We start from the raw sequence: 56,051 nt of genomic DNA, 5'->3' as shown, positions 1-56,051 counted from the left end.
TCAGGCCTCGCGTGGCCTGGTCCCGCTCGGGGTCGCGCACCTAGCGAATGGCGACCCCGGTCTTGCCGAGAGCGGCGCTGGCCGAACTGGCTTCGCCGGTCATGCGAGAAGGGCGGAGTCGTCGATGAAGGCGACGTTCACCGCCGGGGCGAAGGATCCCTCCGAGGTGACGAAGGGCGGGATCACCACGCCGGCGGAGGAGAAATTGCCGTCGCCATCATTCACCAGAAGCGTCATTTCTTGCACGGTGTCGCGGGGCACGATCAGGAGGTCGTTGTCCCCGTCGAGATCGAAATCGCCATTCGCGACCAGCAGTCCGGTGATCGAGGGATCGAAAGATTTCAGGACGAATTCGGTGCTCTCGGGCGTCGTCACGACGTCGAACAGGCGGAAGCCGGTCTCGGTAGCGCCACCGCCGGCCCCGGCGCTGGCGATCTCAATCTGGCCGTCGCGATCGAAATTCGCCGCCTCGAACGACCCAATCAGACCTTCCTCGTCTGGCGTGAAGCTGCCCCGCCCGCCGGGCCGGGAGCCCCCAGATCCGTCATTCGTGATGCTGTAGATGCCTTTGCCTTCGCCGGCGGCGACATAGAGGATGTCGTTGAAGCCGTCGCCGTCCAGATCGATGATCTGGCCGTCGCCATAGCTTTCCGCTCCGGGGCTGGCGCTGGTGCTGAATTCCATCACGCCAGTACCGTCATTGAGGTAGACGACCACGTCGTTCTCGGTGAAATCGTTGAGGATGACCATGTCGAGATCGGCATTGCCATCGAGATCGCCCAAAAGCACTTGGCTGTCCGGATCCTGAAAGACATGGCTTCGCGCGGCGAGGCTGAAAAGACCCGATCCGTTATTCCCGAGCAGGAAAAAGGATTCCCCCATATCCTCCATGGCGACGAAATCCACGTCCCCGTCACCATCCACATCGGCCGCGGCATGGGCCTTGAAGAAGAAATCCACACTCGAATCCCTCACGGGCTGGATGAGCGTGAAGGTGCCCTCCAAAGTCATCGCGAAATGCCCTGCCCCGTCATTCTCGAACAGGGTGGTCTCGATGTCGAAATCGATCTCGTCGGGGGTGGCGGTGGGCACGGGGCCGCGGCTGACGGCCACACGCAGGAAATCCATGTCGCCGTCGCCGTCGAAATCGCCCGACAGGATGTCGGCGTCGCCTACCATGATACCGGTAGCGCGTTCGGTGAAGTTGGCCGCGCCGTCATTCAGCGCCACGATCACCTCGCCCTCATCCTCGTACCACAGATCCGGCGTCGCGCGGGGGGCGGGGGTGGCGGGTTCGAAGCGCAGGAAATCGGTGCGCAGCGGCTCGCGGCCATCGCCATGGCCCACCAGCTCCAGACGATCTCCCTCCGAGACGGTCAGGTTCGAAATCACCCGTTCCGCCTGGCTCTGCTCGTTGGCGCGCCTGCCGCCCGACCTGCTGTCCCAGTCGAAGCGATCGATCTCGACCCCGTTCAGCAGGACCCGCATCGAGGAGACGCCGTCGCTTTCGTCGAAATAGCCGATCGTCATGTCGAAGGTGCCGGCCCGGTCGAAGGTATAGGCGGCGCGCGCCTCATCGGCGTCGCCATCCGTGCCGCGGCGCACATGCTGGAGGTAGGCGTCCCCCGAGGCCTTGCCGTTCGACACGACCTTGAAGCCCGAGACGATCTCCATCGCCTCGGCCTCGATCACGAAAGCGCCGCCGGGCGGCGGTGAGGTGTCGACCGCGATGTCGATGTAATCGGTGCGCAGCGGCTCGCCGCCATCGCCCATGCCGCGCAGCGTGATCAGGTCTCCCGGCGCGAGCCACAGATCCCCGACGAGATACTCCGCCCGGCTGGCGGGGCTCGATTTGTCATTTCCGAAGGTGCCGTTCCATTCGAAGCTGTCGACGATGGCGCCGTTCACCAGCACCTCCATCTGCGACACGCCGTCGGTTTCGTCGAAATATCCGACCGTGAGATCGTAATAGCCGGCGCCACCATCGAAAACCCCGCTGGCGCTCGCCTCGCCGCTCTTCGCCTCGAGATAGGCCCCGTTTGAGGGGTGGGGGTTCGATTTGATCGCGAAACCGTTCGCGATGGTGAGGGTTTCGGCCTCGGTGCGGCCCAAGCCTATCTGGGCTTTCGGAAGCGCGGTCAGGTCGGATGCCACCGAAGTCGTTCGCAAATCATTAAACATCTGAGAACTCGCGATTTAAGGGTTTCGTTGGTGATTTCCCGCAGATCGACCGGCAAAGACTAACACTTGATGGTTGATTCGTTAATCGAATGTAGGGCGCAGCGATTGATATTGAGTCAGTCGGAATTCGCCGCTCCTTTGCTCCGCGATATTCTTTAGTGCTCTCAATTCGTTGCGTTTCCGGTTTCTAAAAGCCGGGCGCGATGCCCGTTACAGATCCCTGGATTATTCATCGTCTTACCCTTGGCCGCGAATTCCGGTCCGGGTGTCCGGCGCGTGGGTCCGTTTCTTGCGCCGCAAGAGCCACCCGTCTCTTCGGTCCCGCACAATCGCCCTGCGGCGGTGGTCCTGCCGCGATCGTTCATGGGCTGCTATGTTGGGGTCATCGACAGGAGGCCTGTATGAGCCAGATCCCCAGCTTTCACCCGCTCGACACCAGCGTCGATCCCGACGTGATCGAAACGCTCATCGTGCCGCGCGCCCGCGATCTGGGCGGCTTCGAAGTGCGCCGGGCGCTGCCAGCGCCGCGCCGCCAGATGGTCGGCCCGTTCATCTTCTTCGACCAGGTCGGCCCGGCCGAGTTCCTGAAGGGCGAGGGATTCGACGTGCGGCCGCATCCGCATATCGGTCTGGCCACCGTCACCTACCTGCTGGAGGGACGGATCCATCACCGCGACAGCCTCGGTACGGATAGCTGGATCGCCCCGGGCGCGGTGAACCTGATGGTGGCAGGGCAGGGCATCACCCATTCCGAGCGCATCGACGGCAAGGCGCGCGCGTCGGGCGGGCGGATGTTCGGGCTTCAGACCTGGCTGGCGCTGCCCGATGCAATGGAAGACGAGCCGGCCCGTTTCGAACATGCCGGTGCCGACCGGTTGCCGGTGATCGAGGAGGGCGGGGTGCGGCTGCGGCTGATGCTGGGCAACGCCTACGGGGCGGTGTCGCCGGTCGCGGCGCCGGGAGAGCTGTTCCATGCGGATGCCGAGCTTGCGCCCGGCGCGCAGCTGCCGCTGCCGGACGATCACGAGGATCGCGGCGTGCATGTGCTCTCCGGCAGCATCGAGGTGGCGGGGCAGAGCTTTGCCGCGGGGCGGATGATGGTGTTCCGGCCCGGTGATCGGCTGTCGCTGCGCGCGGGACCGGGCGGTGCGCGGATCGCGCTCTTGGGCGGTGCGACGATGCCGGGGCCACGCCATATCTGGTGGAACTTCGTCGCGTCCTCGAAAGATCGGATCGAGGCCGCCAAGGAGGCCTGGCGGGCAGGCGATTTCACGCATGGGCGGTTCCGGTTGCCGCCGGGCGAGAGCGAACACATTCCTCTGCCCTGACCACGGGCGCCGCCGCTGCCCCGAGGTCAGCCCGACAATCTCGTCCACCGGCCATTTTTGCACCGATCGGCGCTTGACGCCCCCCGCCACTGTGCCTAGAACCCGCCTCACGTTCGGCGCTGCCGGACGACGAGATGCGCGGTTGTAGCTCAGTTGGTTAGAGTACCGGCCTGTCACGCCGGGGGTCGCGGGTTCGAGCCCCGTCAACCGCGCCATTCTCGTCCGTCCCATACGCTCCGAGCCTTGTGCGCGGTTGTAGCTCAGTTGGTTAGAGTACCGGCCTGTCACGCCGGGGGTCGCGGGTTCGAGCCCCGTCAACCGCGCCACTAGACGCCATGACGGCCCCGTCGCTCATCCGAGCGCGGGGCCGTTTGCGTTGCTGGCTGGGTACGCCGGGAGGGGCGTGCCCTGCTTTTTATGCCAGCCTTGGAGCTTGCGTATTTTCGGAAAGATGAATGAAGGGCCTGCACTCCGGTCCGGCGTTCGCCTCTCTCGGGCGGCGCAGCTTCCGGCCCCGTCGGGTTCATCTTTCTTCAAATACGCAATCAGACCGGCACGCCATTCTGCGCGCCGGCCGGGCCTTGCGCGTTCAGCCGGCTTCAGACAGTGCCGCCAGCACCCGGGCCCAGCTGCGGATGCCCTTGTGGAAGCTCCGCAGGTCGTATTTCTCGTTCGGACTGTGGATCAGATCGTCGTCATTGGCGAAGCCCACCAGCATCGAATCCATGCCGAGCTCGGTCTTGAAATACCCCGCGATCGGGATCGAGCCGCCGGCCCCGACGAAGGCGGCCGGGTTCGGCCATTCGGCGCTGAGCGCCTGCCGCGCCGTCTCGAAGGCCGGGTCGTCGGTCGACATGACGCTGGCGGGGGCGGCGCCGTGGCCGTGGAACTCGACCTTGCAATCGGGGGGCAGCATCGCGCGGACATGGGCGCGGAACGCGTCGCGGATCGCCTCGGGGTCCTGCTGACCCACGAGGCGGAAGCTGATCTTGGCGCTGGCCTGGCTCGGCAGCACGGTCTTGAAGCCCGCGCCCGCATAGCCGCCGGCGATGCCGTTCACCTCGCAGGTGGGCCGGGCCCAGATCATCTCGAGCGCGGTGCGGTCGGCCTCACCCGCCGGTTGGCTCAGCCCGACGCCGCCGAGGAACGCGCCGGCGTCGAAGCCAAGGCCTTCCCACTGCGCGCGCAACTCGGGCGTGATCTCCGGCACGCCCTCATAGAAGCCGGGCAGGGTGACCCGGCCATGATCGTCATGCAGCGCCGCGATGATCCGCGCCAGCAGCTTGATCGGGTTCGCCGCCGGGCCGCCATAGGCGCCCGAATGCAGGTCGCGGTTGGGGCCGGTGATGATCACCTCCTCGCCCACGAGGCCGCGCAGCATCGTGGTGATCGCCGGCGTGTCCCGGTCGAACAGGCCGGTATCGCAGATCAGCGCCAGATCCGCCTTGAGCTCGTTGGCGTGGTTGCGCAGGAACGGCACGAGCGAGGGCGATCCGGATTCCTCCTCGCCCTCGAACAGGATCGACACGCGGGTCGGCAGCTTGCCATGCACTGCCACCCAGGCGCGGCAGGCCTCGACGAAGGTCATCAGCTGACCCTTGTCGTCGCTGGCGCCGCGGCCGCGGATCACCCGGCCCGCAGGCGTGTCCTCGACCGCGGGCTCGAAGGGCGGCGTCTTCCACAGCTCCAGCGGGTCGGCCGGCTGCACGTCGTAATGACCGTAGAACAGCAGGTGCGGCCCGCCTTCGCCCATGCCGCCGGTGACCATCGGGTGGCCCGGCGTGTCGCGCAGCGCGGCATCCTCGAAGCCGATCGACTTCAGGTCCTCGACCAACCAGTCGGCGGCGGCGCGGCAATCGGCGCGATGCGCCGGATCGGTCGAGATCGAGGGAATGCGCAGCAGTTCGAGCAGCCGCATGGTAGCGGCCTCGAGATCGGCGTCTATACGCCGCAAGACGGGGTCGAGTGTCATCGGAACTCCTGCTATAATTGGCTTACAGACTGGCCGCGCTCTGCGGCACTGTCCAGCATCCGGGGTGGGCTTGCACAAGACGCAGGGCCAATATGCGGTGGGGTGGCAAATTGTAGCGTGTTGTCCGGGCGCGAGTCCGCCTATATGCACGACAACGGCCAAACGCCGGGGCGCCGCGCCCCACCAGACGAAAAGGGGAAAGATGCCCGTGGATTACGAAGCAGGGCTCGATGCCGCCATCGGCAAGCTCCACAGCGAAGGCCGCTACCGCACCTTCATCGACATCGCCCGCCACAGGGGCCAGTTCCCGCATGCCACCTGGCATCGCCCGGATGGCAGCGAGTCGCCGGTGACCGTCTGGTGCGGCAACGACTATCTCGGCATGGGGCAGCACCCTGCGGTCCTGTCGGCCATGCACGAGGCGCTCGACGCCGTCGGCGCGGGCTCGGGCGGCACGCGCAACATCTCCGGCACCACGGTCTATCACAAGCGGCTCGAGGCCGAGCTGGCCGATCTCCACGGCAAGGAGGCGGCGCTGCTCTTCACCTCCGCCTACATCGCCAACGACGCGACCCTGTCGACGCTGCCGCGGCTGTTTCCCGGGCTGATCATCTATTCCGACGCGCTCAACCACGCGAGCATGATCGAGGGCGTGCGCCGCAATGGCGGGGCGAAGCGGATCTTCCGGCACAACGACGTCGCGCATCTGCGCGAACTGCTCGAAGCCGATGATCCCGACGTGCCGAAGCTGATCGCCTTCGAATCGATCTACTCGATGGATGGCGATTTCGGCCCGATCGCCGAGATCTGCGATCTCGCCGAGGAATTCGGCGCGCTGACCTATCTCGACGAGGTGCACGCGGTCGGCATGTATGGCCCGCGCGGCGGCGGTGTTTCCGAGCGTGACCGGCTGGCGCACCGGATCGACATGATCAACGGCACTCTGGGCAAGGCCTATGGCGTTCTCGGCGGCTATGTCGCGGCCTCGGCCAAGATGGTCGATGCGGTGCGCTCCTATGCGCCGGGCTTCATCTTCACTACTTCGCTGCCGCCCACCGTGGCGGCCGGCGCGGCCGCCAGCGTCGCGCATCTCAAGACCGATCAGGATCTGCGCGACCAGCACCAGACCCAGGCCAAGATCCTCAAGACCCGGCTGCGCGGCCTCGGCCTGCCGATCCTCGACCATGGCAGCCATATCGTGCCGCTGATGGTCGGCGACCCGGTGCATACGAAGGTGATCTCCGATATGCTGCTTGCCGATCACGGCATCTACGTACAGCCGATCAACTTCCCCACCGTGCCGCGCGGCACGGAGCGGTTGCGCTTCACGCCGTCGCCGCTGCATGGCCCGCGCGAAATGGATGCGCTGGTGCGCGCGTTGGATGGGTTGTGGTCACATTGTGCGCTGAATCGCGCCGAATTGACAGGTTAAGCATATCTCCCGGTGCGGTAGCCCGCGCCCCATGTTAGAATGAACCTCAGGACCTCCCGGGAGTTGTGCCCAGACACAGCCCCGGTCGGTAACCGGGGGCGGGCAGTAACGGGAACACTCGATATGATCGGGCGGAGCTTCAGGCGTGCAAACGCTACGGAGGAGGCCGAAACCAAGGGTTTCGATGCCTTCGAATTGCGCTTGGGCGATCTGATGCGCGGTGAACGCGCGACTTTGGGCAAGAGCCTGCTTGACGTGCAGCGCGAGCTGAAGATCAAGGCCGCCTATATCGCGGCGATTGAAAATTCCGATCCCACCGCTTTCGACACGCCCGGCTTCATCGCGGGATATGTGCGCTCCTACGCGCGCTATCTGGGCATGGACCCCAACACCGCCTACGAGACCTTCTGCCGCGAATCCGGTTTCACCACCGCGCATGGCATGTCCGCCGCCGCCTCGACGGTCCGGCCGAAGAAGGCTGCCCAGAGCACCAGCCTCGGCAAGGACATCTTCTCCGACAGCGCCACGCCGTTCCTGCCCCCGGCGGAGCGCATCCTCGCCGGCTTCGAGCCGCGCGCGCTGGGCTCGGTCGCCGTGCTGCTGCTGCTGATGGGCGGTCTCGGCTATGGCGGCTGGTCGATCCTGCAGGAGGTGCAGAAGGTGCGGCTGGCCCCGGTGGAGCAGACGCCTACTATTCTTGCGCAGGTCGATCCCCTTGCCGGCGGCGGCCGTCCCGAGACGGGCGAGACCTCGGCGACGGAGCTGGCTGCACTGGCACCCGCTGCGCCCGAGGTGCTCGACCGTCTCTACCGGCCGCAGGCTCTGGACGTACCGGTGATGACGCCTCGCGACGGCCCGATCGCCGCACTCGTCACCCAGCCGCGTCGCCCGGGGCAGGACGCCCCCGTCGCGGTCGCGCAGGCTGAGACCACCACTACCGCCCCGGAAGGGCCGAGCCCGATGCTCGCCGCGCTCGACGCCGTCGAACTGCCGACGATCACGATTCCGGATATCGAACTCGCCCTTGCCGAGGCCGGGGTCGAGGGGCCGTCGGTGCGTGTCACCGAGGATCCGGCCCCGACCGTGAAGATGGTCGCCGTGCGCCCCGCTTGGGTACGGGTGAAATCGGCCGATGGCACCACGCTCTACGAAGGCATCATGAATGGCGGCGATTCGTGGGAGGTGCCGGCGCTCGAAGACGCACCGACGCTGCGGGTCGGCGAATCCGGTGCCGTCTACTTCGCCGTGGGCGAACAGCATTACGGCCCCGTCGGCGATGCCGGCACCGTGACGTCCAACGTGGCCTTGTCGGTGGACAATCTCACCGCCAGCTATCAGGTTGCCGATCTGGAGAGCGACTCCGACCTGGCCAAGCTGGTGCGGGTCGCCGAAGCCGCGCCAACCGAATGACGCCGCGCAGGTCACGCGCCTCGCGGCCCTGATCCGCGAGAGGTTTCCCATGTCCCTTCACGCCGTCCGGCCCTGGCGCGAGATCCAGCGCCGAAAGTCGCGCCAGATCATGGTGGGGCGCGTTCCCGTCGGGGGCGATGCGCCGATCTCGGTCCAGACGATGACCAACACCGACACGAGCGACGTGAAGGCGACGCTCGACCAGATCATCCGCGCCGCCGATGTCGGGGCCGACATCGTGCGGGTCTCGACGCCTGACGAGGACAGCACCCGCGCCCTGCGCGAGATCACCCGCGAAAGCCCGGTGCCGATCGTCGCGGACATCCATTTCCATTACAAGCGCGCCATCGAGGCAGCGGAGGCGGGCGCGGCCTGCCTGCGGATCAATCCCGGCAATATCGGTGACGCCAAGCGGGTGGCCGAGGTGGTGCGCGCCGCCAAGGATCACGGCTGTTCGATCCGGATCGGCGTCAATGCGGGCTCGCTGGAGCGGCACCTGCTCGAAAAATACGCCGAGCCCTGTCCCGCTGCCATGGTCGAAAGCGGGCTCGACCACATCAAGCTGCTTCAGGATCACGACTTCCACGAGTTCAAGATCTCGGTGAAGGCCTCGGACGTGTTCCTCGCCGCCGCCGCCTACCAGCAGTTGGCCGATGCCACCGACGCGCCGATCCACCTTGGCATCACCGAGGCGGGCGGCCTGATGTCGGGCACCATCAAATCCGCCATCGGCATGGGCAACCTGCTGTGGATGGGGATCGGCGACACGATCCGCGTCAGCCTCTCGGCCGATCCGGTCGAGGAGGTGAAGGTCGGCTTCGAGATCCTGAAATCCCTCGGCCTGCGCCATCGCGGCGTCAACATCATCTCCTGCCCTTCCTGCGCGCGGCAGGGCTTCGACGTCATCAAGACGGTCGAGACGCTGGAAAAGCGGCTTGAACATGTGAAGACGCCGATGTCGCTCTCGATCATCGGCTGCGTGGTCAACGGGCCGGGCGAGGCGCTGATGACCGATGTCGGTTTCACCGGCGGCGGCGCCGGCAACGGCATGGTCTATCTTGCCGGCAAGCAGAGCCACCGCATGTCGAACGACCAGATGATCGACCACATCGTCGAGCAGGTCGAGGCGAAGGCCGCCGAGATCGAGGCCCGCGACAAAGCCGCCGCCAAAGCCGCCGAATAGCTTGACGCGAGGTCCGGCGGGAGCGGTATGTTCCCGCCGATGCGTCGGCGGAAAATTGCATGTTTTGTAGGCGGTATTGGCAAACTGCACGGACCCCGAAAGGCCCGAAATCGTTTCTTTCCCAGCAGCGCCACAGCGGGTGGCGCGATTGATGCAATGGAAGAGAACGAGACATGACCAAGCAATCGCTTCTGATGACGACTGCCGCCGCGCTCGTGGCCGCGATGCCGGCATTTGCCCAGACCAGCGTCACGGTCGACACCAATACCGAAGCCGGCGCGAATGTGGGCGTCGAGGCCGAGGCCACGGCGACGACGGAAACCACTGCCAACGCCGAAACCGCGACGAGCGGCACCACCGCCACCGCGGTGACCGAGCTGAACCTGCGCGCGGGCCCCGGTCCGGAGATGGAAATCGTCGACGTGATCCCCGCCGAGGGCGAGGTCATGGTCGAGGGCTGCCTCGAAACCGCCAACTGGTGCCAGGTGACGCTCGACGGCACCACCGGCTGGGCCTATGGCGACTACCTCACCGTGCAGATGGCCGAGGCCCCCGAGCCTGTCGTGCTCTACGAGAACCGCACCGAGCTCGAGATCGAAACCGTGACCTATGACAACGAGGCCAATGACGGCCCCGCGGCGATCGCGGGCGCGGCCACGGCGGCGGGTGCCGCGGCGGCCCTGATCGGTGGCCCGGCTGCGGTGATCGGCGCCGGCATCATCGGCGCCGCGGCGGGTGACGCGCTGAACCCCGATTCCCAAGTGGTGACCTATGTCCGCGAGAACCCGGTCGAGCCGGTGATCCTTCAGGGTGAAGTGGTGGTCGGTGCCGGCATCCCGGAGGAGGTCGAGCTGAACCCGATCCCCGAGGCCGAGTACAGCTACCTCTATGTTAACGGCACCCCGGTTCTGGTCGAGCCGGAAGAGCGCCGGATCGTCTACATCGTCCGCTGATCCGGACCGGTGAGCTTTCGAAAGGGCGGCCTTCGGGCCGCCCTTTTTCGTGCGAAATGGCGGGCATGGCGGATCGGCCACATATCTCCCGGCATGCGCGACATGAGGGATCGAACTGCCGCGCGCCGGCGTTTCACCGGCAACAGGCGCGGGCCATGTCGGCCCCGCAATCCGGAGACCACCCATGATCCGCATGATACCCACACTCGCCGCCGCGGGCGCGTTCACCGCACTCGCACTTCCCGCCTTCGCACAGGCCACCGCCAACGCGACGGTCGACCTCAACATTCGCGCCGGGGCCGGTCCCGCCTATGAGGTGGTCGGCATGATCCCCAAGGGCGAACCGGTCGAGGTGGCGGGCTGCCTCGACCCCGCGACTTGGTGCGAGGTCACGCATGACGGCGCGACCGGCTGGGCGTCGGGCGGCTATCTCACCGCGATCGTCGAAACGACGCCGGTCGTGATCTACGAGAACGCCGATGCGGCAGGTATCACCACGGTCACCTACGATCCGACGCTGCCGGACGGCACGGTGACGCTGAACGGGGCGGTGATCGCCGCCGATCCCTCAGCCGAAGGCGCCAGCCTCGAGATCACCGACGGCGCGATCACCTATCTCAACGACAACCCGGTCGATCCGATCTATCTCGACGGCGAGGTGGTGCTTGGCGCGGGTCTGCCCGAAACCGTGGTGCTGACGCCGATCCCCGACAGCATGCTGACCTATGCCAATATCAACGGCCAGCAGGTCGTGGTCGAGCCCGACACCCGCCGCGTCGCCTACATCGCGCGCTGACGGACCGGTTGGGGCGGATCGCAGGAGACGCCCCGACCTTCCGCGCGACCGATATGCGCCACTGTGATAGGCTGCGGAATACCGCCCGATGGCGGTGTTCCTTTGCCAGTGGAGGTCTCGGTCATGTGGCGCCTCGTCTCTCTCCTGTTCTGTCTCCCCTCGCTTGCGACGTTCGTCCAGGCCCAGCCCAGCTTCGACTGCGCCCGCGCGGGCACGCCCACGGAACACGCGATCTGTGGCTCCGAGCGGCTGGCCGCCTTGGATCGCGACATCGCTGCTGCCTACAGCGCCGCCCGGCGGGTCGCCACGTCGCCGCAGGCCGACGCCCTCAAGGCCGACCAGCTACGTTGGCTGGGGCGCCGGGACGAGTGCGGCAATCAGCCAGACTGCCTCGCGACATCGATGGAATACTGGCTGATGGGACTGCGCGACTTCGACGGAAGCGCACCGATGCAGCGCGATCTTTCCGGCGTCTACTGCGTGCCGGACTATTTGAAGCTTTGGATCGAGCAGCGGGGCGAGCAGCTGGAGTTCGGCTTTCACCTGACGGCCGGAAACGGCCACTCCTGCGGCATGGACAATGCGATCGGCCAAAAGAGCGGCAATGGCTGGACGGCATGGATGGAGGATTGCGAGCTGACGATACGGCAGGTCGGATCGGAAATCGTGGTGAACTCCTCTACCTCGACCGCCTGCACGCGCGGCTATTGTGGGGCGCGTGCTGCCATTCATCATCTGTCGGTGCCACTCACCAGTCGGCTCGGACAATCAAGTGTCCGAACCGACGAGATATGGCCGGAAAGCGGGTGCTGATCCGGCGCGGGCTATTCCAGACGCCCAAGGCGAGGTGGCAGCATCGGCTCACTCCGCCCGCTGGGCCGCGACCATTTCCTGCATCTGCGCTAGCGGCACGTAGCCGCGCAGCATCTGGTCGCCCATCACGAAGCTCGGCGTGCCGCTGACCTGCATCGCCTGGGCCAGCCGGTGGTTCTCGGCGATGATCCCGGCGACGCGGGGGCTGTCCATCTCCGCCTGAACCGCCTCGAAATCGGCATCCAAGCTCTCGGCCAGCGCTTCGAGCGAGTCTTCGGAGACGTCGGCGCGCATGGTCATCAGCGCGTTGTGCGCTTGCTTGTAGGCCTCGTCGCCCTCGAGCTCGCGCATCGCCAGCGCGAATTGCGATGCCATCAGGGACTGCTCGCCGAGGATCGGGAACTCCTTGAGAATGTAACGGATGTTGCCGTCGCTTTCGACCAGCTCCTCGACCTCGGGAAAGGCGCGGCGGCAATAGCCGCATTTGTAATCCATGAACTCGACGAGCGTGATGTCGCCGTCCGGGTTGCCGCCGACCCAGTCGCCCTCGTTCTCGAACAGCGCCTCGGCATGGCTCGCGATCATCGCGCTGTCGCCTTGCGCCGCGGCTTCGGCCTGACGCTGGTCGAGCACGGCGATCGCCTCCATCAGCACTTCGGGGTTCTCCAGCAGGTAGGCGCGCACCTGGTCGCCGAAGGCATCGCGCTCGGCATCGGTCATCGCCTCGAGATCGAGCGCGGCGGCGGGGCCGGCGAGCGCCAGCGTGACGGGCAGGGCGCGGATGAGCGAGCGCAGCATTGGAATGTCCTTTCCTCGTGTCGAGCCGTGCAGATCACATCATCGTCCCCCTGCCAAGTTCCCGCGCGGGAAGGCGCGGGCCATTGACGGCAGGGGGGCCGCGTTGGCACAACCCGGCCAAACCTTAGGGAGCAGGGCATGCGGAACTCAAGGCGCGGAGAGGTCGATCCCTTCATCGTGATGGACGTGATGGAGGCGGCACGGCAGGCCGAGGCGGCGGGGCGGCACATCATCCACATGGAGGTGGGCCAGCCCGGTACCGGCGCGCCGCGCGAAGCGGTCGAGAAGCTGACGCGCGAGATGGCGGCGGGGCCGATGGGCTATACCGTGGCGCTGGGCCTGCCGGAACTGCGCGCCCGCATCGCCCGGCACTACGGCGAATGGTACGGGGTCGATCTCGACCCGGCCCGGGTCGTGGTGACCTCCGGCGCCTCGGGTGCGTTCCTGCTGAGCTTCACGCAGCTCTTCGACACCGGCGCCCGGGTGGGGCTGGGCGCGCCCTGCTACCCCTCCTACCGCCAGATTCTCAAGGCGCTCGACATGGTGCCGGTGGATATGCCGACCCGGCTCGCCAACCGGATGCAGCCGGTGCCCGAGGATATCGAGCGCCACGCGCTCGACGGGCTGGTGCTGGCCTCGCCCTCGAACCCGGCCGGCACCATGCTCGACCGCGACGGGCTCGGGGCTCTGGCGCAGGCCTGCGACGCGCGCGGCGCCGCGCTGATCTCGGACGAGATCTATCACGGGATCGGCGGGCGCGGCACCTCGGCACTGGAGGTGACCGACGAGATCCATGTGATCGGCTCGTTCTCGAAATACTTCTCGATGACCGGCTGGCGCGTCGGCTGGCTGATCGTGCCGCCCGAGCATGTGCGCGGCATCGAGCGCATCGCCCAGAACATGTTCATCTGCACCTCGCACGCCTCGCAGCGGCTGGCGCTGCACGCCATGGACGCGACCGATGAGCTGGAAGCCAATGCCGCCGTCTATGCCGCCAACCGCGCGCTGATGCTGGAGCGGCTGCCGAAGGCGGGCTTCACCCGCTTCGCGCCCCCCGACGGGGCGTTCTACGTCTATGCCGACGTCTCGGCCTTCACCGATGACAGCCGCGCCTTCGCCGCCGAGATCCTCGACGAGGCGGGCGTCGCGGTGACGCCGGGCCTCGATTTCGACCCGGCGGACGGGCATCGCTGGATCCGCTTCTCCTATGCCCGCTCCACCGCCGATATCGAGGAGGGGCTGTCGCGGCTCGCCCGCTTCATGGCGGCGCGCGGTCATGCGGAGGCGGGCGCCGCATGAGGCCCCGCCGCGGTGCCCGGGGCAGGCCGGGTATGCGTATTTGGGGAAAGATGAAGGGGATCGGCCTCGCGCTGCTGCTGGCAGGGCCGCTCTCGGCGCAGGAGTTCTCGGGGCTGGCCCGGCTCGATGCCGCCGAGAGCCATGTCGCGGATACGCGCCGGGGGCTGGAGCTGGAGCTGGCGTTGAGCCAGACGGTGCCTTGGCGGGTCTTCACGCTCGACGAGCCACGGCGGCTCGTGCTCGATTTCGCCGAGGTCGACTGGACCGGGGCCGATCCGGCGGCGCTGCTGTCGGGGACGCGCGCCAGCGCGCTGCGGCTCGGGCGCGGGCGGCCCGGCTGGTCGCGCCTCGTGCTCGACCTGGCCGAGCCACTCGCGGTCGAGAGCGCCGAGATGCGGGCACAGCCCTCGGGCGCGGCGCGGCTGCGCATCGCGCTGGGGCCGGTGAGCGCCGAGGCCTTCGCGGAACGCGCGCGCCCCGCCGACCCGGCCGGAGAGACGCTGGCCCCGCCGCGGGCGGCGGAGGCGGGGCCGCTGGTGGTGGCGGTGGATGCGGGCCATGGCGGCGTCGATCCGGGCGCCATGCGCGAAGGGCTCGTCGAGGCCGACCTGATGCTGCAGCTGGCGCGCGAGGCGGCCGAGGCGATCAACCGTTCCGGCAACATGCGCGCGGTGCTGACCCGCGACGCCGACGCCTTCGTGCCGCTGTCCGAGCGGATGACCATCGCCCGGGCGGCGGGGGCCGATTTGCTGCTGTCGCTGCATGCGGACGCGCTGGAGGAAGACGAGGCTTCGGGCGGCTCGGTCTACACGCTCTCGGACGAGGCGCAGGACACGGCATCGGGGCGCATGGTCGAGCGGCACCAGCGCGGCGACCTGTTGGCCGGGCTCGATCTCAGCCGTCAGGACGACCGGGTCGCCACGGCGCTGATGGATCTGGCCCGGATCGACACCGCGCCGCAGAGCGAGCGGCTGGCACAGGCGCTGGTGGCTTCGCTCGGAGCGGCGGGCGCGCATCTCAATTCGCGGCCCCTCCGCAGCGCGCCGCTGGCGGTGCTCAACGCCGCCGATTTCCCCTCGGTTCTGGTCGAGGTGGGGTTCCTGTCGAATGCCGGGGATCGGGCCCGACTCGTCGATCCGGCCTCGCGCGCCCGGATCGTCGCGGGGCTCGTCGCGGGGCTGCGCAACTGGGCGGCCGAGGAGGCCGCACGCGCGCCGCTGCGGCGGCGCTGAATCGCAAACGGCCCGCGCGGTGACGCGCGGGCCGTGATACCGTGCCGAGGCCGAGCCTCAGCCCTTGTTGGCGGGCTTCGGGCCTTCCTCGCGCGGCAGACCGTCGAAACGGGCCAGCCAGACCGAGTGCATGCCGCAATCGGGGTCTTCGGGGATGAAGGCCAGCGGCTTGAAACCGTGCATCTCCAGAAGGCCCTTGTAGGTCTTGGGGCTCAGGCTCTCATGGAAGATCGGCTTGCCCGCCACGTCGCCGATCGCCGTGCCGGCCGAGGGGCCGGAGGTGAACATCAGCGCGCAGCCGGGCGCCGCGTGCTCGGCGAAGGTCGGGAACATCGATTGCTGATCGGGTCCCGCCAGGTGGAAGAAGCTGTCCCAAGCGAGAATCGCGTCGAACTTCTCGGACAGGCGCAGCCCGCGCATGTCGTGGTGGAAGGCGCGGGCGCGCGGCAGGTTTTTCTGGAACAGGCCCAGCATCACCCGCGAGGCGTCGACGCCGGTGACCTCGGCGCCGCGATCGGCGACGTATTGCGCGATCGGCGCGCCCGAGCCGCAGCCGAGATCGAGCACGCGGCGGCGGCCGCCATTGCGCGGCGCCGCGGCCAGCATCCTGTCGACCCAGCGCCGTTCGATCAGGCGTCGGTCGCGCGCCTTGGCCCATTCGGGGCCGACGGCGTCATAGGTCGCGATCACGTCGTCCGGCGTGGCGCGGCGGGAAGGGGTTGTGTCGGTTGCCATCATGTACGCCCTTTTGGGTGCCAGCTGTCGAGAGCGCAATCCCCTCGCCAAAGCGTGACCCCGCTTTCGGGCGTTTTGCTGCCGATTTCAAGCCCTGCGCTTTTGACCCCGGGCGGGCGCTTGCCTATAAGCCCCTCATTCCTCCCGGAGACAATCGTGCTGCGCTTCATCATGTCCTTCCTCGGCGGCATCTTCTCGATGCTGACCCTCGGCCTCGCAATGGGGGCGCTGACGCTCGGGGCGATCTTCTACGTCTATGGCCGCGATCTGCCCAGCTACGAGACGCTGGCCCAGTACACGCCGCCGACGATCAGCCGCGTCTATGACGGCGAAGGCAACATCCTCGACGAGTTCGCCACCGAACGACGGCTCTTCACCCCGGCCGAGGAGATCCCGGATCTCGTCAAGCATGCCTTCGTTTCGGCCGAGGACCAGAATTTCTACGTCCATTCCGGATTCGACGTGAAGGGCATCGTCGCCGCCGGCGTCGAGGCGGTGCGCTCGCGGGGCGAGGACATCCGCGGTGCCTCCACGATCACCCAGCAGGTGATGAAGAACTTCCTGCTCGACGGCTCGCGCACCATCGAGCGCAAGATCAAGGAGCTGATCCTCGCGGTGCGGATCGAGGGCGCGATGGACAAGGAGCGGATCCTCGAGCTTTATCTCAACGAGATCTTCCTCGGGCAGAACTCCTACGGCGTCACCGCCGCCGCGCAGACCTATTTCAACAAGCCGCTATCGCAGCTCGAGCCGGGCGAGGCCGCCTATCTCGCGGCGCTGGCGCAGCGCCCCGGCAACCTGCACCCGGTGCGGCAATACGAGGACGCGGTGAACCGCCGCAACTACGTGCTGCGCCGGATGTGGGAAGACGGCTATATCGACGAGGCCACCTATCGCGAGGGCCGTGGCCTGACGCTCGACACGGTACAGTCCGGCGATATCGCGAGCTTCCGCGCCGCGTTGCCGCCGCGCGACTACTTTACCGACGAGGTGCGCCGCCAACTCTCGGCCGAGTTCGGCGAGGACGAGTTCTTCGGCGGCGGTCTGTCGATCCGCGCCACGCTGGACGGCCCGTTGCAGGTCGAGGCGGCGCATGCGCTGCAGCGCGCGCTCGAGCAGTATGATCGCGGGCTGGGCCGTTGGCGCGGCACCGGCAAGTCGATCCCGGTCGAAACGCTCGACGACGAGCTGGCCTGGCGCAAGGCGCTCTCCGAGGTCGACGTGCCGCGCGACGTGACGCTGGAAAGCCAGTGGTACCCGGCCGTGGTGATGGAACTCGGCGAGAGCGAGATGCGCCTTGGGATCGAGGGGCTGGCCGATAACGGTTCCGAGCCGCATGTGGTGCCGCGCGACGACATTTCCTGGATGCGCGGCAGCTTTGCCGAGAATTTCGAGCGCGGCGACGTGGTGCTGGTGCGCCGGATGACCTCCGACGATGACGGCAGCTTCATCCGCTGGACGCTGCGGCAGACGCCGCGCGTGCAGGGTGCCTTCATGGCGATGGACGTCAACACCGGCCGGGTGCTGGCGATGCAGGGCGGCTTCTCCTACCAGGACAGCGTGTTCAACCGCGCCACCCAAGCGATGCGCCAGCCCGGCTCCTCTTTCAAGCCCTTCGTCTACGCTGCGGCGCTCGACAGCGGCTACACCCCGGCGACGATCATCGTCGACGCCCCGATCGAGATCAACACGCCGCAGGGCATGTGGCGACCCCAGAACGCCTCCAACAAGTTCTATGGGCCGACGCCCCTGAGAACCGGCATCGAGCAGTCGCGCAACATCATGACGATCCGCCTTGCGCAGGAGGTAAGCATGGATACCGTCGCCGATTACGGCGAGAAGTTCGGTGTCTACGACGACCTCGGGCCCTACCTGTCGAACGCGTTGGGCGCGCAGGAGACGACGCTGTTCAAGATGGTCGCGGCCTATGCGATGTTCGCCAATGGCGGCGAACGGGTCGAGCCGACGCTGGTCGACCGGGTGCAGGATCGCTACGGCAACACGCTCTACCGCCACGATCAACGCAACTGCGTCGACTGCTCGCTCCCGAACCTGCCCGCAGGCAAGGCGCCGACGATCCAGTCGAACCGCGAGCGGATCATGAACGCGGTCACCGCCTACCAGCTCACCTCGATGATGGAGGGGGTGGTCAAGCGCGGCACCGCTCGCGGCATCAATCTCCCGGTGCCGATCGCCGGCAAGACCGGCACCACCAACGATGCCAAGGACGTGTGGTTCGTGGGCTTCTCGTCGAACATCGTCGCGGGTTGCTACATCGGCTACGACAACCCGCGCTCGCTCGGCTCGGGCGCCTCGGGCGGCGGCATCTGCGGTCCGGTGTTCGAGAGCTTCATGAGGGAGGCGATCGAGCGCTTCGGCGGCACCGAGTTCCCGGTCCCCGACGAGTGCCAGTTCATCAAGATCGACCGCTTCTCGGGTGCGCGCCTGCCCGACGGCGCCTCGGGCGATAACGTGATCTCCGAATGCTTCCGCATCGGCGAGGAGCCGCTGTTCGGCGTGACTTTCGATGGCGGATTCAAGATGTCGGGCGATCTGCCGCTCTACGAGGAGGCGGGCGGCAACAAGCCGGCCAAGAAGGTCCAGACCTCGACCGGCAACACCGCCACCGTCGGCCCGAAGGCGAGCTTCGGCACGCTGTCCTCGGGCGGCCTCTACTGAGCGACGCTCTCGCGCGCCTCGCTTGCCGGGGCGCGCGGGGCGCGCTATCACGCCGCACAATTCAAAGCCTTCGAGGCCGAGTGAGGAGCCGATCATGCGCGCAGAGACGCAAGCCAACATCGCCGCCATCGAGAAGTCGCTCGGGCTGCTGGCCAAGCGCATGGGCCTCGAGACGGCGGCGCACCGGCTCGAGGAATTCGACGCCCGGGTCGAGGACCCGACGCTGTGGGACGATCCCGCCGCCGCGCAGAAGCTGATGCGCGAGCGCCAGTCGCTGCTCGACAAGATGGGTACCTACGACCAGATCAGCCAGGGGCTGAAGGACAATGTCGAGCTGATCGAGCTGGGCGAGATGGAGGGCGACGAGGAGGTCGTGGCCGAGGCCGAGGCCACGCTCAAGGCGCTGCGCCAGACCGCCGGCGCCAAGGAGCTGGAGGCGCTGCTTGACGGCGAGGCCGATGGCAACGACACCTTCCTCGAGATCAATGCCGGTGCCGGCGGCACCGAGGCCTGCGACTGGGCGCAGATGCTGCAGCGGATGTATGTGCGCTGGGCCGAGAAGCGCGGCTACGAGGTCGAGATGCAGTCCGAGGAAGCTGGCGGCGAGGCCGGCATCAAGTCGGTCGCCTACAAGATCTCCGGCCCCAACGCCTATGGCTGGCTGAAATCGGAATCGGGCGTGCACCGTCTCGTGCGGATCTCGCCCTTCGGCAAGGGCACCCGCGAAACCTCCTTCGCGAGCGTCTGGGTCTATCCGGTGGTCGATGACAACATCGAGATCGACGTGAACCCCTCCGACATCCGGGTCGATACCTACCGCTCCTCGGGCGCCGGCGGCCAGCACGTCAACACCACCGACTCTGCGGTGCGGATCACCCACCTGCCGACCGGCATCGTCGTGACCTCCTCGGAAAAATCGCAGCACCAGAACCGCGACATCGCGATGAAGGCGCTGAAATCGCGACTCTACCAGATGGAGCTCGACCGCCGGAACGCCGAGATCAACGCACAGCACGACGCCAAGGGCGATGCCGGCTGGGGCAACCAGATCCGCTCCTACGTGCTGCAGCCCTACCAGATGGTGAAGGACCTGCGCACCGGCCACGAGACCTCGGACACCCAAGGCGTGCTCGACGGCGATCTCGACGGCTTCATGGCCGCGACCCTGGCTGGTCAGGTCTCCGGCAAGAGCCGCGCCGAGGCGACCTCGGACGACTGAGCCCAACCCCGACTTTGTTCCTGAAATACGCCGGGGTCCGGGGCGGAGCCCCGGTCCCGTCCTCTCGGCCCGCGCTCACCTGTCCCGCATCTTGCCCGTCGTAACCCTGCGCTCCTAGACTGGGGCGGGAGGGCTGAGGATGAGGGTGCTGATCTGCGGCGCCGGACCCACCGGGCTGACCGCCGGGGTCGAACTGGCCCGGCGTGGTATCGAGGTGACGGTCTTCGAGGCGCGAGATGCGCCGTCCCCCCTGTCGCGCGCCGTTGGAATCAATCCCGAAAGCCTGCATCGTCTTGAGCCTTCCGGCGTGACCGAGGCGCTGCTGGCCGAGGGCGTCACCTATAGAGGCCTGATCCTTCATCGCGGTGGCCGGGTCTGGGCCAGCCTCGATTTCGCCGAGGCCCGGCCCGAGCGTTTCGGCCGTCGCTACATGTTCGGGCTGCCGCAGGATCGCACCGAGGCGATCCTCGCCGCGGCATTGGCACGTCACGGCGGCACGCTGCTGCGCGGCGCCGAGATCGTCGCGATGACGCAGGACGCCCGAGACGTCCGTATCACATTGAAGGATGGTCAGGAGGAGCGCGGCGACTGGCTCGTCGGCGCCGACGGCACGCGCAGCCTCATGCGCGAGGCGGCGGGGATCGGTTATCCCGGGCACCGTCTTCCGGATGTCTGGTCGATCGCCGATATCGACGCGCCGGGCTGGCCGCATCGCGACCGGGTGGCGCTGTCCCTGTTGCCCGAGGGGCGGGTGGCCGCCGTCGTGCCGCTGGGCGGTGAGCGGGTGCGGATGATCTCGAACACCGAGGACGCGCTCGCGGCCGAGCCCTTCGGCGTGCGGGTCGCGCATCTGCACGACCGGGGCCAGTTCCGGGTGGCGTTGCGACTGGCGGAGCGGTTCCGGGAGGGGCGGGTGCTGCTCGCGGGAGACGCCGCGCATTCGCATTCTCCCGCCGGCGGGCGCGGCATGAATCTGGGCATCGCCGATGCCTGCGATCTGGCCGAACGGCTCGCCGACGGCGGAATCGACGGCTATTCCGAAGCCCGCCGCGCCGCGGATCGCCGGATCATCGCCGGGGCCGAGCGGATGCGCCGCGTGGTCACCGCGAAGCGCCGGCTGGCCCGCCCAGCGACGCTGGCGGCGGTGCGGCTGATCACCGCCCTGCCGCCGCTGCGGGCGCGTTTCGCGGCGAATTTCCTCTACGGCTAGCCGGATACGAAAAGGGCGCCCCGGTTTTCCGAGACGCCCCGATCCGTCGATCCCGCGACCGGCCTCAGTCGTGGCCGCCTTCGGCCACGGACGGCTTCGGCAGCGGCTTGGGCGCGCCGGTGGTGTTCAGCGGGTCTTCCTGACGCTGCACCGAACCCTCGAAATGCGCCCCGCTCTCGATCGCGATGGTCTTGTGGATGATGTCGCCCTCGACGCGGGCGGTCGAGGTGAGGCGAACCTTGAGGCCGCGCACCCGGCCGACGATCCGGCCATTGATGACCACGTCATCCGCGACCAGCTCGCCGCGCACGGTGGCGCCTTCGCCGACGGTCAGCAGATGCGCGCGGATGTCGCCCTCGATCTGGCCCTCGACCTGGATGTCGCCGGTGGTCTTGACGTTGCCCTTGATGTGCAGGTCGGCCGAGAGCACCGAGGCCGGCGGCTTCGCCTTGGGTGCGGCGGGACGGTAGTCCTGCGATCCCTGCGGCTGCGCGGGCTTGGTGGTGGCGTCCATCTGGGGGTTCCCTTCGGCTGTCCTGGGTCCGGGCTCGTTGATCTTGCTCTTAGAAAACATCTTTTCCAGCTCGTATGTAGGTCATGGGATTGACGGGAGTCCCACCGACGCGCACCTCGTAATGGAGGTGGGGCCCGGTCGATCGTCCGGAGTTGCCCATATCACCAATCCGCTCGCCGCGCGATACCCTTTGGCCGACCTTCACGCTGATCTTGTTGAGGTGGGCGTAACGGGTCTCGATCCCGAACTCGTGCTGGATCTTGATCAGCCGGCCATAGCCCGAGGCCCAACCGGCGCTGACCACCACGCCGTCGGCGGTGGAGTAGACCGGGGTGCCGATCGGCGCCGCGAAATCGGCGCCCGCATGCAGGCGGCCCCAGCGCTGGCCGAAGCCGGAGGTAAAGCGATAGGAGGATTTCACCGGCTCCGCGAAGGGCGCCTTGGAGGCGGCGATCCGGTAGAGGTTGATCTCGTCCATCTTGTCGAGCAGCGCGTTGGCACGCTCGGCATTGTCGTGGCCATGGCCCGCATGGGACCCCATGGTGGAGAACTGGATCGGAGTCAGCGCGCCGCCGCCGATGCCGCTATAGCCCTTGCGCACCTTGCTGATCATCGCGTCGGGGTCCATGCCGGCCGCGCGGAACATCTCGCCCAGCGGCTCGACCGAAACGGTCATCGCCTCTTCGAGCTGGCGGAAGATCTCGTCGTTGCGTTCGGTCATCAGCCGCAGCTCGAGCTGCATCTCGTTGGCCTGTTCGAAGGCAAGCTCGGCATCCTCGGCGATGCGGTCGCGCTCTTCGGCGGTTTCGGCCAGCGCGCCGGACAGGATGTCGAGCGTGCCCTCGACCGAGGCCGCGTCGGCGCCGCCGGGCAGGGTGCCGCCCTCGGCCAGCGCCAGCTTCAACTCCTCGGCGGCGTCGCGCGCGGTCTCGCGCTCGATCATGGTGCGGCGCAGCGCGGCCTGCATCACCTCGAGCCCGGTCTCCATCTCGCGGCGCTTGTCCTCGGAGGCCAGCAGCTCGCTCTGCATGGTCGAGATCTGGGCCAGCGCGGTCGAGAACCGCTCCTGCGCGGCGGCGGCTTCGGCGGCGCGCAGGTCGCGCTCGGCCGAGAGAACGTTCAGGCGATCCTCGTAGATCATCTGGTCGCGTTGCGCCTGGGCGCGGAAATTGCCGGAGCCGATCGAATCCATCAGCAGAATCGCGGTGGCGGTGATGGTCCAGCCGACCACCAGCGTCGCGCCGGTCCAGGCGATCAGCTGGGTCGAGGGGTGGAGCCTGATGAACCGGGTCTCGGTGTCCGAGCGCAGAAACAGCCGCCGTTCGGGAAACCGGCGCTCCAGCGCCGCGTGAAGTTTCTGTGCCAGTTTGATGCGCACCCGTCCGTCCCCGTGTTGTCCCGGTCACAGCCTCTCTTTTTCGAGAGTGCCGCGTGCGTGGTGTTAGCGGGGCCTCCCCCCTGTCGCAACATCTTTGGGCAGCCACCCGGGTCGCGGGCGCGGAGAAGGCCGAAAAACGGCAAGATATCGCCGAAAGGACTATAGTGTCACACTGTGGCGCCCGAGCAACGAAAGGGCCGGTCTTCAGCCCTCTCGCCGGGCCGTCTCCTCGGCAAGCGGCCAGTAGAAATCGGGCGGGATCCCGGCCTCGGCGCGCTTCTCCTCGTTGAATGGCGGCTTGAGCCCGCCGTGGAAATGGCGCCGCACGAGGTCGCGAAACAGCGGCGCGGGGTCGAGATCGTGCCGCCCGCACAGGAAGTGGAACCACTTCGAGCCGTAGGAGACGTGGTGCACCTCCTCGGCATAGATCACCTCGAGCGCCGCGACGGTGTCGGTGTCGCCCGCCTTGCGGAAGATCTCGATCATGCCGGGCGTCACGTCGAGACCGCGCGCCTCGAGCACCATCGGCACCACGGCGAGCCGCGCCATCAGGTCGGCGGCGGTGTCCTCGGCGGCGCGCCACATGCCCTCATGCGCGGGCAGGGCGCCGTAATGGCTGCCCAGCGCCTCAAGCCGGTCGCACAGCAGGTTGAAATGCTTCGATTCCTCGTCCGCCGCCTGCACCCAGTCGTCGAAATAGCCCAAAGGCAGCGGCGTCGCGGCAAAGCGCGCGACCGCGTCCCAATGCAGGTCCACCGCGTTCAGCTCGATATGCGCCACCGCGTGAATCAGCGCGATCCGGCCATGTTCCGAGCCGGGACGGCGCTTGGGCATTTCGCGCGGGGCCAGCAGTTCGGGCCGGTCCGGGCGGGCCGGCCGGTCCGGGGGCGGGGTATCGCCGATTTCCAGCGGCGCGCCAGCGGCGCGGCTGTCGCGCCAGGCCTTGGCGGCGGCGTGGCTGCGTGCGGTCTTGAGGCGGCCATCGGCGGTCGAGAGCACCTCGACCGCCAGATCGGTGAGCGTCCGGTTCACAGCGCCCGCACCGCGTCGAGAACCTCCTCGGCATGGCTCGCCACCTTCACCTTGCGCCAGATTCGGGCGATCCTGCCTTGGGCGTCGATGAGGAAGGTGGTGCGCTCGATCCCCATGAAGGTCTTGCCGTACATCTTCTTCTCGACCCAGACACCGTAGCGCTCGCAGACATCGGCCTCGGCATCCGACAGCAGCGTCACGCCCAGCCCGTACTTGTCGCGGAACCTCTCGTGCTTGGCGACGCTGTCCTTGGACACGCCGAGCACCCGTGCGCCCAGCAGTTCGAAATCGCCGCCCAGCTCGGTGAAGCCCTGCGCCTGCTTGGTGCAGCCCGACGTGTCGTCGCGCGGATAGAAATAGAGCACCACCGGCGCGCCGAGATGGGCCGAGAGCCGGACCTCTTCGCCGCCGTCGCGCGGCAAGATGAAATCGGGGGCTTTCTGGCCGGGCTCGGGCAGGGTGGCCGTCATCGTGTCGCTCATGGCGCATCCTCGCTGTCGTGAACGGGCGGCGGTGGCCCTCGGGGGGCAAGGGATCTACGCTGGGGCCGACGAAATCAAGGGGTCTTGGCCCGACTTGCAGCACCGATCGATCAGCCCGCGCGACCGGCGCGCCCGCCCGGCCGTGGCGGCGACGGCTCTCGCGCGCCCGTCGCGGCGCCGGGCGCGCGGGCTGAAGCTGGCGGAAGGCCTGCGCCTCGGTCTCGGGCTCGGGCTGACGCTGGTGACGCTCCCCGTGGCGCTGGCTCTCGGCCTGGGGCTGTTGCTGATCGGGCAGACGATCACGGCGCCGAGCTGGATCACCGAGCGGATCGAGGCGCAGGCGGACAGCATGCTGGCCGGGGGGCGCATCGATTTCGGCGCGATCGCCCTGACGCTCGGCACCGACCTGCATCCGCGCGTGGCGCTGCGCGACACGGTGCTGCACGATGCCGAAGGCGCGGTGCTGGCGCGGGTGCCCCGGATCGAAGCGCTCCTGAGCCCGCGCGGCCTGCTCTTCGAGCGCTCCGTGCTGGCGCAGGAGGTGATCCTGACCGAGGCCGAGATCGGGCTCAGGCGCGACACCACCGGCCGGGTCGAAGTGCGGTTCGAGCGCGCCGCGCCGCGATCCGTCCCCGCGCCGCAGCCGGATACGAGCGGGCTGGCCGGGCTGTTGTCGCGCATCGACGCGGTGTTGGACCGGCCCGCGCTCGATGCTCTGGAGCGGATCGAGGCGCGGCGGCTGGCGGTCAATTATTCCGATGCGCGCGCGGGGCGCGACTGGACCGCCGAGGACGGGCGGATCGCGCTTGATCTGCGCGCCGGGATGCGGCTCGCCGGGCAGATGACGCTGCGCGCCGATGGCGGCGAGGTCACCGATCTCGCCCTCGGCTACGACCGTGCCGGCGGCGCGCGGGATGCCGAGATCCGGATGAACATCGAGGGAGCGGCCAGCCGCGATCTCGCCACGCAGCATCCGGCGCTGTCCTTTTTGTCGGTGCTCGACGCGCCGCTTTCGGCGCGGCTGCGGGGCCGGATCGGCATCGATGGCACGCCGGGGCCGTTCAGCGCGGCGCTGCGGATCGGCGCCGGCGCGCTGGCGCCGGGCGAGGGCGCCGAGCCGCTGCGCTTCGAGCGCGCCGAGCTGGCGCTGCGGTTCGACCCGGCAGAGGACCGAATCGCGTTCGAGCGCATCTCCGCCATGGGCGAGCTGGGCCGCGTCGAGGGGCAGGGGCAGGCCTGGCTGCGCGAGGTGAAGGCGGGCTGGCCCGGCGCGCTGGTGGCGCAGATGCGCTTCGACGAGGTGGCGCTCGCGGCGGGGGCCGGGCTGCCGGACGCGGTGGCACTGCGCGAGGTCTGGTCGGACCTGCGGCTGCACCCCGATCCCTTCGAGCTCGAGATCGGCGGATTCGGTGCCACCGATGCCGCCAGCGGTGCCCGGATCGGCGGCAGCGGCGCGATCGGCTCGACCCCCGAAGGCTGGCGCGCCGCGCTCGATGTCCAGGCTGCGGCGCTCTCGCGCGAGCGCCTGCTCGCCTACTGGCCCGAGGGCTTCAAGCCGGGGACCCGCGACTGGATCGCCAACCACATACCCGCCGCCACGCTGCGCGACGTGACGGCGGCGCTGCGCCGGTCGCCGGGGCAGGACCTCGAGATCGCGCTCAGCCATGGTTTCGAAGGCGCCACGATCCGCCCGCTCGACGGGCTGCCGCCGATCACCGGCGGGGCGGGCTATGCCAGCATCGGCGACGGCACCTTTTCCGTCAGCCTGACCGAGGGCGTGGCCGAGGCGCCGCAGGGCGGCCGCGTCGACCTCTCGGGCACCAGCTTCACGATTCCCCGGCTGGGCGGGCCGCGCCCCGGCGCCGAGATCGGCATCGAGGCCGCGGGCACGGTCACGGCGATGCTGTCCTTGATCGACCAGCCGCCTTTCCGGTTCCTGCAGAAGGCGGGAAAGCCGGTGGATCTGATCGAGGGGCGGGGCCGGGCCAGCGCCCGCGTCGCCCTGCCGCTGGGCGGGCCGGTCGCACCGGTGGAGGTGGCCTGGTCCGTGAGCGGCACGCTCGACGAGGTGTCGAGCACGGCGATCGTGCCGGAGCGCCGCGTCGCTGCCGAGCACCTCGCGCTCAGGGCCGGGCCCGAGGCGCTCGAGGTCGAAGGGCCGGTGACGATCGACGGTCTGCCGGCCGATGTGGCCTTTCGCCAGCCGCTCGGCGCATCCGGTGGGACGGCGCGGCTCGACGGGACGGTCGAGCTGTCGCAGCGCTTTCTCGACACCTTCGGCATCGCGCTGCCCGAGGGCACCCTGTCCGGTCGCGGCCGCGGCGAGGTCGCGATGCGGCTGGCGCGGGGCGCGCCGCCGCGGGTCACGCTCTCGACGGATCTCAGGGGGCTCGGCCTGTCGATCCCGGCACTGGGCTGGTCGGTGGCGCCCGGCACCACCGGGCAGCTGGAGATCGCGGGGCGGCTGGGCGAGACGCCGCGGATCGACCGGATCGCGCTCGACGCGGGCGGCCTCTCGGCGCGCGGCGATCTGCGGCTGCGTCCCGGCGGCGGGCTGGAGCGCGCCAGCTTCGAGCGGGTGCGCCTGTCGGACTGGCTCGACGTCAGCGCCGATCTGGTCGGGCGCGGCCCGGGCGAGACGGTGGGGCTCGAGATCACGGGCGGCGCGGTCGATCTGCGGCGCGCCGGTTTCGGCAAGGGCGGCGGCGGGGCGGGCGGGCCGATCAGCCTCGCGCTCGACCGGCTGCGCGTCACCGACGCGGTGGCGCTCACCGCGCTGCGGGGCCGGTTCTCGACCGTGGGCGGCTTTTCGGGTCGCTTCGATGCGCGGGTCAATGGCGGCGCGCCGGTCTCGGGGCTGGTGGTGCCCGATGATGGCGGTACGGCGGTGCGCATCACCGGGCCGGATGCGGGGGCGGTGCTGCGCTCGGCCGGGCTCTACGGCACCGCCACCGGTGGCGCGCTCGACCTGACGCTGCTGCCCGACGGGCGACCCGGCCATTACACCGGCGATCTCGACGTGGCCGGGCTGCGGGTGCGCGACGCGCCCGCCATGGCGCAGCTTCTCGACGCGATCTCGGTGGTGGGACTGCTGCAGCAGCTGGACGGCAAGGGGCTCGCCTTCGACCGGATCCTGGCCGATTTCCGGCTGAGCCCTGACATGCTCGAGATCACGCAATCGAGCGCCACCGGGCCGGGTCTTGGCATTTCCCTCGACGGGAGATACAGCCTCGCTTCCAGACGCATGGCCTTCCGAGGCGTCGTCTCGCCCTTCTACCTCGTCAATTCGCTGGGATCGTTCCTGACCCGCCCCGGCGAGGGGCTGATCGGCTTCAACTACACGCTGGGCGGCACGCCCGAGGACCCGCAGGTCTCGGTCAACCCGCTCTCCGCGCTCACCCCCGGCCTGTTCCGCGAACTGTTCCGGAGGCCGCCACCGACCTGACCTGAGGACGCCGATGAAGCTCTCGGATTTCGATTTCGACCTGCCCGACGAGCTGATCGCCACCCGGCCCGCCAAGCCGCGCTCGTCGGCGCGGCTGCTGCTGGCCCAAGGCCGGGAGATCGCCGACCGGGTGGTGACCGATCTGGTGCAGATCCTGCGGCCGGGCGACCGGCTCGTGCTTAACGACACCAAGGTGATCCCGGCGCGTCTGAGCGGCACCCGGACCCGCCCCGGCGCCGCCGGCGAGGGCACGGCGCGGATCGAGGTGACGCTGCTCGGTCCCCGCGCTGACGGCTGCTGGAGCGCGCTGGTCAAGCCGCTTCGGAAGCTGCGCGAGGGCGAGGTCGTGGTGTTCTCGGAGCGACTCTCGGCCGAGTTGGTGGGCCGCGAGGCCGATCAGGCGGTGCTGCGTTTCGATCTCGAGGGCGATGATTTCGACGCCGCCATCGCCGAGGTCGGCGCGATGCCGCTGCCGCCCTACATTGCCGCCAAGCGCGCCGCCGACGAGAGCGACCGCGAGGATTACCAGACCGTCTGGGCGGCGCGGCCCGGCGCGGTTGCCGCCCCCACCGCCTCGCTGCATTTCGACGAGCCGCTGATGGCGGCGCTGGCCGCGCGCGGCGTCAGCTTCACCCATGTGACGCTGCATGTCGGGGCGGGAACCTTCCTGCCGGTGAAGGTCGACGACATCCGCGACCACAAGATGCACGCCGAATGGGGCGAGGTGAGCGAGAAGGCCGCCGCCGAGATCGCCGCCACCCGCGCCACGGGCGGGCGGGTCATCCCGGTCGGCACCACCGCGCTGCGGCTGATCGAGAGCGCCGCGCGGGGCGGCCAGATCGCGCCGTGGTCGGGCGAGACCGACATCTTCATCACCCCGGGCTTCGAATTCCGCGTCGCGCATGGGTTGATGACCAATTTCCACCTGCCGAAATCGACGCTGATGATGCTGGTCTCGGCCTTGATGGGGGTGGAGGAGATCCGCCGGATCTACGATCACGCCATCGCGAATCGCTACCGCTTCTTCTCCTATGGCGACGCCTCGCTGCTGTTGCCACGCAACGGGCGCTGAAGCCGCTTCGTTTTCGACCGACGAACCGTCGTATTGCTGAAAGACTCGGCTGCTAGCACCGGGTTAGCCGAGCCTTAGCCGGCAGAAAGGGACAGGCCATGATTCAGGTTCTCGGGAGCTCCTGGGCGCTTCTGCTCGGCATGTTCATGCTGATGATCGGCAACGGGCTTCAGGGCACGCTCCTGGGCCTGCGCGGCGAGGTAGAGGGCTTCTCGACGCTCGAGATGTCGGTGATCATGTCGGCCTATTTCGCGGGCTTCCTTTTCGCCTCGCGCTACGCGCCGATGATGATCCGCCGGGTCGGTCACGTGCGGGTCTTCGCGGCGCTGGGCTCGACCATCTCGGCGGTGCTGATCCTCTACCCGGCGCTGGCCGAGCCATGGGCCTGGACGCTGGGCCGCGTCGCCATCGGCTTCTGCTTTTGCGGCGTCTACATCACCGCCGAGAGCTGGCTCAACGATGCCGCCAGCAACGAGCATCGCGGCAAGGCGCTGTCGCTCTACATGATCGTGCAGATGGCCGGCATCGTCATGGCGCAGTATCTCGTGACGCTGGGCGACGTGTCGGGCTTCATCCTGTTCATCATCCCCTCGGTTCTGGTGTCGATGGCCTTCGCGCCGATCCTCCTGTCGGTGAGCCCGGCGCCGGTGTTCAACACCACCAAACCGCTGCCACTGCGGCGGCTGATCGACGCCTCGCCGCTGGCCTGCATGGGGATGTTCCTCCTGGGCGGCGTCTTCGCGGCGCAGTTCGGCATGTCGGCGGTCTATGGCGCCCGGGCCGGCCTGTCGGTGGCGCAGATCTCGCTCCTGGTCTCGATCACCTATGTCGGCGCGCTGGTGCTGCAGTTCCCGATCGGCTGGCTGTCGGACCGGATCGACCGGCGCTGGCTGATCCTCGGCCTGTCGGCGGTGGGCGGGGCCGGGGCGCTGGTGTCGTTCCTGCTGCCCGGTCATGTCGGGCTGATCCTCGTCTCGGCGGCGCTGGTGGGCGGCACCTCGAACCCGCTCTACGCGCTGCTCATCGCCTATGCCAACGACTACCTCGACCGAGAGGACATGGCGGCGGCCTCGGGCGGGCTGCTGCTGATCAACGGCGTCGGCGCCATCGCCGGCCCGATCGTGGTGGGTTGGATGCTCGACAATGTCGGCGCGCATGGCTTCTGGGCCTTCATCGCGGTGCTGATGCTGGGACTCGCGAGCTATGCGGGCTGGCGCATGCTGCGGCGCCCGGATCGCGGCGTCGAGGTCGGCGACACGGTCAGCTACGCGCCGATCGCCGCCACCGCCACGGCGGTGGCCGCCGAGGTCGCGCAGGAGGTCTATATCGAGCACGAGATCGAGCAGCAGGAGGAGGCCCGCGACGACGCCGCCTGAGCGGCGGGCGGCCGGATCGGGGCCAATTCGCGCCATATCGCGCCTTCGCGCTTGACCCGTGGCGGGGTTGGGGCAGGTTTGGGGGAACCACCGATCAGGAGGACCGCCATGACCGCCACCCCCGTCACCGCCCAGGCCGAGGCGCCGAGCGAGGCCGAGAAGGTGCTCGCCTTCTGGCTCGAGGAGGTCGAGCCGAAGCAGTGGTACATCGCCGATGACGATCTCGATGCCACGATCCGCGACCGGTTCGGCGCCATGTGGGACAAGGCCGCCGAGGGCGCTCTGGGCCACTGGCTCACCGAGCCGAACGGCGCGTTGGCCTATATCATCGTCACCGACCAGTTCGCGCGCAACATCTGGCGCGACGACGCCCGCGCCTTCCAGCTCGACGAGCAGGCCCGCTCGGTCGCCAAGCTGGCGATCGACAATGCCTGGGACCGCGAGATCGTGCCGCCGGGGCGGCAGTTCTTCTACCTGCCGCTGATGCATTCCGAGAATCTCGTCGATCAGGATCGCGCCGTGCGGCTGTTCTGCGAGCGGATGCCCGATGCCGAGGACAATCTGCTGCACGCCCGCGCCCATCGCGAGGTGATCCGGGAATTTGGGCGATTCCCGTTCCGCAACGACGCGCTGGGCCGCCAGACCACCGAGGCCGAGAGGGAATGGCTGGATCAGGGCGGTTACGGCGCCGTGGTCGAACGGCTGAAATCCGCCTCCTGACCCGGCGGCATCGCTTGCAGACCTGCCATGCAACCGGCCGTCTGGAAGCCCGGCGGAAAGTAGTTTAGCGTCAAACCAATTTTTTGCGGGACCGCCGAGGAGGAACACCGATGGCCGCCAGGAACTTCGACGTGATCGTGATCGGGGCCGGCCCCGGCGGCTATGTCGCCGCGATCCGCGCCGCCCAGCTGGGCAAGAAGGTCGTGATCGTCGAGCGCGAGAACTTGGGCGGCATCTGCCTGAACTGGGGCTGCATCCCGACCAAGGCGATGCTGCGCTCCTCCGAGGTGTTCCACCTGATGCACCGCGCCAAGGAGTTCGGGCTCAAGGCCGAGAGCATCGGCTACGATCTCGATGCGGTGGTCAAACGCTCTCGCGGCGTGGCCAAGCAGCTCTCCTCGGGCATCGGCCACCTGATGAAGAAGAACAAGATCGAGGTGGTGATGGGCGAAGCCACCATCCCCGCCAAGGGCAAGGTCACGGTCAAGACCGAGAAGGGCAGCGAGGAGCTGACCGCCAAGAACATCGTTCTGGCCACCGGCGCGCGCGCCCGCAACCTGCCGGGGCTCGAAGCCGATGGCGATCTGGTCTGGTCCTACCGCCACGCGCTGGTGCCGCCGCGCATGCCCAAGAAGCTGCTGGTCATCGGCTCGGGCGCGATCGGGATCGAGTTCGCGAGCTTCTACAACACGCTGGGTTCGGCGACGACCGTCGTCGAGGTGATGGACCGGATCCTGCCGGTCGAGGACGCCGAGATCTCGGCCTTCGCCAAGAAGCAGTTCGTGAAGCAGGGCATGAAGATCATGGAAAAGGCCGTGGTCAAGAAGCTCGATCGCGGGCAGAGCAAGGTCACGGCCCATATCGAGAGCAAGGGCAAGGTCGAGACGCAGGAGTTCGACACGGTGATCTCGGCCGTCGGCATCGTCGGCAACACCGAGGGGCTCGGGCTCGAAGAGCTGGGCGTCAAGATCGACCGCACCCATGTCATCACCGATGAATATTGCCGCACCGGCGTCGAGGGGCTCTATGCCATCGGCGACATCGCCGGCGCGCCCTGGCTCGCGCACAAGGCCTCGCATGAAGGCGTCATGGTGGCCGAGCTGATCGCCGGCGAGCATCCGCACCCGGTGCAACCCGAAAGCATCGCGGGCTGCACCTACTGCCAGCCGCAGGTGGCCTCGGTCGGCTACTCCGAGGCCAAGGCCAAGGAGCTGGGCTTTGACGTGAAGGTCGGCCGTTTCCCCTTCATCGGCAACGGCAAGGCGATCGCGCTGGGCGAGGCCGAGGGCATGGTCAAGACCGTGTTCGACGCCAAGACCGGCGAACTTTTGGGCGCCCACATGGTTGGCGCCGAGGTGACCGAGCTGATCCAGGGCTACATCGTCGGCCGCACCCTCGAGACCACCGAGAAGGAGCTGATGGAGACGGTATTCCCGCATCCGACGCTGTCCGAGATGATGCATGAGAGCGTTCTCGACGCCTATGGGCGGGCGCTGCACTACTGATCCTTGCCGCAGCGCAGGATCACGAATGCCCCCGACCGGCCCGGTCGGGGGCATTTTCTGTTAGGATGGCCCCATCGGGACCGGTTCCCGAAGTAGGGGGTATCATGCGTTTTCCGACATTCTGCGTCGTCGCGGGGCTGATCGCGACGGTGGCGCCAGCACAGGCCATGGAGGCCGATCGCGAGGGCGTCTACGAAATCCAGATCCTGCTGCAACATCTGGGCTACGAACCCGGGCAGATCGACGGGCTGCCAGGGCCGCGGCTGGCGCATGCCATCCGCGTCTTCGAGGCGGAGCATGGCCTGCCGGTCACCGGCCGCGCCGACACGGGTCTGAACGACCTGCTGCACGACCTGGTGGCCGCGAGCCCGTCGCGGGCGTTTATCGCGACCAACGCGCCGCCGCAGCGCCGTGGCTTCTGGCAGCGCCATGCCTGGCCGTCACGGATGGGCGGCTACTGACCGCCCGGATAAGATGCCGCAGCCCCGTCGCCTGCGCGGCAGGGGTTGCGGCATTTCGCGCAGCCCTGCCATGTGTTATCGTTTCGTTCTCATTTCGCGGTTGGAGAACGGCCTTCGGGGCCCTATCTTCCGGGCTGGACACTGGTGGGGACCTGCATGCCGGAACTGAAGCAGATCGAGGTGCGCGGCGCGCGCGAGCACAATCTCAAGAACATCGACGTGGATATCCCGCGCGACGAGCTTGTCGTGATCACCGGCCTGTCGGGCTCGGGCAAATCCTCGCTGGCCTTCGACACGATCTATGCCGAGGGTCAGCGCCGCTATGTCGAGAGCCTCTCGGCCTATGCTCGGCAGTTTCTCGACATGATGGAAAAGCCCGATGTCGATCACATCTCGGGCCTCTCGCCCGCGATCTCGATCGAGCAGAAGACCACCTCGAAGAACCCGCGCTCCACGGTCGGCACCGTCACCGAGATCTACGACTACATGCGCCTGCTCTTCGCGCGGGTCGGCACGCCCTATTCCCCCGCCACCGGCCAGCCGATCGAGGCGCAGCAGGTGCAGGACATGGTCGACCGGGTCATGGCGATGGAGGAGGGCACGCGCGGCTACCTGCTCGCGCCCATCGTGCGCGACCGCAAGGGCGAATACCGCAAGGAGTTCATCGAACTGCGCAAGCAGGGCTTCCAGCGGATCAAGGTGAATGGCGAATTTCACGAGTTGGAGAGCCCGCCGACGCTCGACAAGAAGTTCCGCCACGACATCGACGTGGTAGTCGACCGGATCGTGGTGCGCGAGGGGCTGGAGACGCGGCTCGCGGATTCGTTCCGCACCGCGCTCGACCTCGCCGACGGCATCGCGATACTCGAAACCGCGCCCAAGGAGGGCGACGGCGAGCCCGAGCGGATCACCTTCTCCGAGAAGTTCGCCTGCCCGGTCTCGGGATTCACCATCCCCGAGATCGAGCCGCGGCTGTTCTCGTTCAACGCGCCCTTCGGCGCCTGCCCCTCCTGCGACGGTCTGGGCGTCGAGCTGTTCTTCGACGAGCGCCTCGTCGTGCCCGATGTCACGCTCAAGGTCGCGGACGGTGCCATCGCGCCGTGGCGCAAGGGCAAGACGCCGTATTTCCTGCAGACCATCGAGGCGATCTCCAAGCATTACGGCGTGTCGAAGACCGCCCGCTGGAAGGACCTGCCCGAGAAGGTGCAGGAGGTGTTCCTGCGTGGCTCCGGCAAGGAGGAGATCGCGTTCCGCTACGATGATGGCGGCCGGGTCTACAAGGTGTCACGGCCCTTCGAGGGCGTGATCCCGAATCTCGAGCGCCGCTACCGCGAGACCGACAGCTCCTGGGTCCGCGAGGAGATGGAGCAGTACCAGAACAACCGTGCCTGCGGCACCTGCCACGGCTACCGGCTGCGCGAAGAGGCGCTGGCGGTGAAGATCGCCGGGTTGCATGTCGGCCAGGTCGTGCAGATGTCGATCCGCGAGGCCTTCGACTGGTGCGAGACCGTGCCCGCCAGCCTCACCAACCAGAAGAACGAGATCGCCCGCGCCATCCTCAAGGAGATCCGCGAGCGGCTCGGCTTCCTCAACAATGTCGGCCTCGACTACCTGACGCTGTCGCGCAACGCCGGCACCCTGTCGGGCGGCGAGAGCCAGCGCATCCGGCTGGCCTCGCAGATCGGCTCGGGCCTCACCGGCGTGCTCTACGTGCTCGACGAGCCGTCGATCGGCCTGCACCAGCGCGACAACGACCGGCTGCTCACCACGCTCAAGAACCTCCGCGACCAGGGCAACACGGTGATCGTGGTCGAGCATGACGAAGAGGCGATCCGCGAGGCGGATTACGTCTTCGACATGGGGCCGGGCGCGGGCGTGCATGGCGGCGCCATCGTCGCGCATGGCACGCCGCAGGAGATCATGGCCAACTCGGATTCGGTGACCGGCCAGTATCTCGTCGGCAGCCGCGAGATCGCGGTGCCCGCCAAGCGGCGCGAGGGCAATGGCAAGAAGCTCACCGTGGTGAAGGCCACCGGCAACAACCTCAAGGAGGTGACGGTCGATTACCCGCTGGGCAAGTTCGTCGCCGTCACCGGCGTCTCGGGCGGCGGCAAGTCGACGCTGACCATCGAGACGCTCTACAAGAACGCGGCGATGAAGCTCAACGGCGCCCGGCAGGCGCCGGCACCCTGCGAGACCATCAAGGGCTTCGAGCATCTCGACAAGGTGATCGATATCGATCAGCGCCCGATCGGCCGCACCCCGCGGTCGAACCCCGCGACCTATACCGGCGCCTTCACCCCGATCCGCGACTGGTTCGCGGGGCTGCCCGAGGCCAAGGCGCGCGGCTACAAGCCGGGCCGCTTCTCCTTCAACGTCAAGGGCGGGCGCTGCGAGGCCTGCCAGGGCGACGGCGTCATCAAGATCGAGATGCACTTCCTGCCCGATGTCTACGTCACCTGCGAGACCTGCAAGGGCGCGCGCTACAATCGCGAGACGCTGGAGGTGAAGTTCAAGGGCAAGTCGATCGCCGACGTGCTCGACATGACTGTCGAGGACGCGCAGGAGTTCTTCTCGGCCGTGCCCTCGATCCGCGAGAAGATGGACGCGCTGTGCCGCGTCGGCCTCGGCTACATCAAGGTCGGCCAGCAGGCGACGACGCTTTCAGGCGGCGAGGCGCAGCGGGTGAAACTGTCGAAGGAGCTGGCGCGCCGCTCCACGGGTCGCACGCTCTACATCCTCGACGAGCCGACCACCGGCCTGCATTTCGAGGATGTGCGCAAGCTTCTCGAAGTGCTGCACGAGCTGGTCGAGGCGGGCAATACGGTCGTGGTGATCGAGCACAATCTCGACGTGGTGAAGACCGCCGACTGGATCATCGACATCGGGCCCGAGGGCGGCGATGGCGGCGGCACCGTGGTCGCCACCGGTACCCCCGAACAGGTGGGCGAGGTCGAGGCGAGCCACACCGGCCGCTATCTCAAGCCGATGCTGAAGCCGCGCAAGATCGCCGCCGAATGAACGGCTGAGGATGAACGCAGAAGGGCCGCCCCGAGGGGCGGCCCTTTCGCTTTGTCGGATCGGTATCAGTAGCCGGTCGGCCCGCCGAAGATCGAGCTGTCGGTCTCAAGCGACACCGTCTGTGCCGCGGGCTCTACGGTAGCGGTTTCCGCAGCGGCGGTCAGGGTCGGGACGCCCGTCGCTTCGGAATAGGCGCCGCCCGAGGTCGAGACGCGATCCCCCTCGATGTTGATCACCGTGGGCCCGGCCGCGGCGGTTGTGGTGCTGGTCACCCGGGTATCGCCCGGGGTCGAAGAGGTCCCGAGCGCCGAGGTCTCGATACGCCGACCGTTTTGCAAGGTGGTCACCGGGGGCGCTTCGGCCGGGGTGTCCATCGCGGCGAAGCTCGCCGCCTCGGGGCGAAGGCGCGGCCGCTGGCTCACGCTTTCGGGGGCGAAGCGCGGGGCAGGGGCCGGGGCGGCTTGCGCCATCGCGGCGCCGCCCGAGGCGGCCGCCACGGTGCCCACGGCCACCGGCACGCCCGCCTTGCGCGCGGCCTTGCGCAGCTTCTTCTCGGCCTTGATGGCCTGCTTGGTGTTCCCGGAGACGACGGCGTTGAGCATCTGCATCACTGCGCCGCCCCCGTTGATCTTGAGCTTGGGCTCTGCGTTGAGGGCCATGGGAGCGGTGGCGATGGTGAGCGCGGTGCCGAGGCCGATGAGCGTCTTCATGGGATCTTCTCCTGAATCGGATTTGGCTTGACAACGGCGCAATCTTCGTTCCGTTCCCCGCCGCGTGATCAACTCGGCGAAACTCCGCGCTCCACGCCTTCCATGAACTCCTGTGACACGCCGCGCAGCATCTCGCGCAGCGCCTCGCGCGGCTCGGCCCCGTTGCCCCGTGCCGTGTCGTAGGCGCGGCGCTGTCGCGTCGCCGAGGAACCGCGATGCGCGATCCTCCGGGTGCCACGCAGCTCGTCGAGGCAGCCCAGCGCCCGGGCGTCGCCCTCCATCATCTCCTCCAGCTCGCCCAGGAGCTCCTCCATCGGCCTGAGCGCGTTGCGCCCGAGGTCGAGCAGGGTGCCTTCCGTTCCGTAGCGCTGCGCGCGCCAGCGGTTCTCCTCGATCAGGAAGCGGTCATAGACGCGCCAGCGCTTGTTCTCGGTCTTGAGCCGCCACAGCATCCGCATCACGCATTGCACGAAGGCGGCCACGGACAGCGCCTCCTCCATGCGCGGCATCACGTCGGCGATGCGGGTCTCCAGCGTCGGCCAGGCCTCGGAGGGGCGCAGGTCCCACCAGATCTTGCTGGCATCCTCGATGATCCCGGCCTGAACCAGCGCATCGACCATCTTGCGATACTCGGCCCAGCTCTCGATCCGCGGCGGCAGGCCCGAGCGCGGGCACTGGTCGAAGACGTTGAGCCGCCACGACGACAGCTGCGTGTCCTCGCCGCGCCAATAGGGCGAAGAGGCCGAAAGCGCGAGCACGAAAGGCAGGAAGTAGCTAGCCTGTCCCATCAGGTCGGCGCGCAGCTCGTGATCCTCGCCCAAGCCCACATGGACATGCATGCCGCAGGTCATCAGCCGCCGCGCGATGCCGCCGATATCCTCGGCGATCTTGTCGTAACGCGCGCCCTGACCGGTGCCACGGCTTTCGGGATCGCCCCAAGGGTGGCAGGAGACTGCGACAAGGGCGAGGCCGTGATCCTGCGCCACCTCGGCCAGGCCGCCGCGCAGATGCGCGAGATCGGCGCGCGCCTCAGAGATGTTCGCGGCGACCGAGGTGCCGATCTCGATCTGGCAGTCGCGGAATTCGGGGCTGACATGGTCGCCGAGCCGCTTTTTCGCGGAGTCGAGCATCTCGCTCGGTACGGCGGCGAGGTCCATCGTTTTGGCGTCGACGACGAGATACTCCTCCTCGATGCCGAGGCTGAAGGCGGGATCAGACATGGGGCGGCCCTCCGGTAATGTTGCCGGGGCCAACGCCTCTTGCAGCGAAACGGGTCCGGCCCGGCTCAGCCGACGCGGAGCGTGCCGCGCATCCTCGGATGGATCGCGCAGAGATAGGGATACTCGCCGCGAGCCGAAAAGCTCATCCGAACCGATTGCCCGGAGCCCAGCCGGCCGCTGTCGAAGACACCGCTTTCAGAGGTCACGGTATGGGGTGCGATGTCGCGATTTGTGAAGACCACCGTGTCGCCCGGCGCGACGGCGATGGCCGCCGGCACGAAGGCGAAGCCCTGTATCGACACCTGGTGGACCTGCCCCATGGCCGGCGTTGCCGGAGCGGGGCGGGTCGGGGCGGGGGGCGGAACCGCGGGCGCGAGACCGCCCGCACGCGCGGCCAATGCCGCGATGGGCAGGGCTATGACAGCGGTGATGGCGCGGCTAAGTATCTGACGACGCGTCGGCATGACAGGATCCTCCGCGCGCGAAATGCGCGATGGAGACAGCGTCTCGCGGACGCTGCCCCCTGTCCAGTCGCGTTGACGTGAGCTTCAGTCCATCGGCTTGAAGTTGAACTCGCCGCCATCCTTGATTCCGCTCGGCCAGCGCGCGGTGACCGTCTTGGTCTTGGTATAGAACTTGAAGCTGTCGGTGCCGTGCTGGTTCAGGTCGCCGAAGGCCGATTTCTTCCAGCCGCCGAAGCTGTGATAGGCCAGCGGCACCGGGATCGGCACGTTGATCCCGACCATGCCGACATTGACCCGGTTCGCGAAGTCGCGCGCGGCGTCGCCATCGCGGGTGAAGATCGCGGTGCCGTTGCCCATCTCGTGATCCATGGCGAGCTTCAGCGCCTCCTCGTAGGAGCCCGCGCGCACGGTCGAGAGGACCGGGCCGAAGATCTCCTTGCGATAGATGTCCATGTCCGGCGTCACGCGGTCGAACAGATGCGCGCCGACGAAGAAGCCGTTCTCATAGCCCTGCAGCCGGAAATCGCGCCCGTCGACCACCAGCTCGGCGCCCGCATCGACACCGGACTGCACCAGCTTGAGGATGTTCTCCTTGGCAGCTGCGGTGACCACGGGGCCAAAATCGACATCGTCGCCCGAGGTGTAGGGCCCGACCTTCAGGCTCTCGACCCGCGGCTTGAGCGCCGAGATCAGCCGGTCGGCGGTCTCATCGCCCACCGGCACCGCGACCGAGATCGCCATGCAGCGCTCGCCCGCGGCGCCGTAGCCCGCGCCGACCAGCGCATCGGCGGCCTTGTCCATGTCCGCGTCGGGCATGATGATCATGTGGTTCTTGGCGCCGCCGAAGCACTGCACGCGCTTGCCGTGCGAACAGCCCTTGCCGTAGATGTACTCGGCGATCGGGGTGGAGCCGACGAAGCCCACCGAGGCGATGCCCTCATGCTCGAGGATCGCGTCCACCGCCTCCTTGTCGCCGTTGACCACCTGCAGGATGCCCTTGGGCAGACCGGCCTCTTCCATCAGCTCGGCCAGCATCAGGGGCACCGAGGGTGCGCGCTCGGACGGCTTGAGGATGAAGGCGTTGCCGCAGGCGATGGCGGGCGCGAACATCCACATCGGGATCATGGCCGGGAAGTTGAACGGGGTGATGCCCGCCGAAACGCCGAGCGGCTGGCGCATCGAGTACATGTCGATGCCCGGGCCCGCGCCGTCGGTGTACTCGCCCTTGAGCAGGTGCGGCGCGCCGATGCAGAACTCGACCACCTCGAGGCCGCGCTGCACGTCGCCCTTGGCGTCGGGGATGGTCTTGCCGTGCTCGCGCGACAGCGCCTCGGCCAGCTTGTCCATGTCGCGGTTCAGCAGGCGCACGTACTCCATCATCACCCGCGCCCGGCGCTGCGGGTTGGTGGCGGCCCAGGCCGGCTGCGCCTTCTGGGCGGTCTCGACCGCGCGGTCGAGCTCGTCGCGAGAGGCGAGGGGGGCCTGGGCCTGCACCTCGCCGGTGGCGGGGTTGAAGACGTCCGCGAAGCGGCCCGAGCCGCCCTTGACGTGTTCGCCGCCGATGTAATGGGTCAGTTCCTGCATGTCCGGTCCTCCCGAAGAACGATCTGAGTTGGCATCACTATAGCCTTGCAGAAATGCCGGTAGAAGCGGCAGGGTGCCAAAACGGTTTTGCGTTTTTGCAGGATGATATGGAGAATTGGGACGATATCCGTGTCTTTCTCGCGGTGGCGCGCGCCGAGAGCCTCTCGGGCGCGGCGCCGGGGCTGCGGATGGACCCGGCGACGCTGGGACGGCGGGTGGCGCGGCTCGAGGAGCGGCTGGGCGCGGCGCTCTTCGTCAAGAGCCCGCAGGGCTACGCGTTGACGCCCCGTGGCGAGCGGTTGGCCGAACACGCCGCGCGCGCCGAGGCGGCGCTGGCCCGGGCCGCCGAGGCCGGGACCCCGGAACGTGGCCTTTCCGGGCAGATCCGCATCGGCGCGCCGGATGGTTGCGCCAATTTCGTGCTGCCGCAGGTCTGCGCCGCGATCCAGGCCGAGAACCCGGATCTGGAGCTGCAGATCCTCGCCCTGCCGCGGGTCGTGAACCTGTCCAAGCGCGAGGCCGACATGGCGGTCACGGTGAGCCCGCCGGAGGCGGGGCGCCTCACCGTGCAGAAGATCACCGACTACCGGCTCAGCCTCGCGCAGCGGGCCGACGCCCCGGTGCCGGCGCGGCTGTCCGATCTGGGGGCGCGGCCGCTGGTCGGCTACATCCCCGACATGATCTTCGATCGGGAGCTCGACTATCTCGGCAGCCTTGGCGCGCAGGGCGTGCCGCTCGCCTCCAACTCGGTCTCGGTGCAGCTGCAGATGCTGCGCCATGCCGGGATCGGCATCGTCCATGATTTCGCGCTGCCCTTCGCGCCGGAGCTGCGCCGGGTGCTGACCGACGAGCTGCGGCTGACCCGTGCCTTCTGGCTGGTGCGCCATGCCGCCGACCGCCGCTCGGCGCGGCTCACCCGTTTCGCGACGCTCCTCGCGGCGGCACTTCGAGCGGAGGTGGCGCGGCTCGAGGCGGAATGCTTGACAGGAACGAGCGCCGGGCGCGACGGTTGATCCATGGCCCCCAGCTCAGGGGGCGCTTGAAGAGGAGTGCGCCATGCTCGTGCAACAGATCCTGAAATCCAAGGCCAGCGACACCGTCGCCACCGTCGCGCCCGACATCACGGTGGCCGAGGCCGCGCGGCAGCTCTCGGAGAAGCGCATCGGTGCCCTCGTGGTCTCTCAGGACGGCAAGCGGGCGCTGGGCATCATTTCGGAACGCGACATCGTGCGCGAGATCGGCCAGCGCGGCCCGGACTGCCTGTCCGAAAAGGTCGAGGAGATGATGACCCGCGATCCGGTCACCTGCCACCGCGACGAGGTGGCCGATGCGGTGCTGGCGCGGATGACCGAGGGGCGGTTTCGCCACATCCCGGTGGTCGAAGGCGAGGAGATGGTCGGGCTGATCTCGATCGGCGACGTGGTCAAGGCGCGGCTGTCCGAGCTGGCGATGGAGAAGGATGCGCTCGAAGGGATGATCATGGGCCACTGACGACGCCGGGCGCGGCTCCACGCGCGGGTCGGGGCCTTGCATCCCGGCCCGCCTTGGTGTCGTGTGCACGCGCAACATGCGGCGGGGAGGCGTCATGCGCATCGGTCTTTATCCCGGAACCTTCGATCCGGTCACGCTGGGCCATACGGACATCATCCGCCGGGCCTGCACGCTGGTCGACAGGCTGGTGATCGGCGTGGCGATCAATCGCGACAAGGGACCCCTGTTCTCGCTCGACGAGCGGGTCGCGATGATCGAAGCCGAGACCGCACCGATCGCCGCTGCCTGCGGCTCGGAAATCGTGGTGCACCCCTTCGAGAACCTGCTGATCGACGCCGCGAACGATGTCGGCGCGCAGATGATCATCCGCGGCCTGCGGGCGGTGGCGGATTTCGAATACGAGTACCAGATGGTCGGGATGAACCGGATGCTCGACAAGTCGGTCGAGACCGTCTTCCTCATGGCCGAGGCCCGGCACCAGGCCATCGCCTCCAAGCTGGTCAAGGAAATCGCTCGGCTCGGCGGCGATGTCTCGTCCTTCGTGCCGCCGGGGGTCGAGGCCGCGCTGAAGGTGCGGCTCGACCTCTGATCGAGGGACCTCGGGGCCGCCGCGCGGCGTTGTGCCGGACAGCTGTCCGGAGGAGCGCCAGATGACCCCAACCCCGATCCGCCTTTCCCTGTCCATCCTTGCTCTCGCGGCCAGCGGTGCCGTCGCGCAGCAGGGGACTCCAAGCGGGGCGGACATCGCCGCCGAGACCCGCAAGGTTCTCGAAGGAACGGCCGGACAGGACACGCAAGGTCAGGCGGCACAGCCCACGCCCTCCGAAAGCCAGCCCCAGCAGCAACCCCCGGCGCAACAGGATACGCAAGGCGGGACAGGGGCGGAGGCCCCGCCCGCTACCGTGACCGCCCCCGGCGGCACCGCCGCGCAGCCCGAGACGCTGCGCATGCTGCAGCAGGGCGGCGCGCAGCCGGTCGAGGCGCAGCAGGCGACCCCGGACAACTCCGGTGCATCGGCGAGTTCGGGTGCCTCGGGTGCCAGCGGCTCCGCCACCGCTCCGAGCGACGCCTCCTCCACGGAGCCGATGCAGGCGCAGACGCCAAAGGTGCCGCCCACCCCCGAGGAGATCGAGGCCGCCAGCTATCAGGGCGGACCGCTGCCGGACGGGCAGTCGGCGATCACCGTCAAGACGCAGATCCTGCTCGACCGCGCCGGGATTTCGCCGGGCATCATCGACGGCTGGAAGGGCGGGATGAGCGAGAGCGCCATCGCCGCCTTCGAGACGCGCGAGGGCTTCACGGCGGACGGCCAACTCGACAGCCAGGTCTGGGACGCGCTCACCGCGACCCAGCCCGCGCCGATGCTGCAAAGCTACACCATCACCGAGGAGGACGTGACCGGACTCAGCGATCCGCTGCCCGAGGATTACGCCAAGCTCGCCGAGCTCGACCAGCTCGGCTACACCAGCGTCGCGGAGAAGCTGGCCGAACGGTTTCACATGGATCAGGGCTTCCTCGAAAACCTGAACCCCGGCACCGGCTGGCGGCAGGGCGAGACCATCACCGTGGTCGATCCCGGTCCGGCGCTCGAGACCAAGGTGGCCCGCATCGAGGTGCGCAAGGGCACGAGCCGGCTCGCGGGCTTCGACGAGAGCGGCCGGATGATCCTGAACTACCCCGTCACGGTCGGCTCGGCCCAGACCCCGTCGCCCTCGGGCACGGTCGAGGTGGTCGCCGTGGCGATGGACCCGACCTACACCTACAACCCGGACGTCAATTTCCAGCAGGGCGACAATGACGAGGTGCTGATCCTGCCGCCCGGCCCGAACGGGCCGGTGGGGTCGGTCTGGATCGACCTGTCGAAGCCGACCTACGGGCTGCACGGCACCTCGGAGCCGGACTCGTTGTTCCAGGCGGCCAGCCATGGCTGCGTGCGGATGACCAATTGGGACGCCGAGGAGCTAGCGTTGCTGGTGTCCGAGGGCGTGGTCGTGGAGTTCATCGAATGATCCGGCTGGCGGCAGGGGCGCTGCTGGGCCTGCTGGCCGCGCCGCTCGCGGCGCAGGAGGCGCCGCCCGAAACCGCCCCCCTGCCGCCCGTGCGACCCGCCGATCTGACGGAGGACGCGCAGGCGCCGTCAGTGCCGGATGAGGAGGCAGAGGGCTCCGAGATGGCGCCGCAGGCGGTGCCGATGCCGGAGGCACGTCCCGAACCGCCCGATCCGGAGCTTCGGGACGAGGCCGAAGGAACATCGGAGGAGGACGCCGGCACGCTGGGTGACGAGGCTTCCGAGGTCGATTCCGGGACCGGGTCCGAGCTTGACGCCGGAACAGACGACAGTACCGAAGCCGAAGCCGAAGCCGAAGCCGAAGCCGAAGCCGAAGCCGAAGCCGAAGCCGAAGCCGAAGCCGAAGCCGAAGCCGAAGCCGAAGCCGAGGCCGAAGCCGAAGCGGGCGAGGTCACCGATGACACGCCCGATGCCGGCGGGACGGCGCGCGAGAGCGTCCCGGCGATGCCGGACCGGCTCGCCGCATCGGCGGCGGCCCGCGAGACCTGCCGTGCCGAGCTGGAGGCGCTGGGCGCGGTGTTCGACACGCAGCCACCGGTCGATGATACGGACATCGCCGATTGCGGCATCGTGCATCCGGTGATGCTGTCGGAAATCGTGCCGGGCGTGGCGCTCGCGCCGCCCGCGCCGATGCGTTGCGAGACCGCGCTGGCGCTGGCGCGCTGGGTGGAGGGTTTCGCCAAGCCCGCCGCCGAGCGGCTCGGGCGCGGCGCCTTGACCGAGATCCGGCAGGGCACGGTCTACAACTGCCGCAGCCGCAGCTCCGATGCCGACACGCTGTCCGAGCACGCCTTTGGCAACGCGGTCGACATCATGTCCTTCGGCTTCGCCGAGGGGCCGGAGGTCAAGGTGCAGCCGCGCGAGCGCGAGGGCTCGATGGCCGAGGCGTTCCAGGACGCGGTGCGCGCCACCGCCTGCCTCGAATTCACGACCGTGCTGGGGCCGGGCTCGGATGCCGCCCATGCCGACCATCTGCATCTCGACGTGAAGGCGCGCCGCGGCGATTTCCGGCTCTGCCAGTGAGCGCAACCCGCGAACCGACCGGGTGACCGCGATGCGGGATCGAAAAAGGCCGCCCCGAGGGGCGGCCTTTCGCTTTGTCAGGGAGTTCGGGCGATCAGCCCAGCTTGCCCATCGCGACGGCGGTATCGGCCATGCGGTTGGAGAAGCCCCACTCGTTGTCGTACCAAGTCAGAATGCGGCACATGGTGCCGTCCATGACCTTGGTCTGGTCGGTGTGGAACACCGAGGAATGCGGGTCGTGATTGAAATCCGAGCTGACCAGCTGTTCGTCGGTGTAGCCGAGAATGCCCTTGAGCGGGCCGTTCGCGGCGTCGCGGATCAGCTGGTTGATCTCCTCGACGCTGGTCTCGCGCGCGGCGTTGAAGGTCAGGTCGACGACCGAGACGTTCGGCGTCGGCACGCGGATCGCGACGCCGTCGAGCTTGCCGTTGAGCTCGGGCAGCACCAGACCCACGGCCTTGGCCGCGCCGGTCGAGGTCGGGATCATCGACAGCGCCGCGGCGCGGGCGCGGTAGAGATCCTTGTGCATCGTGTCCAGCGTCGGCTGGTCGCCGGTGTAGCTGTGGATCGTCGTCATGAAGCCCTTGTCGATGCCGATGGCGTCGTTGAGCACCTTGGCGACCGGCGACAGGCAGTTGGTGGTGCAGGACGCGTTCGACACGACCTTGTCCTCGGCGGTCAGCGTCTCGTGGTTGACGCCGTAGACGATGGTCTTCTCGGCGCCCGAGCAGGGTGCGGAAACCAGCACGCGCTTGGAGCCGTTCTCGAGATGCATCGCGGCCTTCTCATGGCTCACGAAGATGCCGGTGCATTCCAGCGCGACGTCGACGTCGGACCAGGGCAGTTCCTTGGGGTCGCGGATTGCGGTGACGCGGATCGGGCCGCGGCCGACATCGATCGTGTCCTCGGTGGTCTTCACCTCATGCGGAAAGCGGCCATGCACGCTGTCGTAGCGCAGCAGGTGGGCGTTGGTCTCGACCGGGCCGAGATCGTTGATGGCCACGACCTCGATGTCGGTGCGGCCGGATTCGATGATGCCGCGCAGGACGTTGCGCCCGATGCGGCCGAAGCCGTTGATTGCTACCTTGACAGCCATGGGGGTCTCCTCGGGAATTGCCGGGCTTGGGTTCGGCGCCAAGATCGGCATTTGTGGCGCGGCGTCAACCGAAGATCGCCCCGCAGCGCCCCCGTGAGCGCTGCCGTTAGCGCCAGAGGGCGAGCCAGTGGACCAGATCGAGCCCCGCGCGCGCCAGCACCAGCGCCACGCGCCCGTCGAGCCAGTAGTGATCCGCCGCCAGCGCCGCTAGGATCAGGCCGAACAGGGAGAGGGCGAAGGAGGTGCTCATGCGCGCAAGTCTAGACCGCGAGGCAGGGGAGGCGCAGCGGACCGCGTCGCCGTCATTGCGGCTGGACGACGGGCTGTTGCTGATCGGCCGCCTGCTGCTGGCGGTGCTGTTTCTCGGCGGCGCGGCGCAGAAGGCCTTCGACCCCGGCGAGGTGATCGGGCTGCTGGCGGGCTGGCATTTGCCGGGGCTGCTGGTCTGGCCGGCGCTGGCCTACAACGCCGCCGCCGGGCTGGCGCTGGTCTTCGGCGTGGCGGTACGGCCGGTGGCGCTGTCGCTCGGGCTCTATTGCGGCCTGACCTCGGCGTTCCACTTCCTGCCCGACGATCCGTGGCAGATGACGATCTTCGTCAAGAACTGGGCCATCGCGGGCGGCTGTCTGGCGCTGGCGGTGGCCGGCGCCGGGCGGATCGCGGTGCGGCTCGACTGAACGCCGCGTCCCAAAGACGAAGGGCGGCCCGAAGGCCGCCCCCATGTTTCGCGCCGTACCGTGTCGGCGTCAGAGCAGCGCCTTGACCTTCTCGGCCACGGCCTGCGCCGTGATGCCGAACTTCTCGTAGAGCGTCTCGGCCGGGGCGGAGGCGCCGAAGCCCTCCATGCCGACGAAGCCCGCCTTGGCCTCGCGGCCGCGCTCGCCCAGAAGCCAGCGGTCCCAGCTTTGGCGCACGCCCGCCTCGATGGCGACGCGCACCGGGCCCGCGGGCAGCACGCGCTTGCGGTAGGCCTCGTCCTGCGCCGCGAACAACTCCATGCAGGGCACGGAGACCACGCGGGTGCCGATGCCCTCGGCCTCGAGGATGTCGCGCGCCGCGACCGCGATCTCGACCTCGGAGCCCGAGGCCATGATGATCGCGCGGCGCTTTTCGCTCGCCTCGCGCAGCACGTAGGCGCCTTGCTCGGTCAGGTTCTTGGTCTTGTGCTCGTTGCGCACCGGGGCGAGGTTCTGGCGGCTCAGCGCCAGCACCGAGGGGCGGTCGGAGGTCGACAGCGCGATCTCCCAGGCCTCGGCGGTCTCGATCGTGTCGGCGGGGCGGAACACGTAGGTGTTGGGCGTCGCGCGCAGCATCGACAGGTGCTCGACCGGCTGGTGGGTCGGGCCGTCCTCGCCCAGACCGATGCTGTCATGGGTCATCACGTAGACCACCGGCTGGTGCATCAGCGCCGAGAGACGCATCGCGCCGCGCGCGTAGTCGGTGAAGGCCATGAAGGTGCCGCCATAGGGGCGCAGGCCGCCATGCAGCGCGATGCCGTTCATCGCCGCCGCCATGCCGTGCTCGCGGATGCCGTAATGGATGTAGCGGCCCGAGCGGTTCTCCGGCGAGAACACTTCCATATCGCCCGAACGGGTGTTGTTCGAGCCGGTCAGGTCGGCCGAGCCGCCCACGGTCTCGGTCATCACGCCGTTGACGACGTTGAGCACCATCTCCGACGACTTGCGCGAGGCGACCGGCTTGGCGTTCTCCAGCGCGTCCTTCTTGAAGGCGCGGATCTTGGCGGCGAGCGCCTTGGGGGCCTCGGCGGCGAAGGCGCGCTCGAACTCGATGCGCTTGCGCTCGGACAGCGCGTCAAAGCGCTCGCGCCATTCCTCATGTGCCTTGGCGCCGCGCGCACCCATCGCTTCCCATTGCGCCTTGACGTCGGCGGGGATCTCGAAGGGCCCGTGCTCCCAGCCATAGGCGGCCTTGGTGTCGGCGATCAGCTTCTCGTCGGTCAGCGCGCCATGGCCCTTGGCGGTGTCCTGCGCCGAGGAGCCCAGCGCGATATGCGTCTTGCAGGCGATCATCGAGGGGCGCGGGTCGGCCTTGGCGGCCTCGATCGCGGCGTCGATCGCCTCCGGGTCGTGCCCGTCGATCGACTGCACGTGCCAGCCCGAGGCCTCGAAGCGCTTGGCTTGGTCGGTCACGTCGGCGAGCGACACCTTGCCGTCGATGGTGATGCCGTTGTCGTCAAAGAACACGACGAGCTTCGACAGTTTCTGCATGCCCGCGAGCGCGATCGCCTCCTGGCTCACGCCCTCCATCAGGCAGCCGTCGCCGGCCATCACCCAGGTGTAGTGATCGACGATCTTCGGGCCGTACTTGGCGCGCAGCATCTCCTCGGCGATGGCGAAGCCCACCGAGTTGGCGATGCCCTGGCCGAGCGGGCCGGTGGTGGTCTCGACCGCGTCGAGATACTCGCTCTCGGGGTGACCGGCGGTCTTCGAGCCCCACTGGCGGAAATTCTTGATCTCCTCGAGCGGCACTTCCTCGTAGCCGGTCAGGTGCAGCACCGAGTAGAGCAGCATCGAGCCGTGGCCCACCGACAGGATGAAGCGGTCGCGATCGGCCCATTTCGGCGCCTTGGGGTCGAACTTCAGGTGCTTCTCGAACAGCACCGTCGCGACGTCGGCCATGCCCATCGGCATGCCGGAATGGCCCGAATTGGCCGCAGCCACGGCGTCGAGGGTCAGGGTGCGGATGGCCGCGGCCTTCCTCCAATGCTCGGGATGCTTGTCGCGCAGGGCGGCGATGTCCATGGGTGTCCTCCGGTTGGTCGAGGCAGCCGCGGCGCGGCCCCCCTTGTCGCGCACGGTATTGACAGGCGGCGCGAGCGAGTTCAAGCGGACGGGCGGCGCCTTGCGGTCCGCCGCCGGCGTTTGCGGGGGGCGGGAGCGTGGTCTAGGTTTTTCCGAAGCCCCGTGCGATTCGGACCGCGTTCGCGGCGGCCCGGACGGGACCGGGGCAGGGCAGGCAGGGGCACGATGACCGACATCACCGAATTGGAGAGCCGCCTCTCGGCGGCGCTGGACCGGATCGGCCAGGGGCTCGACCGTATCGAGAGCGGGCCGCGCGGCGACGATGAGGGCCTCGGCGCCGAACTCAGCGCCCAGCAGCAGGCCAATGCCGAGCTCGAAGGCCGGTTGAAGGCGCTGCGCGAGGAACAGGATGGTCGGCTCGCCGCCTTCGAGGCGCGGATCGAGGCGCAGAACGCCCAGATGGCCGATCTCGACGGGCAGCTTCAGGCGCTGCGCCGCTCCAATGCCGAGCTGCGCGAGGTGGCGGGCGAGCTGCGCGAGGCGATGGAGGCCGAGCTGGCCGATCCCGAGCTGATCGACCGCGCCATGGCCGCCGAGCTGGGCGCGCTGCGGGCCGAGCGCGACGCCGAGGTGGCCGAGCTCGACGCGGTGCTGTCCGAACTGAAACCGCTGGTCGAGGAGCGCGACTGATGCCGCAGGTCGAAATCACCATCGGCGGGCGCGAATTCGTCGTCGCCTGCCAGTCGGGCGAGGAGCCCTATCTGCAGGCCGCCGCGCGGCTTCTGGACGAGGAGGCCTCGGGCCTCGCCCAGCAGGCCGGGCGGATGCCCGAGAGCAAGATGCTGCTGATGGCCGGGCTGATGCTCGCCGACCGGGCCGCAGGGCTCGAGGACCGGCTGCGCCAGACCGAAAACTACGCGGGCCAGGTCGAGAAGCGGCTGAGCCAGACCGAGGCGGCGCTGAACAAGGCGCGCACCGATCCGCAGAAGGTCGAGGTCGAGGTGCCGGTGATCCCGCACGGCCTGATCGAGATGCTGGCCGAGATGACGGCGCGTGCCGAGGCGCTGGCCGAGCGGGTCGAGAAGGCGGGCGTCTGAGGCCATGCGCCTCAGGCTGGCCCGGGCGGCGGACCGGGATCGGGTCGACGAGATCGTCACATCCGCTTACGCTCCCTATATCCCGCTGATCGGTCATGCGCCCGCGCCGATGCGCGCCGATTACGGTGCGCTGATCGCGGCGGGGGTCGTGCATCTGCCGGACGAGGCAGGTCCGAGCGCGGCGCTGATGGTGCTGCTGCCGCGGCCCGATCATCTCCTGCTCGACAACATAGCCGTGCATGCCGACGCACAGGGCCGCGGGCTGGGCCGGGCGTTGCTCGGCGCGGCCGAGAACATGGCACGGCGGGCCGGGCTGCCCGAGATCCGGCTCTATACCAACGCGGCGATGCAACGGAACCTGCGCATCTATGCCATGGCCGGATATGAAGAGACCCGGCGGGCCCATGAGCAGGGGTTCCACCGGGTCTTCATCTCGAAGCGCCTGTCTTAAGCGCCCTTGGCTCAGCCCTTGTTGGCTTCGCGGATCTTTTCGGCGGCGTCGCGGTCGAAGGCCACGCCGTTCTTCTCGAACAGTTGGTCCAACTCGCCCGAGAGCGTCATTTCGGTGATGATGTCGCAGCCGCCGATGAATTCGCCCTTCACGTAGAGCTGCGGGATCGTCGGCCAGTCGGAGTAATCCTTGACGCCCTGACGGATGTCGTTGTCCTCGAGCACGTTCACGTCGCGAAACTCGAGGTTCATGAAGTTCAGCACCCCGGCGACGCGGCTGGAAAAGCCGCATTGCGGCATGGTCTTGGTGCCCTTCATGAAGAGCACCACGTCGTTCGACTTGACGATCTCGTCGATGCGGGCCTTGGCGTCGGTCGCGTTGTCCTGCGCGGTCATATGCGTGTCCTTTGCGGGAATGGGGGTCAGTCGGGCGCCTTGGTGGTCAGCGCCAGCGCGTGCAGATCGCCTGCGGGCCCGTCCATCCGGCCCTTGAGCGCGGCGTAGACGGCGCGCTGCTGCTGCACCCGGTTCAGGCCGCGGAAGCTCTCGTCGATCACCTCGGCGGCGTAGTGATTGCCGTCTCCGGCGAGGTCGGTGATGGAGATCTTCGCCTCGGGAAAGGTCTCTCGCAGGAGATCCTCGATTTCCTGTGCGCTCATCGCCATGTCTGTCTTCCTCGCCTGTTCATGTCGCTTCAGATGTAGGCGGCGCCCCGGCGGCACGCAAGGCCGCCGCCGGGGCAGGGGGGAGGCCGCGCCTCAGACCGCCAGCTCGGCCTCGGCCGCCGGAATGTGCAGCGCGGTCTCGAACGCGGTGCGGAAGAGCGTCGAAAGCTCCGACAGCGGCGCGGTGGCACCGCCGAGGCTCACCGTCGTGCCGCCGAAGCGGCCGACCCGCGCCAGCGCGATCCCGGCGGAGCCGGCGGCGGCCTCCAGCGCCGCGGCGCTGTCCTCGTCGGCGGCGATCAGGTAGCGGCCCTGATCCTCGCCGAACAGCGCCGCCGTGCCGGTGACGCCGATCTCGACGCCCAGCCCTGCGCCCTCGGCCATCTCGAAGGCAGCCAGCGCCAGCCCGCCATCCGACAGGTCGGTGCAGGCGCGAATGAGCGCGTGGTTGTCGCGCACGAAGAGGCCATGCGCCTTCTCGGCCGCCAGATCGACATGCGGCGCATCGCCCTCGTCGCGGCCCAGCATCTCCCACAGCAGCGCCGAGCGGCCCAGATGCCCCTCGGTGGTGCCCAGAACCAGCGCCACGTCGCCCTCGCGCGGCTGCGTGCCGATGGCGCGGTCGGCGGTCTCGATCAGCCCGACGCCGCCGATGGTCGGTGTGGGCAGGATGCCGGTGCCGTCGGTCTCGTTGTAGAGCGAGACGTTGCCCGACACGATCGGGAAGTCGAGCGCTTCGCAGGCCTCGCCGATGCCCTTGATGGCGCCGACGAGCTGGCCCATGATCTCGGGCTTTTCGGGGTTGCCGAAGTTGAGGTTGTCGGTCGCGGCGAGCGGCTTGGCGCCGGTGGCGATCAGGTTGCGCCACGCCTCGGCCACCGCCTGCTTGCCGCCTTGATAGGGGTTCGCCTTGACGTAGCGCGGCGTCACGTCGGAGGTGAAGGCCAGCGTCTTGTCGGTGCCGTGCACCCGCACGAGGCCCGAGCCCGCACCCGGCGCGCGCGCCGTGTCGCCCATCACCATGTGGTCGTACTGCTCCCAGACCCAGGCCTTGTGGGCGTGATTGGGCGAGCCGATCAGCGCGCGCAGCCCCTCGATCGCATCGACCTCGTCGACCAGCGGCAGCGGCGCGGGCGCGGGCGTCTCGACCCAAGGGCGATCATATTCCGGCGCGGTGCCCGACAGCGCCTTGAGCGGCAGGTCGGCCTTGGTCTCCCCCTCGTGGATGATCAGGAAGCGGTCCTCGGGGATCGTCTCGCCGACGATCGCGAAGTCGAGGTCCCACTTGTCGAAGATCGCGCGGGCCACGGTCTCCTTTTCGGGGCGCAGCACCATGAGCATCCGCTCCTGGCTCTCCGAGAGCATCATCTCGTAGGCGGTCATCGCCTTTTCGCGGCAGGGCACGCGGTCGAGGTCGAGCCGGATCCCGAGATTGCCCTTGTCGCCCATCTCCACCGCCGAGCAGGTGAGGCCGGCCGCGCCCATGTCCTGGATCGAGATCACCGCGCCCGAGGCCATCAGTTCGAGGCAGGCCTCCATCAGGCGCTTTTCGGTGAAGGGATCGCCCACCTGCACGGTCGGGCGCTTGTCCTCGATCGTGTCGTCGAACTCGGCCGAGGCCATGGTGGCACCGCCGACGCCGTCGCGCCCCGTCTTGGCGCCGAGATAGACCACCGGCATGCCGACGCCCGAGGCCGCCGAGTAGAAGATCGCGTCCGCATTGGCGAGGCCGGCGGCGAAGGCGTTGACGAGGCAGTTGCCGTTGTAGCTGGGGTGGAACCGCACCTCGCCGCCGACATTGGGCACGCCGAAGCAGTTGCCGTAGCCGCCGATGCCCGACACCACGCCCGAGACGAGGCGGCGGGTCTTGGGGTGCTCGATCTCGCCGAAGCTGAGCGCGTTCATCGCGGCGATCGGGCGCGCGCCCATGGTGAAGACGTCGCGCAGGATGCCGCCGACGCCGGTCGCGGCCCCCTGGTAGGGCTCGATATAGGAGGGGTGGTTGTGGCTCTCCATCTTGAAGACCACCGCTTGGCCGTCGCCGATATCAACGACGCCCGCATTTTCACCGGGGCCGCAGATCACCTGCGGGCCCTCGGTCGGCAGCGTGCGCAGCCATTTCTTCGAGGATTTGTAGGAGCAGTGCTCGTTCCACATGGCCGAGAAGATGCCGAGCTCGGTGAAGCTCGGTTCGCGGCCGATGATCTCGAGGATGCGCGCGTATTCGTCGGGCTTGAGCCCGTGCGCGGCGATGAGGTCGTCGGTGATCTGGGGGTCGGACATGCGGGCGCTCTCCTGCTGGTCGCGCGCGTCATACAATCGGGACGCCGCAGGGGAAAGCGGGTTTCGACGACCGGGAATTCAGGGGGCAGGGGCCGCACCGGCCCGTCCCGCGATCCAGTCGCGCGCGAGGAACATGTCGAGCAAGACGCCGCCGTCATTCGGTTGCCGGGTGGCAATGGGTGGCCTCTGAGCCGAAGTGCGGCAGATTTTTCCATCATGAGACAGTTCGCCGTGCCGATCGACCGCGTCCCGAGCAGGCTGGAGCAGCGCGGCAGGAGGGTTGAATGCGGGCTGGCTCAGCGCTCTTCGCAAAAACGCAGACGGTTCGAGAACGGATCGATGACGATCATCTCGTCGCCCCACGGCCGGGTCTCGATCTCCGGGCGGGCGTTGGGGTGCCGCTTGGCATGCAGGCTGTCCCGAAAGGCGCTCAGCCCCTCGACCGGCAGATATGCCGCGGCGCCGGGGCTGGCATCGCCGTGATGGCCGCTCAGATGCAGCACCGCCCCGCCGCGCGCGATCTCGGCATAGAGCGGTTTGTTCGGGGCAAAGCGATGCTCCCACTTCACGCGAAATCCGAGGAAGTCGATGTAGAAGCTGCGGGCCAGCGCCTCGTCGAAGATTCGGAAGATCGGCACCGGCATCGCGAATTTCGGCGGCTGGGAAAGGGGATCGAAGCTTCGCATCCTGCCACCCTCCGGCTGTGACGCCGACAGGGTGCCCCCGCCTACCGCCCCGAACAAGACAAAAGAGGCAAAAAAAAGCCGGGCACACAGGCCCGGCAAGTCCAACAGGGAGGTATGAAGCGATGCGCCGCAAAGCAGCATCGGCTTCGAAAGCTGAAATATATAGCGGTTAGTGAACGATCAAGTTCAAAACCCCTGCCATAGCGGCAAGGCCGTCATGCGCCCAGCGCATGACTATCTATTGGGCAGTTGCGGCGGAAATGCCTAATCGCCGAGCTGTTCGCGAAGTTTGCGGCGATGCGCCTGCACTTCCTCCTGCACGAAATCGCGGAAGGCGGCGACGCGCTTGGACTGCCGCAGCTCCTCCGGATAGGCGAGGAAGACCGGCACTTCTCCGGACTCCAGATCGGGCAGCACCCGCTGCAGCGAGGGGAAATGCTGCGGCAGGTAATCGGGCAGCACGCCGACACCGAGATCGTTGAGCACCGCCTGCAGCACGCCGAAGTAATTGTTCACCGTCAGCAGCGAGGGGATGTTGTAGCTCAGCAGTTCCTGCACCATCGCGGCACCGGCCGAAACCTGCGCCGAGCTGGGGTTCTGGCAGATCAGGCGGTGGTTCTCGAAATCCTCGAGCTTCTCCAGCGGTCCGGCGCGGTCGAGATAGCTCTGCGTCGCGTAGAGCCGCATCTTCACGTTCATCAGCCGCTTGCGGATCAGGTCGGCCTGGCTCGGCTCCTTCATCCGGATCGCCACATCGGCCTCGCGCATCGGCAGGTCGAGCACGCGCTCCTCGAGGATCAGGTCGATCTTGAGATTGGGATAGGCCTCGTAGAGCTTGCGCATTCGCGGCGCCAGCCACAGTGTGCCGAAGCCGATCGGCGTGGTCACCCGCAGCTCGCCGAACACCTCCTCCTCGCTGTCGCGGATCCGCGCCGAGGCGGCTTCGAGCCGCTTGTTCATGGCGCGGGTCGCGTCGAACAACAGTTCGCCCTGCTCGGTGAGGATCAGCCCGCGCGCGTGGCGGTGGAACAGCGTCGTGTTGAGCTGCTCCTCCAGCGCCCGGATCTGCCGGCTCACCGCCGACTGGCTCAGATGCAGCGAATCGCCGGCGTGGGTGAGGCTCCCCGCATCCGCCACCGCATGGAATATCCGCAGCTTGTCCCAGTCCATCGCCTATCCGTCCTGCCGTGTCCGTTGCGCCCGGCCATCTATGGCGCGGCGCGGTTCCTGCAAAGCGCCTGCGCGATATTTCGCGCCGATGCGAGCGGAACCGGGCGCAGCATAGCGGGGAATTGCAAGATTTGTTGAATTTCTGGGCCCGAATGCCGGAACGTCGTCATCCGCTGCCGCAATTCCTTGCGTCATCTGCGCGTCATGCACCGGTGCGACCCTTCCTGTGCTTGGGCGCGGAAAGGGTTTGGCCATGCGACATGAGCTGCTGGCACGAGAGATCAGCTATGCCGGCAGCGCCCGCAGCCGCGGGGGGCGGGCCCTGATCCGCGCGATGGAAGCGGCCTCCGGCCGCCACAGGCTGATCCGCCGGGCGCGCGGCTACGAGGCCGATCTCGCTGCCGGAGAGGACGTCTGGAGCGTCATGGCACGCCGCTACGGGCTGGCGCTGGAGGTGACCCGGGGCGCGCTCGAAACGATCCCGGCGCAGGGGTCGGTGATCGTGGTGGCGAACCACCCCTATGGCATTCTCGACGGTCTGATGCTGGGCCACCTGATGTCGCGGCGGCGCGGCGCGGATTTCAGGATCCTCGCGCACAAGGTCTTCGGGGCCGCCCCCGAAATCGCCCGTGTCGTGTTGCCCGTCGATTTCGACGGCAGCCGCGCGGCGGCGCAGAAGAACCTCGCCACCCGGGCATTGGCGCTGGCGCATCTGGGCGAGAACGGCGCGGTCGGCATCTTTCCGGGCGGCACCGTCTCGACCGCGGCGAAACCCTTCGGCATCCCCGGCGACCCGGTCTGGCGCAGCTTCACCGCCAAGATGGTCGCGCGCTCCGACGCCACGGTGATACCGGTGTATTTCGAGGGCGCCAACTCGCGGCTGTTCCAGGTGGCCAGCCACCTGCATTACACGCTGCGCATGGGCCTGATGCTGCGCGAATTCGGAGCGCGCACCGATACGCCGGTGCGCGTGGCGATCGGCGATCCGGTGCCGCGCACGGCGCTCGACGCGCGCCGCGACGACCCCAAAGCATTG

Annotated in this window: 49 protein-coding genes and 2 tRNA genes (1 of these 51 running past the window's edge); 31 read left to right on the top strand and 20 right to left on the bottom strand. The window is 68.3% G+C overall.

Annotation, left to right across the window (positions count from 1 at the left end; translation table 11 throughout):
• Positions 1-99 precede the first annotated feature (99 nt).
• Positions 100-2,112: an FG-GAP repeat domain-containing protein gene (locus ACRAQ3_RS10540; protein WP_432254593.1), complete on the bottom strand. Its 2,013-nt coding sequence runs from the start codon at positions 2,110-2,112 to the stop codon at positions 100-102.
• A 470-nt stretch (positions 2,113-2,582) separates the two neighbouring features.
• Here ACRAQ3_RS10540 and ACRAQ3_RS10535 point away from each other — a divergent pair, with 470 nt between their 5' ends.
• The 3 genes from ACRAQ3_RS10535 (at position 2,583) to ACRAQ3_RS10525 (ending at position 3,835) form a co-directional block, all read left to right on the top strand.
• Positions 2,583-3,509: a pirin family protein gene (locus ACRAQ3_RS10535; protein ID WP_432254592.1), complete on the top strand. Its 927-nt coding sequence runs from the start codon at positions 2,583-2,585 to the stop codon at positions 3,507-3,509.
• 138 nt (positions 3,510-3,647) lie between these two features.
• Positions 3,648-3,724: transfer RNA gene (locus ACRAQ3_RS10530), tRNA-Asp, on the top strand.
• A 34-nt stretch (positions 3,725-3,758) separates the two neighbouring features.
• Positions 3,759-3,835, top strand: a tRNA-Asp gene (locus ACRAQ3_RS10525).
• Positions 3,836-4,098: 263 nt separating this feature from the next.
• On the opposite strand, the gene ACRAQ3_RS10520 is transcribed toward ACRAQ3_RS10525, so the two are convergent.
• Positions 4,099-5,481 carry a dipeptidase gene (locus ACRAQ3_RS10520; protein WP_432254591.1) on the bottom strand — a complete coding sequence of 461 codons (1,383 nt, stop codon included), beginning with the start codon at positions 5,479-5,481 and terminating at the stop codon, positions 4,099-4,101.
• 208 nt (positions 5,482-5,689) lie between these two features.
• Here ACRAQ3_RS10520 and hemA point away from each other — a divergent pair, with 208 nt between their 5' ends.
• The 6 genes from hemA (at position 5,690) to ACRAQ3_RS10490 (ending at position 12,068) form a co-directional block, all read left to right on the top strand.
• Positions 5,690-6,913, top strand: coding sequence for a 5-aminolevulinate synthase (gene hemA, locus ACRAQ3_RS10515; protein ID WP_432254590.1), 1,224 nt, complete (start codon positions 5,690-5,692; stop codon positions 6,911-6,913).
• 123 nt (positions 6,914-7,036) lie between these two features.
• The gene (locus ACRAQ3_RS10510; protein WP_432254589.1) at positions 7,037-8,323 is read left to right on the top strand and encodes a helix-turn-helix domain-containing protein; all 1,287 of its coding nucleotides are present in this window, start codon (positions 7,037-7,039) and stop codon (positions 8,321-8,323) included.
• Positions 8,324-8,372: 49 nt separating this feature from the next.
• Positions 8,373-9,506: a flavodoxin-dependent (E)-4-hydroxy-3-methylbut-2-enyl-diphosphate synthase gene (ispG, locus tag ACRAQ3_RS10505; RefSeq protein WP_432254588.1), complete on the top strand. Its 1,134-nt coding sequence runs from the start codon at positions 8,373-8,375 to the stop codon at positions 9,504-9,506.
• Between the two features lie 173 nt (positions 9,507-9,679).
• Positions 9,680-10,459 carry a DUF1236 domain-containing protein gene (locus ACRAQ3_RS10500; RefSeq protein ID WP_432254587.1) on the top strand — a complete coding sequence of 260 codons (780 nt, stop codon included), beginning with the start codon at positions 9,680-9,682 and terminating at the stop codon, positions 10,457-10,459.
• Positions 10,460-10,643: 184 nt separating this feature from the next.
• On the top strand, positions 10,644-11,255 hold the full coding sequence (locus ACRAQ3_RS10495; RefSeq protein WP_432254586.1) for an SH3 domain-containing protein: 612 nt from the start codon (positions 10,644-10,646) through the stop codon (positions 11,253-11,255).
• A gap of 123 nt (positions 11,256-11,378) precedes the next feature.
• Positions 11,379-12,068, top strand: a complete 690-nt coding sequence (locus ACRAQ3_RS10490) for a lysozyme inhibitor LprI family protein (protein WP_432254585.1) — start codon at positions 11,379-11,381, stop codon at positions 12,066-12,068.
• A gap of 48 nt (positions 12,069-12,116) precedes the next feature.
• On the opposite strand, the gene ACRAQ3_RS10485 is transcribed toward ACRAQ3_RS10490, so the two are convergent.
• On the bottom strand, positions 12,117-12,866 hold the full coding sequence (locus ACRAQ3_RS10485; protein WP_432254584.1) for a DsbA family protein: 750 nt from the start codon (positions 12,864-12,866) through the stop codon (positions 12,117-12,119).
• Positions 12,867-13,004: 138 nt separating this feature from the next.
• On the opposite strand from ACRAQ3_RS10485, the gene ACRAQ3_RS10480 reads away from it, so the two are divergent.
• Together ACRAQ3_RS10480 and ACRAQ3_RS10475 are read left to right on the top strand one after the other, a co-directional pair.
• A complete protein-coding gene (locus ACRAQ3_RS10480) occupies positions 13,005-14,165 on the top strand; it encodes a pyridoxal phosphate-dependent aminotransferase (protein WP_432254583.1) in 1,161 nt (386 codons plus the stop codon).
• Between the two features lie 32 nt (positions 14,166-14,197).
• A complete protein-coding gene (locus ACRAQ3_RS10475) occupies positions 14,198-15,397 on the top strand; it encodes an N-acetylmuramoyl-L-alanine amidase (RefSeq protein WP_432254582.1) in 1,200 nt (399 codons plus the stop codon).
• A 57-nt stretch (positions 15,398-15,454) separates the two neighbouring features.
• Here ACRAQ3_RS10475 and ACRAQ3_RS10470 read toward each other — a convergent pair whose 3' ends face one another.
• Positions 15,455-16,132 (bottom strand): class I SAM-dependent methyltransferase, encoded by a 678-nt coding sequence (locus ACRAQ3_RS10470; protein WP_269395979.1) that lies wholly within the window; start codon positions 16,130-16,132, stop codon positions 15,455-15,457.
• Between the two features lie 156 nt (positions 16,133-16,288).
• Here ACRAQ3_RS10470 and ACRAQ3_RS10465 point away from each other — a divergent pair, with 156 nt between their 5' ends.
• The 3 genes from ACRAQ3_RS10465 to ACRAQ3_RS10455 all read left to right on the top strand — a co-directional run bounded on the left by ACRAQ3_RS10465 (position 16,289) and on the right by ACRAQ3_RS10455 (position 21,240).
• Entirely contained in the window at positions 16,289-18,811 is a 2,523-nt protein-coding gene (locus tag ACRAQ3_RS10465) for a penicillin-binding protein 1A (RefSeq protein ID WP_432254581.1), read from the top strand.
• 94 nt (positions 18,812-18,905) lie between these two features.
• Positions 18,906-20,030 carry a peptide chain release factor 2 gene (prfB, locus tag ACRAQ3_RS10460; RefSeq protein WP_432254580.1) on the top strand — a complete coding sequence of 375 codons (1,125 nt, stop codon included), beginning with the start codon at positions 18,906-18,908 and terminating at the stop codon, positions 20,028-20,030.
• Between the two features lie 139 nt (positions 20,031-20,169).
• Positions 20,170-21,240, top strand: a complete 1,071-nt coding sequence (locus ACRAQ3_RS10455) for an FAD-dependent oxidoreductase (protein ID WP_432254579.1) — start codon at positions 20,170-20,172, stop codon at positions 21,238-21,240.
• A 64-nt stretch (positions 21,241-21,304) separates the two neighbouring features.
• Here ACRAQ3_RS10455 and ACRAQ3_RS10450 read toward each other — a convergent pair whose 3' ends face one another.
• From ACRAQ3_RS10450 to bcp, 4 genes are all read right to left on the bottom strand, one after another.
• Entirely contained in the window at positions 21,305-21,814 is a 510-nt protein-coding gene (locus ACRAQ3_RS10450; protein WP_085895720.1) for a bactofilin family protein, read from the bottom strand.
• Positions 21,804-23,132, bottom strand: coding sequence for a DUF5930 domain-containing protein (locus tag ACRAQ3_RS10445; RefSeq protein WP_269395975.1), 1,329 nt, complete (start codon positions 23,130-23,132; stop codon positions 21,804-21,806). The genes ACRAQ3_RS10450 and ACRAQ3_RS10445 overlap by 11 nt, the downstream gene beginning before the upstream one ends.
• Positions 23,133-23,336: 204 nt before the next feature.
• Positions 23,337-24,164 carry a ferritin-like domain-containing protein gene (locus ACRAQ3_RS10440; RefSeq protein WP_432254578.1) on the bottom strand — a complete coding sequence of 276 codons (828 nt, stop codon included), beginning with the start codon at positions 24,162-24,164 and terminating at the stop codon, positions 23,337-23,339.
• Positions 24,161-24,646 (bottom strand): thioredoxin-dependent thiol peroxidase, encoded by a 486-nt coding sequence (gene bcp, locus ACRAQ3_RS10435; RefSeq protein WP_432254577.1) that lies wholly within the window; start codon positions 24,644-24,646, stop codon positions 24,161-24,163. The genes ACRAQ3_RS10440 and bcp overlap by 4 nt, the downstream gene beginning before the upstream one ends.
• A 142-nt stretch (positions 24,647-24,788) precedes the next feature.
• Between bcp and ACRAQ3_RS10430 the strand changes: the two genes are divergently transcribed.
• The 7 genes from ACRAQ3_RS10430 to uvrA all read left to right on the top strand — a co-directional run bounded on the left by ACRAQ3_RS10430 (position 24,789) and on the right by uvrA (position 36,246).
• Positions 24,789-28,091 (top strand): AsmA-like C-terminal region-containing protein, encoded by a 3,303-nt coding sequence (locus tag ACRAQ3_RS10430; protein WP_432254576.1) that lies wholly within the window; start codon positions 24,789-24,791, stop codon positions 28,089-28,091.
• Positions 28,092-28,104: 13 nt separating this feature from the next.
• Entirely contained in the window at positions 28,105-29,163 is a 1,059-nt protein-coding gene (queA, locus tag ACRAQ3_RS10425; RefSeq protein ID WP_432254575.1) for a tRNA preQ1(34) S-adenosylmethionine ribosyltransferase-isomerase QueA, read from the top strand.
• A 98-nt stretch (positions 29,164-29,261) separates the two neighbouring features.
• A complete protein-coding gene (locus ACRAQ3_RS10420) occupies positions 29,262-30,539 on the top strand; it encodes an MFS transporter (protein WP_269395970.1) in 1,278 nt (425 codons plus the stop codon).
• Positions 30,540-30,647: 108 nt separating this feature from the next.
• Complete coding sequence (locus tag ACRAQ3_RS10415) at positions 30,648-31,259, top strand: DUF924 family protein (RefSeq protein WP_432254574.1); 612 nt, start codon at positions 30,648-30,650, stop codon at positions 31,257-31,259.
• A 110-nt stretch (positions 31,260-31,369) separates the two neighbouring features.
• A complete protein-coding gene (gene lpdA, locus ACRAQ3_RS10410) occupies positions 31,370-32,764 on the top strand; it encodes a dihydrolipoyl dehydrogenase (protein ID WP_432254573.1) in 1,395 nt (464 codons plus the stop codon).
• 104 nt (positions 32,765-32,868) lie between these two features.
• A complete protein-coding gene (locus ACRAQ3_RS10405) occupies positions 32,869-33,225 on the top strand; it encodes a peptidoglycan-binding domain-containing protein (protein ID WP_432254572.1) in 357 nt (118 codons plus the stop codon).
• A 156-nt stretch (positions 33,226-33,381) separates the two neighbouring features.
• Positions 33,382-36,246, top strand: a complete 2,865-nt coding sequence (uvrA, locus tag ACRAQ3_RS10400; RefSeq protein WP_432254571.1) for an excinuclease ABC subunit UvrA — start codon at positions 33,382-33,384, stop codon at positions 36,244-36,246.
• Between the two features lie 65 nt (positions 36,247-36,311).
• On the opposite strand, the gene ACRAQ3_RS10395 is transcribed toward uvrA, so the two are convergent.
• From ACRAQ3_RS10395 to ACRAQ3_RS10380, 4 genes are all read right to left on the bottom strand, one after another.
• Complete coding sequence (locus ACRAQ3_RS10395) at positions 36,312-36,956, bottom strand: hypothetical protein (RefSeq protein ID WP_432254570.1); 645 nt, start codon at positions 36,954-36,956, stop codon at positions 36,312-36,314.
• Positions 36,957-37,024: 68 nt separating this feature from the next.
• Positions 37,025-38,176: a carboxylate-amine ligase gene (locus ACRAQ3_RS10390; RefSeq protein WP_269395964.1), complete on the bottom strand. Its 1,152-nt coding sequence runs from the start codon at positions 38,174-38,176 to the stop codon at positions 37,025-37,027.
• A 65-nt stretch (positions 38,177-38,241) separates the two neighbouring features.
• Complete coding sequence (locus tag ACRAQ3_RS10385; protein WP_269395963.1) at positions 38,242-38,640, bottom strand: cupredoxin domain-containing protein; 399 nt, start codon at positions 38,638-38,640, stop codon at positions 38,242-38,244.
• A gap of 84 nt (positions 38,641-38,724) precedes the next feature.
• Positions 38,725-40,224, bottom strand: a complete 1,500-nt coding sequence (locus ACRAQ3_RS10380) for a CoA-acylating methylmalonate-semialdehyde dehydrogenase (protein WP_432254569.1) — start codon at positions 40,222-40,224, stop codon at positions 38,725-38,727.
• A gap of 107 nt (positions 40,225-40,331) precedes the next feature.
• Here ACRAQ3_RS10380 and ACRAQ3_RS10375 point away from each other — a divergent pair, with 107 nt between their 5' ends.
• From ACRAQ3_RS10375 to ACRAQ3_RS10355, 5 genes are all read left to right on the top strand, one after another.
• Entirely contained in the window at positions 40,332-41,237 is a 906-nt protein-coding gene (locus ACRAQ3_RS10375) for a LysR family transcriptional regulator (RefSeq protein WP_432254568.1), read from the top strand.
• A gap of 43 nt (positions 41,238-41,280) precedes the next feature.
• Positions 41,281-41,715 carry a CBS domain-containing protein gene (locus ACRAQ3_RS10370; protein ID WP_269395960.1) on the top strand — a complete coding sequence of 145 codons (435 nt, stop codon included), beginning with the start codon at positions 41,281-41,283 and terminating at the stop codon, positions 41,713-41,715.
• Positions 41,716-41,809: 94 nt separating this feature from the next.
• Complete coding sequence (gene coaD / locus ACRAQ3_RS10365; protein ID WP_085895737.1) at positions 41,810-42,304, top strand: pantetheine-phosphate adenylyltransferase; 495 nt, start codon at positions 41,810-41,812, stop codon at positions 42,302-42,304.
• Positions 42,305-42,365: 61 nt separating this feature from the next.
• A complete protein-coding gene (locus ACRAQ3_RS10360) occupies positions 42,366-43,724 on the top strand; it encodes a L,D-transpeptidase family protein (protein WP_432254567.1) in 1,359 nt (452 codons plus the stop codon).
• Positions 43,721-44,806, top strand: coding sequence for an extensin family protein (locus ACRAQ3_RS10355; protein ID WP_432254566.1), 1,086 nt, complete (start codon positions 43,721-43,723; stop codon positions 44,804-44,806). Before ACRAQ3_RS10360 ends, ACRAQ3_RS10355 begins: the two co-directional genes overlap by 4 nt.
• A gap of 94 nt (positions 44,807-44,900) precedes the next feature.
• Here the strand turns inward: ACRAQ3_RS10355 and gap are convergent, their stop codons facing one another.
• Together gap and ACRAQ3_RS10345 are read right to left on the bottom strand one after the other, a co-directional pair.
• On the bottom strand, positions 44,901-45,902 hold the full coding sequence (gene gap, locus ACRAQ3_RS10350) for a type I glyceraldehyde-3-phosphate dehydrogenase (RefSeq protein WP_085895740.1): 1,002 nt from the start codon (positions 45,900-45,902) through the stop codon (positions 44,901-44,903).
• A gap of 106 nt (positions 45,903-46,008) precedes the next feature.
• Positions 46,009-46,152, bottom strand: coding sequence for a hypothetical protein (locus ACRAQ3_RS10345; RefSeq protein ID WP_269395957.1), 144 nt, complete (start codon positions 46,150-46,152; stop codon positions 46,009-46,011).
• On the opposite strand from ACRAQ3_RS10345, the gene ACRAQ3_RS10340 reads away from it, so the two are divergent.
• Positions 46,151-46,579 carry a DoxX family protein gene (locus ACRAQ3_RS10340; protein WP_432254565.1) on the top strand — a complete coding sequence of 143 codons (429 nt, stop codon included), beginning with the start codon at positions 46,151-46,153 and terminating at the stop codon, positions 46,577-46,579. The two genes, ACRAQ3_RS10345 and ACRAQ3_RS10340, sit on opposite strands and share 2 nt — an antisense overlap.
• Positions 46,580-46,648: 69 nt before the next feature.
• Here ACRAQ3_RS10340 and tkt read toward each other — a convergent pair whose 3' ends face one another.
• A complete protein-coding gene (tkt, locus tag ACRAQ3_RS10335; RefSeq protein WP_432254564.1) occupies positions 46,649-48,664 on the bottom strand; it encodes a transketolase in 2,016 nt (671 codons plus the stop codon).
• A gap of 225 nt (positions 48,665-48,889) precedes the next feature.
• Between tkt and ACRAQ3_RS10330 the strand changes: the two genes are divergently transcribed.
• From ACRAQ3_RS10330 to ACRAQ3_RS10320, 3 genes are read left to right on the top strand one after another with little or no spacing between them, the layout of a single operon-like run.
• Complete coding sequence (locus ACRAQ3_RS10330; protein WP_085895743.1) at positions 48,890-49,354, top strand: hypothetical protein; 465 nt, start codon at positions 48,890-48,892, stop codon at positions 49,352-49,354.
• The gene (locus ACRAQ3_RS10325; RefSeq protein WP_269395954.1) at positions 49,354-49,761 is read left to right on the top strand and encodes a cell division protein ZapA; all 408 of its coding nucleotides are present in this window, start codon (positions 49,354-49,356) and stop codon (positions 49,759-49,761) included. The genes ACRAQ3_RS10330 and ACRAQ3_RS10325 overlap by 1 nt, the downstream gene beginning before the upstream one ends.
• A gap of 4 nt (positions 49,762-49,765) precedes the next feature.
• Positions 49,766-50,212 carry a GNAT family N-acetyltransferase gene (locus tag ACRAQ3_RS10320; RefSeq protein WP_432254563.1) on the top strand — a complete coding sequence of 149 codons (447 nt, stop codon included), beginning with the start codon at positions 49,766-49,768 and terminating at the stop codon, positions 50,210-50,212.
• Between the two features lie 11 nt (positions 50,213-50,223).
• Here ACRAQ3_RS10320 and grxD read toward each other — a convergent pair whose 3' ends face one another.
• The 5 genes from grxD to ACRAQ3_RS10295 all read right to left on the bottom strand — a co-directional run bounded on the left by grxD (position 50,224) and on the right by ACRAQ3_RS10295 (position 55,015).
• Complete coding sequence (gene grxD, locus ACRAQ3_RS10315) at positions 50,224-50,607, bottom strand: Grx4 family monothiol glutaredoxin (RefSeq protein ID WP_085895746.1); 384 nt, start codon at positions 50,605-50,607, stop codon at positions 50,224-50,226.
• A gap of 26 nt (positions 50,608-50,633) precedes the next feature.
• Complete coding sequence (locus ACRAQ3_RS10310) at positions 50,634-50,876, bottom strand: BolA/IbaG family iron-sulfur metabolism protein (protein WP_085895747.1); 243 nt, start codon at positions 50,874-50,876, stop codon at positions 50,634-50,636.
• Positions 50,877-50,969: 93 nt separating this feature from the next.
• On the bottom strand, positions 50,970-53,159 hold the full coding sequence (gene purL / locus ACRAQ3_RS10305) for a phosphoribosylformylglycinamidine synthase subunit PurL (protein ID WP_432254562.1): 2,190 nt from the start codon (positions 53,157-53,159) through the stop codon (positions 50,970-50,972).
• A gap of 296 nt (positions 53,160-53,455) precedes the next feature.
• Positions 53,456-53,986: a glyoxalase superfamily protein gene (locus ACRAQ3_RS10300; RefSeq protein WP_432254561.1), complete on the bottom strand. Its 531-nt coding sequence runs from the start codon at positions 53,984-53,986 to the stop codon at positions 53,456-53,458.
• 123 nt (positions 53,987-54,109) lie between these two features.
• Complete coding sequence (locus tag ACRAQ3_RS10295) at positions 54,110-55,015, bottom strand: LysR family transcriptional regulator (RefSeq protein ID WP_432254560.1); 906 nt, start codon at positions 55,013-55,015, stop codon at positions 54,110-54,112.
• 253 nt (positions 55,016-55,268) lie between these two features.
• Between ACRAQ3_RS10295 and ACRAQ3_RS10290 the strand changes: the two genes are divergently transcribed.
• A protein-coding gene (locus tag ACRAQ3_RS10290) for a lysophospholipid acyltransferase family protein (RefSeq protein ID WP_432254559.1) crosses the window boundary here: on the top strand, positions 55,269-56,051 show its 5' portion. 117 nt of this gene lie beyond the right edge of the window; only the first 783 of its 900 coding nucleotides appear in the window; it begins with the start codon at positions 55,269-55,271; its stop codon lies beyond the right edge, outside the window.

The sequence above is a fragment of the Limimaricola sp. AA108-03 genome (assembly GCF_050847355.1).
In the GTDB taxonomy this organism is placed as follows: Bacteria; Pseudomonadota; Alphaproteobacteria; order Rhodobacterales; family Rhodobacteraceae; genus Limimaricola.
The sequence above is the reverse complement of the archived record's forward strand: the minus strand, read 5'-3'. Positions and strand labels throughout refer to the sequence as shown.

Coding starts and splice junctions, on each gene's coding strand:
- ACRAQ3_RS10325 (WP_269395954.1), top strand. CDS start 49,354: ATGCCGCAGGTCGAAATCACCATCGGCGGGCGCGAATTCGTCGTCGCC.
- ACRAQ3_RS10355 (WP_432254566.1), top strand. CDS start 43,721: ATGATCCGGCTGGCGGCAGGGGCGCTGCTGGGCCTGCTGGCCGCGCCG.
- ACRAQ3_RS10415 (WP_432254574.1), top strand. CDS start 30,648: ATGACCGCCACCCCCGTCACCGCCCAGGCCGAGGCGCCGAGCGAGGCC.
- ACRAQ3_RS10380 (WP_432254569.1), bottom strand. CDS start 40,224: ATGCAGGAACTGACCCATTACATCGGCGGCGAACACGTCAAGGGCGGC.
- ACRAQ3_RS10510 (WP_432254589.1), top strand. CDS start 7,037: ATGATCGGGCGGAGCTTCAGGCGTGCAAACGCTACGGAGGAGGCCGAA.
- lpdA (WP_432254573.1), top strand. CDS start 31,370: ATGGCCGCCAGGAACTTCGACGTGATCGTGATCGGGGCCGGCCCCGGC.
- grxD (WP_085895746.1), bottom strand. CDS start 50,607: ATGACCGCGCAGGACAACGCGACCGACGCCAAGGCCCGCATCGACGAG.
- purL (WP_432254562.1), bottom strand. CDS start 53,159: ATGTCCGACCCCCAGATCACCGACGACCTCATCGCCGCGCACGGGCTC.
- ACRAQ3_RS10535 (WP_432254592.1), top strand. CDS start 2,583: ATGAGCCAGATCCCCAGCTTTCACCCGCTCGACACCAGCGTCGATCCC.
- ACRAQ3_RS10360 (WP_432254567.1), top strand. CDS start 42,366: ATGACCCCAACCCCGATCCGCCTTTCCCTGTCCATCCTTGCTCTCGCG.
- ACRAQ3_RS10375 (WP_432254568.1), top strand. CDS start 40,332: ATGGAGAATTGGGACGATATCCGTGTCTTTCTCGCGGTGGCGCGCGCC.
- uvrA (WP_432254571.1), top strand. CDS start 33,382: ATGCCGGAACTGAAGCAGATCGAGGTGCGCGGCGCGCGCGAGCACAAT.
- ACRAQ3_RS10500 (WP_432254587.1), top strand. CDS start 9,680: ATGACCAAGCAATCGCTTCTGATGACGACTGCCGCCGCGCTCGTGGCC.
- ACRAQ3_RS10420 (WP_269395970.1), top strand. CDS start 29,262: ATGATTCAGGTTCTCGGGAGCTCCTGGGCGCTTCTGCTCGGCATGTTC.
- ACRAQ3_RS10475 (WP_432254582.1), top strand. CDS start 14,198: ATGCGTATTTGGGGAAAGATGAAGGGGATCGGCCTCGCGCTGCTGCTG.
- ACRAQ3_RS10370 (WP_269395960.1), top strand. CDS start 41,281: ATGCTCGTGCAACAGATCCTGAAATCCAAGGCCAGCGACACCGTCGCC.
- ACRAQ3_RS10455 (WP_432254579.1), top strand. CDS start 20,170: ATGAGGGTGCTGATCTGCGGCGCCGGACCCACCGGGCTGACCGCCGGG.
- ACRAQ3_RS10345 (WP_269395957.1), bottom strand. CDS start 46,152: ATGAGCACCTCCTTCGCCCTCTCCCTGTTCGGCCTGATCCTAGCGGCG.
- ACRAQ3_RS10450 (WP_085895720.1), bottom strand. CDS start 21,814: ATGTTTTCTAAGAGCAAGATCAACGAGCCCGGACCCAGGACAGCCGAA.
- prfB (WP_432254580.1), top strand. CDS start 18,906: ATGCGCGCAGAGACGCAAGCCAACATCGCCGCCATCGAGAAGTCGCTC.
- ACRAQ3_RS10390 (WP_269395964.1), bottom strand. CDS start 38,176: ATGTCTGATCCCGCCTTCAGCCTCGGCATCGAGGAGGAGTATCTCGTC.
- ACRAQ3_RS10495 (WP_432254586.1), top strand. CDS start 10,644: ATGATCCGCATGATACCCACACTCGCCGCCGCGGGCGCGTTCACCGCA.
- ACRAQ3_RS10395 (WP_432254570.1), bottom strand. CDS start 36,956: ATGAAGACGCTCATCGGCCTCGGCACCGCGCTCACCATCGCCACCGCT.
- ACRAQ3_RS10480 (WP_432254583.1), top strand. CDS start 13,005: ATGCGGAACTCAAGGCGCGGAGAGGTCGATCCCTTCATCGTGATGGAC.
- ACRAQ3_RS10405 (WP_432254572.1), top strand. CDS start 32,869: ATGCGTTTTCCGACATTCTGCGTCGTCGCGGGGCTGATCGCGACGGTG.
- ACRAQ3_RS10485 (WP_432254584.1), bottom strand. CDS start 12,866: ATGCTGCGCTCGCTCATCCGCGCCCTGCCCGTCACGCTGGCGCTCGCC.
- ACRAQ3_RS10470 (WP_269395979.1), bottom strand. CDS start 16,132: ATGGCAACCGACACAACCCCTTCCCGCCGCGCCACGCCGGACGACGTG.
- ACRAQ3_RS10490 (WP_432254585.1), top strand. CDS start 11,379: ATGTGGCGCCTCGTCTCTCTCCTGTTCTGTCTCCCCTCGCTTGCGACG.
- ACRAQ3_RS10295 (WP_432254560.1), bottom strand. CDS start 55,015: ATGGACTGGGACAAGCTGCGGATATTCCATGCGGTGGCGGATGCGGGG.
- ACRAQ3_RS10310 (WP_085895747.1), bottom strand. CDS start 50,876: ATGGCGATGAGCGCACAGGAAATCGAGGATCTCCTGCGAGAGACCTTT.
- ACRAQ3_RS10520 (WP_432254591.1), bottom strand. CDS start 5,481: ATGACACTCGACCCCGTCTTGCGGCGTATAGACGCCGATCTCGAGGCC.
- ACRAQ3_RS10330 (WP_085895743.1), top strand. CDS start 48,890: ATGACCGACATCACCGAATTGGAGAGCCGCCTCTCGGCGGCGCTGGAC.
- bcp (WP_432254577.1), bottom strand. CDS start 24,646: ATGAGCGACACGATGACGGCCACCCTGCCCGAGCCCGGCCAGAAAGCC.
- ispG (WP_432254588.1), top strand. CDS start 8,373: ATGTCCCTTCACGCCGTCCGGCCCTGGCGCGAGATCCAGCGCCGAAAG.
- queA (WP_432254575.1), top strand. CDS start 28,105: ATGAAGCTCTCGGATTTCGATTTCGACCTGCCCGACGAGCTGATCGCC.
- coaD (WP_085895737.1), top strand. CDS start 41,810: ATGCGCATCGGTCTTTATCCCGGAACCTTCGATCCGGTCACGCTGGGC.
- ACRAQ3_RS10385 (WP_269395963.1), bottom strand. CDS start 38,640: ATGCCGACGCGTCGTCAGATACTTAGCCGCGCCATCACCGCTGTCATA.
- ACRAQ3_RS10340 (WP_432254565.1), top strand. CDS start 46,151: ATGCGCGCAAGTCTAGACCGCGAGGCAGGGGAGGCGCAGCGGACCGCG.
- ACRAQ3_RS10300 (WP_432254561.1), bottom strand. CDS start 53,986: ATGCTGCTTTGCGGCGCATCGCTTCATACCTCCCTGTTGGACTTGCCG.
- gap (WP_085895740.1), bottom strand. CDS start 45,902: ATGGCTGTCAAGGTAGCAATCAACGGCTTCGGCCGCATCGGGCGCAAC.
- tkt (WP_432254564.1), bottom strand. CDS start 48,664: ATGGACATCGCCGCCCTGCGCGACAAGCATCCCGAGCATTGGAGGAAG.
- ACRAQ3_RS10320 (WP_432254563.1), top strand. CDS start 49,766: ATGCGCCTCAGGCTGGCCCGGGCGGCGGACCGGGATCGGGTCGACGAG.